The organism is Novosphingobium sp. GV079, assembly GCF_003058045.1.
Lineage (GTDB): Bacteria > Pseudomonadota > Alphaproteobacteria > Sphingomonadales > Sphingomonadaceae > Novosphingobium > Novosphingobium capsulatum.
The window spans coordinates 1-55,868 of the sequence record NZ_QBUE01000017.1; the positions used below are offsets into that span (position 1 = coordinate 1).

Annotated in this window: 56 protein-coding genes (1 of these 56 running past the window's edge); 35 read left to right on the plus strand and 21 right to left on the minus strand. The window is 65.7% G+C overall.

The annotated features are described in order from the left end of the window. From C8K14_RS22700 to C8K14_RS17940, 3 genes are all read left to right on the plus strand, one after another. Positions 1–200 (plus strand): hypothetical protein (locus C8K14_RS22700; RefSeq protein WP_208110665.1); only part of this gene is annotated, 200 nt, incomplete at its 5' end. Between the two features lie 251 nt (positions 201–451). Beyond that, the gene (locus C8K14_RS17935) at positions 452–829 is read left to right on the plus strand and encodes a VOC family protein (protein ID WP_022678200.1); all 378 of its coding nucleotides are present in this window, start codon (positions 452–454) and stop codon (positions 827–829) included. Further along, the gene (locus C8K14_RS17940) at positions 826–1,569 is read left to right on the plus strand and encodes a helix-turn-helix domain-containing protein (protein WP_107718198.1); all 744 of its coding nucleotides are present in this window, start codon (positions 826–828) and stop codon (positions 1,567–1,569) included. The genes C8K14_RS17935 and C8K14_RS17940 overlap by 4 nt, the downstream gene beginning before the upstream one ends. A 525-nt stretch (positions 1,570–2,094) precedes the next feature. Here the strand turns inward: C8K14_RS17940 and C8K14_RS17945 are convergent. Genes C8K14_RS17945 through C8K14_RS17955 form a run of 3 tightly spaced genes read right to left on the minus strand, consistent with a single transcriptional unit; the run spans position 2,095 to position 6,517 of the window. Further along, positions 2,095–3,402, minus strand: a complete 1,308-nt coding sequence (locus tag C8K14_RS17945; RefSeq protein WP_054132447.1) for an AAA-associated domain-containing protein — start codon at positions 3,400–3,402, stop codon at positions 2,095–2,097. A gap of 48 nt (positions 3,403–3,450) precedes the next feature. Beyond that, complete coding sequence (locus tag C8K14_RS17950; RefSeq protein WP_166643370.1) at positions 3,451–5,178, minus strand: ABC transporter permease subunit; 1,728 nt, start codon at positions 5,176–5,178, stop codon at positions 3,451–3,453. 13 nt (positions 5,179–5,191) lie between these two features. After that, entirely contained in the window at positions 5,192–6,517 is a 1,326-nt protein-coding gene (locus C8K14_RS17955) for a carbohydrate porin (RefSeq protein ID WP_107718214.1), read from the minus strand. A 453-nt stretch (positions 6,518–6,970) separates the two neighbouring features. Between C8K14_RS17955 and C8K14_RS17960 the strand changes: the two genes are divergently transcribed. The 4 genes from C8K14_RS17960 to C8K14_RS17975 all read left to right on the plus strand — a co-directional run bounded on the left by C8K14_RS17960 (position 6,971) and on the right by C8K14_RS17975 (position 10,461). Then, positions 6,971–7,249 carry a metal/formaldehyde-sensitive transcriptional repressor gene (locus tag C8K14_RS17960; protein ID WP_022676028.1) on the plus strand — a complete coding sequence of 93 codons (279 nt, stop codon included), beginning with the start codon at positions 6,971–6,973 and terminating at the stop codon, positions 7,247–7,249. Between the two features lie 51 nt (positions 7,250–7,300). Then, entirely contained in the window at positions 7,301–8,269 is a 969-nt protein-coding gene (locus C8K14_RS17965) for a CDP-alcohol phosphatidyltransferase family protein (protein WP_233251144.1), read from the plus strand. A 297-nt stretch (positions 8,270–8,566) separates the two neighbouring features. Beyond that, positions 8,567–9,667 (plus strand): inositol-3-phosphate synthase, encoded by a 1,101-nt coding sequence (locus C8K14_RS17970; protein ID WP_107718194.1) that lies wholly within the window; start codon positions 8,567–8,569, stop codon positions 9,665–9,667. Between the two features lie 2 nt (positions 9,668–9,669). Beyond that, on the plus strand, positions 9,670–10,461 hold the full coding sequence (locus C8K14_RS17975; protein WP_107718192.1) for an NTP transferase domain-containing protein: 792 nt from the start codon (positions 9,670–9,672) through the stop codon (positions 10,459–10,461). Between the two features lie 41 nt (positions 10,462–10,502). On the opposite strand, the gene C8K14_RS17980 is transcribed toward C8K14_RS17975, so the two are convergent. The 4 genes from C8K14_RS17980 to C8K14_RS17995 form a co-directional block, all read right to left on the minus strand. Continuing rightward, a complete protein-coding gene (locus C8K14_RS17980) occupies positions 10,503–12,182 on the minus strand; it encodes an APC family permease (RefSeq protein ID WP_107718191.1) in 1,680 nt (559 codons plus the stop codon). Further along, positions 12,179–13,858: a choline dehydrogenase gene (betA, locus tag C8K14_RS17985; protein ID WP_107718189.1), complete on the minus strand. Its 1,680-nt coding sequence runs from the start codon at positions 13,856–13,858 to the stop codon at positions 12,179–12,181. The genes C8K14_RS17980 and betA overlap by 4 nt, the downstream gene beginning before the upstream one ends. Continuing rightward, positions 13,845–15,257 carry a betaine-aldehyde dehydrogenase gene (betB, locus tag C8K14_RS17990; protein ID WP_107718187.1) on the minus strand — a complete coding sequence of 471 codons (1,413 nt, stop codon included), beginning with the start codon at positions 15,255–15,257 and terminating at the stop codon, positions 13,845–13,847. The genes betA and betB overlap by 14 nt, the downstream gene beginning before the upstream one ends. Before the next feature lie 183 nt (positions 15,258–15,440). Then, complete coding sequence (locus C8K14_RS17995; RefSeq protein WP_107718185.1) at positions 15,441–16,793, minus strand: HD-GYP domain-containing protein; 1,353 nt, start codon at positions 16,791–16,793, stop codon at positions 15,441–15,443. Between the two features lie 54 nt (positions 16,794–16,847). Between C8K14_RS17995 and C8K14_RS18000 the strand changes: the two genes are divergently transcribed. Next, positions 16,848–17,237 carry a DUF4440 domain-containing protein gene (locus tag C8K14_RS18000; protein ID WP_107718183.1) on the plus strand — a complete coding sequence of 130 codons (390 nt, stop codon included), beginning with the start codon at positions 16,848–16,850 and terminating at the stop codon, positions 17,235–17,237. Here C8K14_RS18000 and C8K14_RS18005 read toward each other — a convergent pair. Further along, on the minus strand, positions 17,234–17,464 hold the full coding sequence (locus tag C8K14_RS18005; RefSeq protein ID WP_062788222.1) for a hypothetical protein: 231 nt from the start codon (positions 17,462–17,464) through the stop codon (positions 17,234–17,236). The two genes, C8K14_RS18000 and C8K14_RS18005, sit on opposite strands and share 4 nt — an antisense overlap. Before the next feature lie 356 nt (positions 17,465–17,820). Here C8K14_RS18005 and C8K14_RS18010 point away from each other — a divergent pair, with 356 nt between their 5' ends. The 21 genes from C8K14_RS18010 (at position 17,821) to C8K14_RS18105 (ending at position 33,821) form a co-directional block, all read left to right on the plus strand. Then, complete coding sequence (locus C8K14_RS18010; RefSeq protein WP_107718180.1) at positions 17,821–18,237, plus strand: hypothetical protein; 417 nt, start codon at positions 17,821–17,823, stop codon at positions 18,235–18,237. Continuing rightward, positions 18,237–18,686 (plus strand): hypothetical protein, encoded by a 450-nt coding sequence (locus C8K14_RS18015; RefSeq protein WP_107718178.1) that lies wholly within the window; start codon positions 18,237–18,239, stop codon positions 18,684–18,686. The genes C8K14_RS18010 and C8K14_RS18015 overlap by 1 nt, the downstream gene beginning before the upstream one ends. Further along, positions 18,686–20,194 (plus strand): terminase, encoded by a 1,509-nt coding sequence (locus C8K14_RS18020; RefSeq protein ID WP_107718176.1) that lies wholly within the window; start codon positions 18,686–18,688, stop codon positions 20,192–20,194. The genes C8K14_RS18015 and C8K14_RS18020 overlap by 1 nt, the downstream gene beginning before the upstream one ends. A 61-nt stretch (positions 20,195–20,255) precedes the next feature. Further along, a complete protein-coding gene (locus tag C8K14_RS18025) occupies positions 20,256–20,456 on the plus strand; it encodes a hypothetical protein (RefSeq protein WP_107718174.1) in 201 nt (66 codons plus the stop codon). Further along, positions 20,449–22,122 (plus strand): portal protein, encoded by a 1,674-nt coding sequence (locus C8K14_RS18030; protein ID WP_233251143.1) that lies wholly within the window; start codon positions 20,449–20,451, stop codon positions 22,120–22,122. Before C8K14_RS18025 ends, C8K14_RS18030 begins: the two co-directional genes overlap by 8 nt. Next, on the plus strand, positions 22,119–22,535 hold the full coding sequence (locus C8K14_RS18035) for a hypothetical protein (protein ID WP_107718172.1): 417 nt from the start codon (positions 22,119–22,121) through the stop codon (positions 22,533–22,535). The genes C8K14_RS18030 and C8K14_RS18035 overlap by 4 nt, the downstream gene beginning before the upstream one ends. Further along, on the plus strand, positions 22,477–23,058 hold the full coding sequence (locus C8K14_RS18040; RefSeq protein WP_107718170.1) for a hypothetical protein: 582 nt from the start codon (positions 22,477–22,479) through the stop codon (positions 23,056–23,058). The genes C8K14_RS18035 and C8K14_RS18040 overlap by 59 nt, the downstream gene beginning before the upstream one ends. Positions 23,059–23,070: 12 nt before the next feature. Further along, positions 23,071–24,087, plus strand: a complete 1,017-nt coding sequence (locus C8K14_RS18045; protein WP_107718168.1) for a major capsid protein — start codon at positions 23,071–23,073, stop codon at positions 24,085–24,087. Positions 24,088–24,120: 33 nt separating this feature from the next. After that, positions 24,121–24,564 (plus strand): Bbp16 family capsid cement protein, encoded by a 444-nt coding sequence (locus C8K14_RS18050; RefSeq protein ID WP_107718166.1) that lies wholly within the window; start codon positions 24,121–24,123, stop codon positions 24,562–24,564. A gap of 71 nt (positions 24,565–24,635) precedes the next feature. After that, positions 24,636–25,541, plus strand: coding sequence for a hypothetical protein (locus C8K14_RS18055; RefSeq protein WP_133726873.1), 906 nt, complete (start codon positions 24,636–24,638; stop codon positions 25,539–25,541). 13 nt (positions 25,542–25,554) lie between these two features. Further along, complete coding sequence (locus C8K14_RS22705; protein ID WP_158271957.1) at positions 25,555–25,722, plus strand: hypothetical protein; 168 nt, start codon at positions 25,555–25,557, stop codon at positions 25,720–25,722. Positions 25,723–25,794: 72 nt separating this feature from the next. Continuing rightward, positions 25,795–26,445, plus strand: coding sequence for a hypothetical protein (locus tag C8K14_RS18060; RefSeq protein ID WP_107718162.1), 651 nt, complete (start codon positions 25,795–25,797; stop codon positions 26,443–26,445). Next, positions 26,442–27,092 (plus strand): hypothetical protein, encoded by a 651-nt coding sequence (locus C8K14_RS18065; protein ID WP_107718160.1) that lies wholly within the window; start codon positions 26,442–26,444, stop codon positions 27,090–27,092. Before C8K14_RS18060 ends, C8K14_RS18065 begins: the two co-directional genes overlap by 4 nt. Beyond that, positions 27,092–28,900 carry a hypothetical protein gene (locus C8K14_RS18070; RefSeq protein WP_107718158.1) on the plus strand — a complete coding sequence of 603 codons (1,809 nt, stop codon included), beginning with the start codon at positions 27,092–27,094 and terminating at the stop codon, positions 28,898–28,900. Before C8K14_RS18065 ends, C8K14_RS18070 begins: the two co-directional genes overlap by 1 nt. Continuing rightward, positions 28,897–29,400 carry a hypothetical protein gene (locus tag C8K14_RS18075; RefSeq protein ID WP_107718156.1) on the plus strand — a complete coding sequence of 168 codons (504 nt, stop codon included), beginning with the start codon at positions 28,897–28,899 and terminating at the stop codon, positions 29,398–29,400. The genes C8K14_RS18070 and C8K14_RS18075 overlap by 4 nt, the downstream gene beginning before the upstream one ends. Further along, positions 29,400–29,897, plus strand: a complete 498-nt coding sequence (locus tag C8K14_RS18080) for a hypothetical protein (protein WP_107718154.1) — start codon at positions 29,400–29,402, stop codon at positions 29,895–29,897. The genes C8K14_RS18075 and C8K14_RS18080 overlap by 1 nt, the downstream gene beginning before the upstream one ends. Positions 29,898–29,996: 99 nt before the next feature. Next, on the plus strand, positions 29,997–32,120 hold the full coding sequence (locus C8K14_RS18085) for a hypothetical protein (RefSeq protein WP_107718153.1): 2,124 nt from the start codon (positions 29,997–29,999) through the stop codon (positions 32,118–32,120). Between the two features lie 67 nt (positions 32,121–32,187). Next, a complete protein-coding gene (locus tag C8K14_RS18090; protein WP_062788006.1) occupies positions 32,188–32,418 on the plus strand; it encodes a hypothetical protein in 231 nt (76 codons plus the stop codon). A gap of 16 nt (positions 32,419–32,434) precedes the next feature. After that, positions 32,435–33,049, plus strand: coding sequence for a hypothetical protein (locus C8K14_RS18095; RefSeq protein WP_062788008.1), 615 nt, complete (start codon positions 32,435–32,437; stop codon positions 33,047–33,049). Continuing rightward, complete coding sequence (locus C8K14_RS18100) at positions 33,046–33,306, plus strand: hypothetical protein (RefSeq protein ID WP_062788009.1); 261 nt, start codon at positions 33,046–33,048, stop codon at positions 33,304–33,306. Before C8K14_RS18095 ends, C8K14_RS18100 begins: the two co-directional genes overlap by 4 nt. Beyond that, positions 33,303–33,821 (plus strand): hypothetical protein, encoded by a 519-nt coding sequence (locus C8K14_RS18105; RefSeq protein WP_107718151.1) that lies wholly within the window; start codon positions 33,303–33,305, stop codon positions 33,819–33,821. The genes C8K14_RS18100 and C8K14_RS18105 overlap by 4 nt, the downstream gene beginning before the upstream one ends. Before the next feature lie 13 nt (positions 33,822–33,834). Here C8K14_RS18105 and C8K14_RS18110 read toward each other — a convergent pair whose 3' ends face one another. Both C8K14_RS18110 and C8K14_RS18115 read right to left on the minus strand, forming a co-directional pair. Beyond that, entirely contained in the window at positions 33,835–34,263 is a 429-nt protein-coding gene (locus C8K14_RS18110; protein WP_062788012.1) for a VOC family protein, read from the minus strand. A gap of 55 nt (positions 34,264–34,318) precedes the next feature. Further along, entirely contained in the window at positions 34,319–35,062 is a 744-nt protein-coding gene (locus tag C8K14_RS18115) for an SDR family oxidoreductase (RefSeq protein WP_107718149.1), read from the minus strand. A 198-nt stretch (positions 35,063–35,260) separates the two neighbouring features. On the opposite strand from C8K14_RS18115, the gene mtgA reads away from it, so the two are divergent. Continuing rightward, complete coding sequence (gene mtgA / locus C8K14_RS18120; RefSeq protein WP_084391118.1) at positions 35,261–35,929, plus strand: monofunctional biosynthetic peptidoglycan transglycosylase; 669 nt, start codon at positions 35,261–35,263, stop codon at positions 35,927–35,929. Positions 35,930–36,277: 348 nt separating this feature from the next. Here mtgA and C8K14_RS18125 read toward each other — a convergent pair whose 3' ends face one another. Together C8K14_RS18125 and C8K14_RS18130 are read right to left on the minus strand one after the other, a co-directional pair. Further along, complete coding sequence (locus tag C8K14_RS18125; protein WP_054132459.1) at positions 36,278–38,866, minus strand: TonB-dependent receptor; 2,589 nt, start codon at positions 38,864–38,866, stop codon at positions 36,278–36,280. A 412-nt stretch (positions 38,867–39,278) separates the two neighbouring features. Then, complete coding sequence (locus C8K14_RS18130) at positions 39,279–40,079, minus strand: metallophosphoesterase family protein (RefSeq protein ID WP_107718147.1); 801 nt, start codon at positions 40,077–40,079, stop codon at positions 39,279–39,281. 253 nt (positions 40,080–40,332) lie between these two features. Between C8K14_RS18130 and C8K14_RS18135 the strand changes: the two genes are divergently transcribed. Continuing rightward, complete coding sequence (locus C8K14_RS18135) at positions 40,333–41,127, plus strand: TorF family putative porin (protein ID WP_054132461.1); 795 nt, start codon at positions 40,333–40,335, stop codon at positions 41,125–41,127. Positions 41,128–41,200: 73 nt separating this feature from the next. Here C8K14_RS18135 and C8K14_RS18140 read toward each other — a convergent pair whose 3' ends face one another. The 3 genes from C8K14_RS18140 to C8K14_RS18150 are packed head-to-tail and all read right to left on the minus strand — an operon-like array spanning position 41,201 to position 47,144. After that, positions 41,201–42,724 carry an efflux transporter outer membrane subunit gene (locus tag C8K14_RS18140; protein WP_233251142.1) on the minus strand — a complete coding sequence of 508 codons (1,524 nt, stop codon included), beginning with the start codon at positions 42,722–42,724 and terminating at the stop codon, positions 41,201–41,203. Next, positions 42,721–45,906, minus strand: coding sequence for an efflux RND transporter permease subunit (locus C8K14_RS18145; protein ID WP_054132462.1), 3,186 nt, complete (start codon positions 45,904–45,906; stop codon positions 42,721–42,723). Before C8K14_RS18145 ends, C8K14_RS18140 begins: the two co-directional genes overlap by 4 nt. Beyond that, positions 45,906–47,144 carry an efflux RND transporter periplasmic adaptor subunit gene (locus C8K14_RS18150; protein WP_107718145.1) on the minus strand — a complete coding sequence of 413 codons (1,239 nt, stop codon included), beginning with the start codon at positions 47,142–47,144 and terminating at the stop codon, positions 45,906–45,908. The genes C8K14_RS18145 and C8K14_RS18150 overlap by 1 nt, the downstream gene beginning before the upstream one ends. A 260-nt stretch (positions 47,145–47,404) precedes the next feature. Between C8K14_RS18150 and C8K14_RS18155 the strand changes: the two genes are divergently transcribed. Continuing rightward, on the plus strand, positions 47,405–48,715 hold the full coding sequence (locus C8K14_RS18155) for a dicarboxylate/amino acid:cation symporter (protein WP_107718143.1): 1,311 nt from the start codon (positions 47,405–47,407) through the stop codon (positions 48,713–48,715). A 12-nt stretch (positions 48,716–48,727) separates the two neighbouring features. Here C8K14_RS18155 and C8K14_RS18160 read toward each other — a convergent pair whose 3' ends face one another. The 4 genes from C8K14_RS18160 to C8K14_RS18175 are packed head-to-tail and all read right to left on the minus strand — an operon-like array spanning position 48,728 to position 51,582. After that, a complete protein-coding gene (locus C8K14_RS18160; RefSeq protein WP_062788028.1) occupies positions 48,728–49,126 on the minus strand; it encodes a hypothetical protein in 399 nt (132 codons plus the stop codon). Positions 49,127–49,155: 29 nt separating this feature from the next. Continuing rightward, entirely contained in the window at positions 49,156–49,878 is a 723-nt protein-coding gene (gene nth, locus C8K14_RS18165) for an endonuclease III (protein ID WP_062788030.1), read from the minus strand. Positions 49,879–49,883: 5 nt separating this feature from the next. Next, positions 49,884–50,618: a 4-hydroxy-tetrahydrodipicolinate reductase gene (dapB, locus tag C8K14_RS18170; protein ID WP_062788062.1), complete on the minus strand. Its 735-nt coding sequence runs from the start codon at positions 50,616–50,618 to the stop codon at positions 49,884–49,886. A gap of 34 nt (positions 50,619–50,652) precedes the next feature. Next, positions 50,653–51,582, minus strand: coding sequence for a LysR family transcriptional regulator (locus C8K14_RS18175; protein WP_107718142.1), 930 nt, complete (start codon positions 51,580–51,582; stop codon positions 50,653–50,655). 110 nt (positions 51,583–51,692) lie between these two features. Between C8K14_RS18175 and C8K14_RS18180 the strand changes: the two genes are divergently transcribed. Together C8K14_RS18180 and C8K14_RS18185 are read left to right on the plus strand one after the other, a co-directional pair. After that, positions 51,693–52,742: an NAD(P)-dependent alcohol dehydrogenase gene (locus tag C8K14_RS18180; RefSeq protein ID WP_107718140.1), complete on the plus strand. Its 1,050-nt coding sequence runs from the start codon at positions 51,693–51,695 to the stop codon at positions 52,740–52,742. Between the two features lie 72 nt (positions 52,743–52,814). Further along, positions 52,815–53,546 (plus strand): NAD-dependent deacylase, encoded by a 732-nt coding sequence (locus C8K14_RS18185; RefSeq protein ID WP_107718138.1) that lies wholly within the window; start codon positions 52,815–52,817, stop codon positions 53,544–53,546. Positions 53,547–53,731: 185 nt separating this feature from the next. On the opposite strand, the gene C8K14_RS18190 is transcribed toward C8K14_RS18185, so the two are convergent. Next, positions 53,732–54,520 (minus strand): HesA/MoeB/ThiF family protein, encoded by a 789-nt coding sequence (locus tag C8K14_RS18190; protein ID WP_171795383.1) that lies wholly within the window; start codon positions 54,518–54,520, stop codon positions 53,732–53,734. 82 nt (positions 54,521–54,602) lie between these two features. Between C8K14_RS18190 and C8K14_RS22710 the strand changes: the two genes are divergently transcribed. Next, entirely contained in the window at positions 54,603–54,764 is a 162-nt protein-coding gene (locus C8K14_RS22710) for a hypothetical protein (protein ID WP_022676092.1), read from the plus strand. A gap of 264 nt (positions 54,765–55,028) precedes the next feature. On the opposite strand, the gene dnaA is transcribed toward C8K14_RS22710, so the two are convergent. Next, a protein-coding gene (gene dnaA / locus C8K14_RS18195; RefSeq protein WP_062788037.1) for a chromosomal replication initiator protein DnaA crosses the window boundary here: on the minus strand, positions 55,029–55,868 show its 3' portion. 603 nt of this gene lie beyond the right edge of the window; 840 of the gene's 1,443 nt are visible here — the last part of the coding sequence; its start codon lies beyond the right edge, outside the window — the gene reads right to left on this strand; its stop codon occupies positions 55,029–55,031.

Below are 55,868 nucleotides of genomic sequence, written 5' to 3' on the forward strand. Positions count from 1 at the left end.
GCCACCACCCTCCCGCCGGCGCCAGCATGATCAACGCGGCAGTGCCGCCGACCCCAAAGCCCACCTCCAGCAACCTCGAAAAGCCCATTGCTCAGGTCGCGGTGAAAACACCGTCGATGACGCGCGACTGCATCATGCCGCCAGCGAACAATCAAAACCGATCAGACCGGAACAGCGACCTCATGAATAAGACGGGCTAACTTTCTGGATAAATTAGCGGCGGGTTTTGACGGGCCTATTGATGGGGAGGGTCGTCAGTAATTGCGGCGGGCATCGCCAAGCCGATTGCGATAATCCACAAATGGCCACTAACTGGTTTTCGGCCGCCCTGCATCACGGTGTCGAACTCGCGCGAACCTGTCGCATGATAGGCTATATTTGTCATTCTAACGAATGCGCGCCAAAGTGGTTGCTGCTATGGGTAGAGCCTTCCACAAACGGAGGATCACCCGTGCCAGCCACCTTCCGCCATTTCGCCATCAACGCCGACGATGTTCAGCGTGCTCGACAATTTTACGAAGGGGTGTTCGGATGGAGTTTCAGCCCATGGGGACCGCCCGATTACTACCAGATCAGAAATGCCGGTAGCGGCCTGCTTGGTGCATTGCAGGAACGGCGCGATATCACCGCAGGACGCCCGGCGACGAGCTTCGAACCGAGTTTCGGCGTCGAGGATTTGAAGGCGACCATAACCGCCATCGAAGCAGGCGGTGGCAGGATATTGATGCAGCCCTACCGGATCGAAGGCGTCGGCGAACTCATTTATTTCGAGGACACTGAGGGCAATCTTGTCGGCGCGATGCAATATGATGCCGGAGTCTTCGATTGACCAGCGATGGTTTCGACGTCCGGTCGCTGGCAGCGACCTTTCGTACCGGCGCGCTGGTCGGCGTGCATCGACACCGTTGGGGCCAGCTCATCTTCGCCAGTTCCGGGTTGATGCACGTCACCACCGACGACATGCTGTGGATGGTGCCCCCGACACGGGCGGTCTGGCTACCCGCCGGCTTTCAGCATGGCATCGCGATCAGCGGTGAGGTGGCGATGCGCACGCTTTACATCGCGAACAGTCGCGCTGCGCACCTCCCTTCTGTGCCGGCGGTGCTCGAAGTGACGCCGCTGCTGCGCGAACTCATCCTCCACATTATCACGATCGGCATGCTAGCCTTTGAGCGTCCGGAGCATGACCGGATCGCGGGACTGCTCATCGACCTGCTGCTCGAGGCGAGACCGCAGGACCTCAACTTGCCAATGCCCAGGGATGCCCGCGCGCGTCGGCTGGCGGAACATGTGCGGAATATGCCTGCTGACGGGCGGGACATGAGTGAGCTTGCCGAAATGACGGGAGCCAGCCTACGCACACTGCAACGATTGTTCCCGCGCGAGACCGGGCTGACCATCGAGGCGTGGCGACAAAAAGCGCGTCTGTTGCATGCAATCGCCCGCATGTCGTCCGGCGCCAACGTCACCGAAGCAGCAATGGATTGCGGATACCAGAGCGTCGCCGCTTTCAGCACGGCCTTTACCAGGCAATTCAGGGTGACGCCTGGCCGATATCCCGTCCGCTGACCAGACGGCCGGCGGACGGCCAACAGGCCCTGCAACGTCCCCTTTTGAGGCGGCAATCGTCGACCCATGGAACCCGGCTGCCGGCGGAAGCGCTGACGTTCGCTCCCCCGCTTCCGTCGCTGATCACATGGTAGCGCGTGACAATGGGACCGGTCGTCCGTTGCTAATTTTCGCCGTGTGAACCTATGGCCGGTTCCGACGGCTCTGCCGGCGACTCTGAACGACCGGAATTAGGGCGATCTGGGTCACAACCCGGGCGCCTAAATCCGAGGTGCAAGTGGCCCACGACTCGGCTGAATCGGACATGGGATTCCGCTCCTGCGAACCGAACCCATTTACTTTTCGCTTGACAGTGGCACCCCCGATGGACCGATTTGCGAATCATCGAATAACCTGTCGCCTTATCAATTGGATAGAATGCTAATTCGATTCCCTTCACCGGCGGCATTCCGCCAAGTCTTTTCCGCTCCCATTCCTTCTTCATACCCGCAAATCGGGTAGGCGCGCGTCACGCCCCACGCCGGATTATTGCGGGTCATCCAGGCTGAACTGGTCGTCATCCTCGTGGTAGGTGAAGACTTCGGCGTAGCGGCCCCAGTTGGTGACGGTCTTGAGGGTTTCGCTGGCGAAATCCGGGCTCATGTGGTCCTCCAGCTCGTCACGGAAGCGGCGCGCGGGAGCCTTGTGGCTGGCGCGTTCATCCAGGATGCGGCGGATGTGGCCGGCTAGCGGAACGTGGGCGAGCAGCGCCTCTCCGAACATGGCCTTGCGGTGATCGACATCGGCCTGGGCATAGCGACGCGCCGCGGGGGTGAGCAGCAGTTCGGCCCCGCGCAACTCGGCAAAGCGTAGCAATTGCAGGGTTTCGGCCATGGGGAAGAGATCGTCGATCTCGAAATTGAGCGAGTCGGCCAGCTCGGCCATGCTGGCGCGGCCGTTGAACGGGGTGCCGTCGACCTCTTCGATCAGGCCGGCCAGCGTGTTGGTGGACACATGCGGCAGGACCATGGCGATGCCAGTGCCGGGGAACACCCCTTCGCGCGGGCGGGCGGCATCGGCCGGGCGGGCGGTCATCCGCGCATAGATGTCATCGACGAGCGCGCGGAACGGTGGATCGAGTCGGTCGCGCGGGCGCGGGATATCCACCTTGATCTCGGCCACGACGCGGCCCGGATTGGACGAGAAGACCAGGATGCGATCGCACATCTGCACCGCTTCCTCGATATTGTGGGTGACGATCAGGATCGACTTGATCGGCATGCGCCCTTCCGACCACAGATCGAGCAGATCGGTGCGCAGCGTTTCGGCGGTAAGCACGTCGAGCGCGGAAAAGGGTTCGTCCATCAGCAGGAGCGAGGGATTGACCACCAGCGCGCGCGCCAGGCCGACACGCTGGCGCATGCCGCCCGACAGTTCCTTGGGATAGGCATTTTCAAAGCCATCGAGGCCGATCAGGTCGATCGCGGCCAGCGCGCGGCTGCGGCGTTCGGCGGCGGGCACTTTCTGCGCCTCGAGCCCCAGTTCCACGTTTTGCAGCACGGTGAGCCAGGGAAACAGGGCGAAGGTCTGGAACACCATGGCTACGCTGGGATCGGGGCAATCCTCGCTGGCGATACGCGCAACGGTGCCCTGGCGCGGATGGATCAGGCCGGCGATCGAGCGCAGCAGCGTGGACTTGCCCGAGCCGGAGCGGCCGAGCAGCCCGACGACCTCGTTCTGGTAGAGCGTGAGATCGACGTTTTCGAGCACGAGATGGCCACCGGGCGGCGGACCATAGAAATGGTTCAGGCCCTTGACCTCGATCAGCGGCTGGGGCGGCAGGAGAGTTGCCATGGGGATACTCCGAAAACGATAAGCCAGGGACAGGGAAAAGGCGGGCAGTCAGAGGCGCAGGCGGCGTTCGCCAAAGGCATAGAGCGGGCGCCACACCAGGCGGTTGAAGCCGAGCACGAACAGGCTCATCACCGCGATGCCCAATGCCACCTGCGGATAGTTTCCAGCGGTGGTGGCATCGGCGATATAGGCGCCAAGGCCATGGGCACGCAGATGATGATCACCCCAGGTGACCACTTCGGCGACGATCGAGGCGTTCCACGATCCGCCCGACGCGGTAAGGGCGCCGGTGATATAGTACGGGAAGATGCCGGGCAGCGCGACCTGGCGCCACCACTGCCACCCGCGCACGCCAAACATGCCGGCCGCTTCGCGCAGGTCGTTGGGAATGGCGCTGGCCCCGGCGATCACGTTGAACAGGATGTACCACTGCGTGCCCAGGATCATCAGCGGCGACAGCCACACATCGGGCGCCAGGCCGAACCGCACGATGGCGATGACGGCAAAGGGAAACAGCACGTTGGCGGGAAAGGCCGCTAGGAACTGGGCGATTGGCTGAACCCGTTCCGCCAGGCGCGGACGCAGGCCGATCATTACGCCCAGCGGCACCCAGATCAGGCTGGCCAGCACGATCAGCACGATCACGCGCACCATGGTGATCATGGCGTCGCCCAGGGCCTGGGCCATGTCTTGCAAGGTAAGCGAGGTGAGCACGTAGTGCCCGGTCCAGCCGAGCGCCGCGATCACGCCGAGCCACACCCCTGCCTGCCACAGCCGTTCCAGCCAGGGGTTGGATGCGCCATCGACCACGACACGCTGGCGCCGCGCGCGCGGTTCGAGCGCAAGGAGCAGCCGACCCAGCGTGGCCAGCGGCGCCAGCACCACAGGCAGCAGGCGGGTGCGGCGCAAGAGATCATGAAACCAGCTTTGCGGGGCATCAGCGCTGGCGGTCTGTTCAAAGCGGAAGCGATCGGCCCAGGCTACGATCGGGCGGAAGAACAGCTGGTCATAGGCCAGGATGACCAGCGCCATCGTGCCCACGGCCCAGCCCACCGCGTGGAAATTCTGCTGCTGGATCGCCATGGCGAGATAGGAACCGATACCCGGCAGCGTGGCGGTGGTGTTGCCCACGGTGATCGCTTCGGATGCCACCACGAAGAACCAGCCGCCCGACATCGACATCATCGCGTTCCACACCAGCGCCGGCGTGGCAAACGGCAGATCGAGCCGCAGGAAACGGCGCACCGGTGAGAGGGCAAAGCCCTGGCACACTTCCTCCAGATCGCCCGGCACGCTGCGCAGCGACTGATAGAAGCTGAACGCCATGTTCCACGCCTGCGAGGTGAAGATGGCAAAGACGCTGGCCAGTTCCACCCCCAGCACGTTGCCGGGGAAGAGGTTCATGAAGAACGTGACGGTGAACGTGAGGAAGCCCAGGATCGGCACCGACTGCAGGATATCGAGCGCGGGCACGATCAGTCGCCCGGCATGGCGGCTGCGCGCCGCCAGCGTTGCCACTACCAGCGTGAACACGGTGGAGGCGAGCAGCGCGGCAAACATCCGCAGCACGGTGCGCAGCGCATAGTAGGGCAGATGTACCGGAGCGAGCGTGACAGGTTCGAGATTGAGACTGCTGAGCGGGGCCACGGCGCCTTCGGCCGCGCGGAAGACCAGCACGGCCAGGCCCGAAAGGATGGCGAAGGCAATCGCATCCTCGCGGTTCGGGCGGGTGAGCCGCAGCATGCGCGAAAAGCTGGGCAGGCGGGTGGTGGTCATGATCCAGGCTCTTTCAGAAGCCGGCGTGGACACGCAAGGCAAAGATATTGGCCGGTCCGCGATCGCGGTTGTAGCCGGGATTGGCGATATGCTGATAATCAAACGTCAGTGAACCCCAGCCGACCGGACGGAAGGCATAATAGGCTTCCACGATCTGCTCCGTTCCAGGATGGGGCAGCGCGCCGTCACCCACCAGCACGCCCAGGCCACCGGCCGCGAGCCAGCGCTGGTGCGCCGCCGAAATGCCGTTGACGACACCAGCAACGGCGAAGGTATCCTGCGGGCGCCCCCAGCCCTTGCCGGTCAGCGAGCCACCGAATGCCAGGGTGCGGTCGATATCGGTGAAATCGTAGGTTTCGATCCGCCCATCGCTCCACCCGCCGCGCATGAACAGGCCAAGGCTGCCGCTCACTTCCTGTTCGGCATTGAACGCGATGCCGAGGCGATCCTGCACACGGCGCGCCGGGGCGAGATCCGGCACCGCTTGGCCGCTGGCAGCGGCGAGCGCCAGGGCATCATCGAACCGGGCAAAGCGGCCACGGTTGCGGAAGCCGGTGACGCGCACGGCGCCGGGATGGCCAGCAAGGGTGAAGCGGCGCTCAACCTCGGCAATCAGCGCGTTCTGCGAAAAATTGCTTTCTAGCGCGACGCCGTTGGGCACCTGGGACAGGTTGTAGAGCCCGGCACGCAAGGTCCACGGACCCTGGTACCATTCGGCCGCGACGCCATAGGTATAGCCCCAGGCGTTGGCGGCGTAATCAAAGCTGCCGGTATCGACGAGCGACCAGTTGAGGAAATCGCCGCGCGGATCGTGGGCATAGCGGTTGGTGTCGAAGACATCGCCCACGCCCATCTTGCCCGCGGTGATCACCAGGCGATTGGCGGTGGTCGCCAGGCGCAGCTGGTTCTGCCCCGGCGGCACCGCCAGGGCATCACCTCCCAGGGCAATGGTCTGCCGCAGGAACGCGCGCTGCAGCTTGAAGTAGGGGCTGAACTGGCCAACCTTGTAGGCCTCTGCGCTGGGAAATCCGCCTGCGCCTAGCGTGTTGGACAGGCCAAACCCCTGGTCGATTTCGGGATTGACCCAGACTTCCGCCCCGCGCCAGGGCCGCACCCCGAGATAGAGCGTGGCATCGTTGGTGGCCTTGACCTGGTGCGGGGCGAGGCTGTTGTCGGCCGAATACGGGGAAGCGAAACCGCCCACGCCCTGTACCACCAGGGTATATTGGCCATGGATGGCGAAGATTTGATCCGGGTTTTGAGCCGGCGCCTGGGTCGCGGGCGGAGCGTCGGCCCGAACCGGCGCCTGGGCCAGCAATGCGCCGAGCGCAACAGCCATGGCCAGCCGGCCGGCCATGCGCCATTCGATCGATGCAGCCGTCAACCCGTTCACCGCCGCAGCGCTAGCGGTGGAATATGACAGGCGCGTGTTGCCGATGGCGGCGGGGCGGCGGTCGGCGGCAGTTGCGCGCCGCACCAGCGGGAAAGCAATCTTGATCATCAATTCGGTCCTTGGTCAGGCGACAACCGCCCGGCCGGACCGAAGACACATCAGCGGATGTGCCGCACCGATCCCACGGGCGAGCTGCCGGCCGCAACGCAAGCGCCAGTCAGGCTTGAGCGCCTACTGTCGCCCTCGTCGGCGGTATGGTTGCAACTTCGCGGCATCGGTTGGATTCCTTGGAATATCATCGCGTCTTGAGACCGCGCGGGAGCGGCCCGGGAACGACTCGACTTGCCCGCCCCTATACCCTAGGGGAGTATGGTATCAAGTGAAAAAGGGACCAGGATCATGAGCCATGTGGCAGCCGAAAAGCAGAAACTGCTCAACCGGCTGAAACGCATCAGGGGACAGATCGACGCGCTGGAACGGGCAGTGGACGCCGAAGTGGAATGCGCGCGCGTGCTGCAACAGGCAACCGCCTGCCGCGGCGCCCTGGAAGGCTTCATCGCCGAAGTGATCGAAGACCATATCCGCGAGCACATGATCGATCCTGGCCAACCAGGCAGCGATCCCAAGACCCAGGCCGCCGAGGAACTGGTGGCGATCATCAAGGCCTATATCCGCTGACGCCCACCGCCGCGCCACGGGCACGGACATGGTTTGCAATTGGCGAGACCGATGACGCGGTATAGGGTGCGGGCGATGAACCCGTCACGTCCCGTCGCCAACACCACCGCAACCTCTGGCCCTGCCGTCACCCAACAGCGGGTGCGCCCGCCGCGGCCGCTGCGCCCGGCCGAGTTGCAGGACTGGCTCAACAGCCGGATCTATCATCCCCTGTCGTGGCGCCTGGCCTGGGCACTGGCACCCACGCCGATCACACCCAACATGGTTTCGATATTCGGGGCGGCCATGGTGGTGGCCGCCGGCGTGGTCTATTGCCAGCCGGGCTGGCCGTGGATGGCCTTGCTGGGGCTGGCCCTGCATCTGAGCTGGCACGTGGTGGATGGCGCCGATGGCGATCTGGCGCGCCTGACCGGGCGCAGCGGGCCGAACGGCGAAATGGTGGACGGGCTGTGCGATTATGGCAGCCACACCGTGGTCTATCTCCTGCTCGGCTGGTGGCTGCAGCAGCATGTCAGCCCATGGTGCTGGATCGCGGTGGTCGGCGCGGGCCTGAGCCGCATCGTCCAGGCCAATCATTATGAAGTGCAGCGGCGGCAATACCAGTGGTGGGCCTATGGCAATCCGTGGCTGCGCCAGGATGACGTGCCGATCACCGGGCCGGGCACGGCGCTGGCCCGCCTCTATCTCTTGCTGGGCCGCGCCCTGGCGCCCGGCGGAGTTGCGGTGGATGCCGCCTATGACCGGCTGGCCACGGATCCGGCCGGCACCGCAAACGCGCGCGCGATCGCCCGGGGCCATGCCCGCGATCTGCTGCCGGCGTGGCGCATCCTGGGCGCCAACAGCCGCACGATCCTGCTGGGGGTGGCCATGCTGGCCGGCTCGCCGCTCTATTATTTCCTGTTCGAAGCGGTGGTGCTCAATATCGTGCTGCTGGCATCGATTGCCCATGCCAGCGGCGCCGCGCGGCGGCTGGAGCATGATTTTGCCAGTGCGACAACCGATAGCGTTGCCGCGCGCTGAACCGCCGAGGGCGCGCGCCCAAGCGTTTTCAGTGTGCGACAAGTCGAGCGCAAAGTTGCAATGCAGCTGCAGTATGGCAGTCATAATGTAACAACCACACCGGGCTCCATTGCCATGGCCCGAGGATTGCTCTATTTTGGCGCCTTCCGGTCCGGACCGTCCGGGTTCCACTCATTCTTCCTTGTTTGAAGGCGGGGTGGGCAGCACCGCGAAAAGACAGTTTCGTTTGAGTGTCAGGCAGGTACCTGGCTGTTATCAGCATGGGCCACCGCCATGACCGCAGGAGAATTACCTAAAATGCCATCGATCAAAGTCGCGGTTATTGGCGTCGGCAACTGCGCCAGTTCACTGGTTCAGGGTGTTTTCTATTACAAGAACAACAACTCTTCCCAAGGCCTGATCCATGATGTCATCGGCGACTATGTGCCGGGCGACGTTGAATTCGTTCTCGGGGTCGATGTCGATGCTCGCAAGGTGGGCAAGGATCTGGGCGAGGCGATCTTCGCTGCCCCGAACAACACCACCGTGTTCTACAAGGACGTGCCGACCACCGGCGCCAAGGTGATGCGCGGCCGCGTGCTCGACGGCGTTGCCGACCACATGACCGTCGCCGGTGAGCGCGGTTTCATCGTGGCCGAGGGTGAAGACCCGAGCCAGGCCGACATCGTCGCCGCGCTCAAGGCGTCGGGTGCCGAAATCCTGCTCAACTTCCTGCCCGTCGGCTCGCAGAAGGCCAGCGAATTCTACATGGAATGCGCGCTGGAAGCGGGCGTTGCCGTGGTCAACTGCATCCCCGTGTTCATCGCCAGCAACCCGGAATGGGAAGCGCGCTTCCGCGCTGCCGGCCTGCCGATCGTGGGCGACGACATCAAGGCCCAGGTTGGCGCCACCATCGTGCACCGTACGCTCTCGACGCTGTTTTCGGCGCGCGGCGTGACCACCGAGCGCACCTATCAGCTCAACACCGGCGGCAACACCGACTTCCTCAACATGCTCGACCGCCATCGCCTGTCGAGCAAGAAGGAATCGAAGACCGAAGCCGTGCAGGCCATGCTGGCCCAGCGCCTGGCCGAAGAAAACATCCTGATCGGCCCGTCGGAATACGTTCCGTGGCAGAAGGACAACAAGATCTGCTTCCTGCGCATGGAAGGCGTGCAGTGGGGCAACGTTCCGGTGAACCTGGAACTGCGCCTGTCGGTGGAAGACAGCCCCAATGCAGCCGCTTGCGTGATGGACGCGATCCGTTGCTGCAAGGTGGCGCTGGAACGCGGTGAAGGCGGCGCGCTGATCGGCCCGTCGGCCTATTTCTGCAAGCACCCGCCCGAACAGTTCATCGACGATGTCGCGCTGCGCATGGTCGATGAATATATCGCTGCCGTGCCGCAGGCAGCCGAATAAGCATGGAAACTGCTGCCGTGTCGCGGCCCGCCCATGGCGCCGCCGTGCCGCGGCATGCGGTTATCCTGGCTGCTGGACTGGGATCGCGCTTGCGCGATCTCAGCCAGTCCAAGCCGCTGACCCCGGTTTGCGGTTTCCCCCTGCTGGAACTGGGCGTGCGCCAGGCTGCTGCTGCCGGCATTACCCACATCGTGGTGGTGACCGGGCACGAAGCGGCCCGCGTGGAAGCCGCCCTGCCCGATCTGGCCGCCCGTTGCGGCGTGGCCATCCAGGCCGCCCGCGTGGCGGACTGGACCTTGCCCAATGGGCATTCCGTCATCGCCGGCGCGGCACTGGTCGATGGGCCATTCCTGCTGATGATGGCCGACCACATCTTTTCCGCCGAGATTCTGCAGCGCCTGACCCATGAAGGCGCGCCGACGCGTGACGTGACGCTGGCGATCGATCGCCGGCTCGACAATCCCCTGGTCGATCCTGACGACGCCACCTGGGTGCGCACGCGGCCCGATGGCAGCATCGCGGCGATCGGCAAGACCATCTTTCCGTATGACGCGGTGGATTGCGGCGCCTTCCTGGCGACGGCGGCCCTGCCCGCCGCGATTGCCCAGGCTGTGGCCATGGGTCGCCCCGGATCACTTTCCGATGGCATGCAGGTGCTGGCCGACGCTGGCCGCGCCGCAACTATGGAAATCGATGGCGCCTGGTGGATCGACGTGGACGACCCGCGTGCCCATGCCCAGGCCGAGGCCGACCTGCCCCAGGCGATCCCCGCGCTGTTCAGCCCGGCGATCTGACCGCTTTCACAGAGCAACAGCCCAAGCGCAGCGGCGGGGGATCACCCCGCCGTGGGCGCGCCGTGGTGCAAGGCGAAGGCGTGCGTGACGGCAATGAGCGCGGCGCAGCCGGCCAGGGCAAGCCAGGGCAGCCAGCCGGCGCGGCGCGTCATCGTTCCATCGCTGTTGCGGGCATAGTCTTCGACCAGGGCATGGGGAAACACGCCCTTGTCCTGCCCATAGTGGCGCCAGGCGAAGACCGGCACGATCAGCAGCAGCGCGATCAGGCCGTTGCGCAGCGTGCCTGCGCCCCACACATCCGCCCCCGCGCCCATGAAGGCCATGTTGACGAAACCGAACGTGCAGCCCAGCGCCAGGAGCCAGGTGGGGCAGCGGAACGGGCGTTCCTTGTCACCGCGATCGATGCGATGAATCCAGCCAGCCTGGAGATTGAGGAAATTGAACGCGAGGTAGCAGACGTTGCTGATCATCAGCACGGCGAAATAGTCTGACGCCAGCAGCAGGATCAGGTTGAAACCCAGGTCCGTCCACATGGCAGCAGTGGGCGCACCGTGGCTGTTCACGCGCGAGAGATAGCGCGGCAGCCAGCCATCGAGCGAAGCCTGGTAGAGCGTGCGCGACGATCCCATCATCGAGGTCATGACGATCAGCAGCAGCGACAGGATCAGCATGGCGATGAACAGGTTGGCGATCAGCACGCCGGCATGGCTGGAGGCGACAAGGCCCAGCCCCTTGACGACGATCGAGGCCAGCGCCTGGGCCACGCCGGAACCATCGTAGATCGACGGCGAAAGCATGGCATCGAGGCCGAGCGAGGCCTGGAACGCCAGCGGCACCAGCGCGAAGACGAGGATGCACAACACGCCCGAGGCGATGATCGCGCGCGGCGTGTCGCGGGCGGGATTGCGGAACTCACGGGTATAGCACACCGCGGTTTCAAAGCCGTAGGTGGACCAGCCAGCACCGAACATCGCACCCATCAGCAGGACCAGGCCATAGCCATTCCAGCTGCCAAAGCCGGCATGGCCCGCCGCGTCGCGCAGCATGGGCAGCAGCGGGAAGAGATGCTCGCGCGGGAGATTGCCGGTGAAGACCGGGATCAGGCCGACCAGGATGAGCGGGGCCAGGCACACGAGGCCAAGGATCTTTTGGGCATGGGCCGCCCGCGCCGCACCGCCATGTTGCAAGGCGAAGGTGAGCAGCAGGAACGCAGTGGCGATCAGCGAGACCGCATTGATGCGCAAAGACAGGCCGGGGCGCACGAAGCCGAGATCGACCAGCTTGATCTGCCAGGCCATGATCGCCGCATCGGGCGCGAACAGGCTGGCCATGATGTAGCCGGCGGCCAGGCTGGTAGCGAGGGTCAGCACTGGCGACCAGGCCAGCCAATTGGCCCAGATAGAGATCGGGGCGACAAAGCGACTGTAAGGCAGCCAGGCCGCCGCGCCATAGACCGAAGCCCCGCCCGACTTGTGCGGATAGAGCCCGGCAATCTCGGCATAGACGAAGCTCTGGATGAACCCCATGAGGATCGAAGCGATCCAGACCACCCAGCTGGGCTGGCCGATGGTGGCGGCAATGCCACCCATGGTGAGCAGAACGCCCGCCGGAACACCCGACGACGCCCAGAACGCCCCCTTCCAATCAAGCGAGCGATGCAGTTCCCCGGCAGGGGCGGCCAGGGTGATCGCGGAGGTCATCGCGGGGTCTTCACCGATCATCGCTGCTGCGTTTCCCAGTTGGGGTGGACGTAGTAAGGCTCGTTGGCCGGCGGCAGGAGCGGGTTGCCGAGGATGTGATCGGCGGCCTTTTCCCCGATCATGATCGTGGGCGCATTGAGATTGCCGGTGGTGATCGAGGGCATGACCGAACTGTCGACCACGCGCAGGCCCTGGACGCCAATCACCCGCAGTTCTGGGTCGACCACCGCCAAGGGATCATCGACGCGGCCCATGCGCGCTGTGCACGAGGGATGCAGCGCGCTTTCCACCTTTTCGGCGATGAACGCATCGATCTGCTCATCGCTGACGCAATCGGCGCCGGGCTGGATTTCCCGGCCACGAAACGGCGCAAAGGCAGGCTGCTGGAAGATTTCGCGGGTCAGGCGCACGCAGGCGCGCATTTCGGCCCAATCGTCCGGGTGGCTCATATAGTTGAAGCGGATCACCGGCTTTTCGCGGGGATCGGCGCTGCGCAGCGTGACAGTGCCCCGGCTTTTCGAGCGCATCGGCCCGACGTGGGCCTGGAAACCATGTTCTGTCGCGAGCGATGAGCCATCGTAATTGATGGCCATCGGGAAGAAGTGATACTGGATATCGGGATAGCGGATGCCAGCGCGGCTGCGGATGAAACCGCAGGATTCAAAGTGGTTGGACGCGCCAAGGCCAGTACGCCGCAGCAGCCATTCCAGGCCCACCTTGGCCTTGCCGACCAGATTGGCGTGGCCGAACAGCGTGATCGGCTGGGTGCAAGCCATCTGGAAATAGAATTCCAGGTGATCCTGCAAGTTGGCGCCGACGCCGGCGCGATCGGCGCGCACGGCAATGCCATGGCTGGCCAGTTCCTGGGCCGGGCCGATGCCCGACAGCTTGAGCAGTTGCACCGAGTTGATCGGCCCGCCCGAGAGGATCACCTCGCGCCCGGCGCGCGCGGTGTGCAGCGTACCGCCGCGTTCGTACTCTACGCCCACCGCGCGGGTGCCGTCGAACAGGACGCGGGTGGCCAGCGCATGCTGCACAACCTTGAGATTGGGCCGCTTGACCGCATCATAGAGATGCGCCTTGGCCGAGGAGCAGCGCTCACCCTTGCGCACGGTCATGTCCATGCGGCCAAAGCCTTCCTGCTGAAAGGCGTTGTAATCCTCGGTCGGCTGGTAACCGGCCTGCTGCGCCGCCTCCATCCAGGCGTGGTGCAGTGGATTGTCGAGCGTGCCATAGGTGGTGGACAGCGGCCCGTCGCCGCCGCGATAGGCATTGCCGCCCTCTGCCCGCGTTTCCGCGCGCTTGAAATAGGGCAGCACCTGGGCATAGCCCCAGCCGCGCGCACCCTGATCTTCCCAGCTTTCGAAATCGAACGGATTGCCACGCACATAGACGAGACCATTGATCGAGGACGATCCGCCCAGGCCCTTGCCGCGCGGACAGTGCAGCCGGCGGTTGTTGAGGTGCGGTTCCGGCTCGCTTTCATAGCGCCAGTTCCACCGCGTGGTGTTCATCGGATAGGCGAGCGCGGCGGGCATCTGGATATAGATCGAGCGATCCGATCCGCCGAATTCCAGCAGCAACACGCGATGGCGGCCATCGGCGGTGAGCCGGTTGGCCAGCACGCAACCGGCCGACCCGGCCCCGACGATCACATAATCGAACGCCTCGCCCGCATCAGCATCAGTAGGGGGCATCGATCGGCTCCATGGCGACATAGACGCTCTTGAGGCGCGTATAGTGCTCGATGGCGGCGCGGCTGTTCTCGCGGCCCAGGCCCGATTGCTTGACCCCGCCGAACGGCAATTCGATCGGGGTGATGTTGTAGGTGTTGATCCAGCAGGTGCCGGCATCGAGCGCGGCAACGACGCGATGGGCGCGGGTCAGATCCTGGGTGAACACCGCGCCGGCCAGACCGAATTCGGTGGCATTGGCGCGTTCGATCACCTCGGCCTCGTCGGTGAAAGGCAGGACGGCCATGACCGGGCCGAAGATTTCCTCCTGGACGATCACCATCTCGTCGTTGCAGGCGGCAAAGATGGTGGGGGCAACGAACGCCCCCTTGCCGCAGCCGTTGGCGAGCACGCGATGGCCGCCAGTGACCAGCGTGGCGCCTTCGGCCTTGCCCTTGGCAATATAGCCCAGCACCTTTTCCATGTGGGCCTGGCTGATCAGCGCGCCGACATGGGTGGCCGGATCGGCGGGATCGCCCACGATCATCGCCTCGGTCCGCGCTTTTAGCCGGGCGAGGAAATCATCCATCACGCTGGCATGGACGAACACGCGCGTGCCGTTGGAGCAGACTTCACCGGCAGAATAGAAATTGGCCAGGAGCGCGCCCGAGACGGCATTGTCGAGATCGGCATCGGGAAACACGATCAGCGGGCTCTTGCCGCCCAGTTCGAGCGTGACCTGCTTGAGCGTGGCGGCAGCGTCGGCCATCACCTTGCGGCCCGTGCCGACTTCTCCGGTAAGAGATATCTTGGCAATGCCGGGGTGGCGCGAGAGCAACTGGCCGGTGGCAGCAAAGCCCTGAACGACCTGGAACACGCCTTCGGGCACGCCAGCCTCGAGATAGATTTTTTCCAGCTCGATCGCGGTGAGCGGGGTCAATTCGGCGGGCTTGAAGATCATCGCATTGCCGCAGGCCAGCGCGGGCGCGCTCTTCCAGCAGGCGATCTGCAGCGGATAGTTCCACGCGCCGATCCCGGCGGTGACGCCCAGCGGCTCGCGCCGGGTATAGCCGAACGCGCCGGGGCCGAGATCGACGTGCTCGCCGGCAATCGTGGCTGCCACGTTGGCATAGTATTCGATGCAATCGGCACCCGAAAGCACATCGACCGCGATGGTTTCCTGGATCGGCTTGCCGGTGTCGCGGGTTTCCAAGAGCGCAAGTTCATCGTTGCGGGCGCGCAGGATATCGACCGCCCGGCGCAGCACGCGGCCCCGCTCGGTACCGGTCAGGCGAGCCCACTGCCGCTGCCCAGCGCGGGCGCGGGCCACGGCGGCATCGATTTCGGCGGCGCCGGCGATGGGGATGGTGGCGAGCACCTCACCCGTGGCGGGGTTGATCGTATCGAAAGAAGCCGGTGCCATCGTGCCCTCTGTCTGGCGTTATGTGCCCACAGAATACGGCAAGCCGGCTTGGAATCAATTTTGCCGTGCAAATCGTAATTTTGTAATGCTAAAAAATATCCTTTTAAAACATAATGGTATTTTCCGACTTTCATCGCCACAGCCGATATGGAGCATAAAGTTTACTTATGCCGGTAGTCATGCTCACAGCTGCGGGGGATCGGCCGCGCCGCGCCACAGCCGGTGCCGCACCCGATTCCAATCGGGCACGCCCCATTCATGACCGCAGGCATGGCCCACGATACTGTCGAGCGGATTGGCATCATCGAGCAGCATGTCCTGCGGCGGGAGCGGTTCGCGTTCGCGCGTGCAGAAGAACGCCGTCACATGGGGCCCCGTATCCGTGCGGCGCCCAGGCTGGACCAAGGCCAGGCGGTTGCTGCGCAAACGCACCACCATGCCGGGCGGAAACACCCCGATGCTTTGCATGAAGGCAAACAGCAGGTCGCGATCGAAATGCCCTTCCCATCCCCACATCGCCGCGAGCGCCTCTACCGGCGTCCACGCCTGCTTGTAGATACGGTCGGACGTGAGCGCGTCATAGCAATCGCAGATCGCGCCAAGGGCCGCGGCGCGGCTGATCTCGCCCGCGTGCAGGCCGGTGGGATAGCCCTTGCCATCCTGCCGTTCATGGTGATGCCGGCAGACATCGAGCGCGGTGGAGCAGACATCGCCTGATGCCGCAAGCAGGCGAAAGCCATGTTCGGGATGATCGCGGACGAGAGCGAATTCTTCCTGCGTGAGGCTGGCCGGCTTGTTCAGCACGTCTTGCGGGATACCGATCTTGCCCAGATCGTGGAGCAGGCCAGCCTGGCCATAGTCGCGGGTTTCCTCGGCGCTGAGGCCAAGGAACGTGGCGGCGTTGATCATCAGGGTGCACACCGCCACCGAATGGGCAAAGGTGTATTCGTCCTTGCTCTTGAGACGGACGACATCGATCACCGTGCGCGGGCTGCTAGCAACGGCCTCCGCAATATCTTCCACCAGTTGATGGGTATCAGCAACACGCACGGCGCGGCCCATGCGGGCATCGTCGAACAGGCCACGCATCGTCTGGCGCGCCTGGCCCACCATTTTCTGGACCTGGCGGCGGCGCTGGCGCGAGATGCTGTGCATCAGGGCATCGGCGCGATCGGGCGGTGGGGGCGCGGCACGCCGGCAACCGCGGACCGGCCCACGCGGTTCGCCCGGCATTGCAACAGCCGCGGACGCGGGCGGCGAGGGCGCCGCCGGTTCTGCCTCGTATCGGCCGCCGCGCGCCTCGTCGATGATCACGAAGGGGGCGGCACAGCCATGGACCTTGGCAAGGTCGTCAGCAGTCGAGATGACGAAACGCGTGCGCCAGAAGGGATGATCGAACCATGATCCGCCGAATCCGCAAATGAACATGCCAAGCTTGACGTGTTCGGGAGGGACATGGCGAATCATGTGCCGCAGATTGCGTGCGCGACCTTCCCCCCGGCCTAAAGCGGCCTTCAGGAAAACCCGCAGAAACATGGTTAAACGCGACGAGTGGTTGCCCCGGCGGCGCCGGCGTGGTGATAGCGTGGCATGAGCCACCCTGCCGATCTTGCCATCCGCCTGCGCCGCGCCGCCTTCAACCAGGCCGTGGCCGATGCCGATCTGGCCGCGATCGGGCCCTTGCTGGCGCCCGACGTCGTGCTGGTGACGGGCAGCGACAGCGCCGTGCTGGCCGGGCGCAAAGCACAACTCCAGGCGTGGAAGCGCGAGTTCGCCGCCAGCCCGCGCAGCATCTATCTGCGCACGCCGGCGACGATCGAGGCATCGGCGGTGGAGCCAATCGCCCTGGAACAGGGAGAGTGGCAAGGCCGCCACGCCGATAGCGGCGCGGTTTACGCCAGCGGACGCTATTGCGCCAAGTGGCGGCAAAGCGATGCAGGCTGGCTCATCGTGGCCGAGATATTCGTGACCATGGCCTAACGGTCGGCACGTTCGGACGCGACGACCAGCCCTGCGGCCAGGAAGCGACCATCCGGGCCGGTGCGGGCCGGCGACCAGATCTCCCATGCCCTGCGCAGCAGTGCCCCAGCATCGGCGTTGGCGGCATAGCCGAAGCGATGCTGCCGTCCATCGGGCAGGCTGGCACAGAACCAGGCCCACCCTGGCGGCAGGCGGAGGCACGGCTGCGCGCAATTCGAAACGGACATAGTGCACCTGGGCGAGGACGTGACAGGGAATTTGCCACGTCGGTAGAGGATTTTTCCTTTTCTTGAATCGACCCTTAGGCATTTTGGCGCGAATTTGGCAGCAGTTCGACTGGATGTTTAGGATTTTTCCTATATCAAATCCTCATGCCGTTGCTTTGCTCGCTCCCCTCCGCGACACGCCGCCGACGCCGTCTGCGAGGCAGTTTGTCCGGATGAATAACGGCGCAAATTCGCGCTGAATCATCTGATCTCGAACCGTGACCCGCTGCCATAGGCATCAGCTGTCGATTGGCAGCAGGCCCCAGCACGACCCACCACGCGCCGCCCCCCAGGCATACCATGAAGGAAAAATCCTGATGTCTGAGCCCGCTGATCCCACTGCCATCGCCGCTGCCGCAAAGGTTTCGCTGGCGGGGCTGACGTGGACGGAGCGAACCACCTATCGCGCGCTGGTCGAGGCGGCAGAGGCGGGCCTGCCCTGCCCCAGCAACATCGATATCGAGATGCTGTGCGGCTATAACTCGTGCTCGATGGGGCCGGTTATGGTCAAGCGGCTGGAACGCAAGGGCTTTATCCGGGTGGAGCGGTTCCAGCGCTTTCGCATCGTGGAAATCGTGGCGACGGGTGCGCGCACCGCACGGGCCGCCAACATGCGCGCCGACCTGCCGCACATCCCCAAGGGCACGCATAGCGGCGGCCGCAGCCTGCCGACCAGCGCGGCGCCGCGGCCCAGCGATCGCAAGCCGTACCAGGCCGGCAAGGTGCTGGGCTGATGCCGCGCCCGCGCAAGGCGGTGCGCGACCGCGCGCTGGAAGACCTGCTGCTGGCCGGATTGGCCGAAGGCGTGACCCTGCGCAAGCTGTGCCGGCGGCACCACATTGCGCCGGGCCTGGTGCAGCGCTGGCGGATGGAGGACAAGGACTTTGCCCGGCGCTTTGCCCTGGCGCGCGAGGCCGGGTTCGAGGCGATTGCCGAGGAAACCCTGGAAATTGCCGACGATGATGCCGGCGACGTGACATGCAAGGAAAAGGCCGATGGCAGCGTGGCCGTGGCCAAGAACCCCGACAATGTGGCGCGGGCGCGGCTGCGCGTGGAGACGCGATTGAAACTGCTCTCGAAATGGGCACCGGGAAAATACGGCGAAAGCACCGAGCTGGGCCAGGCCCAGGACTGGAGCGAGCGACTGGCCGCAGCGCGGGCGCGCGTTTTGAAAGGGCGATAATGGGCAAAAAAACGGCAGCAGCAAGCGATCTGGCCGACGCGATCGGCGCGTTCACCCATGATCCGCTGGGCCACGCCCTGTTCGTCTATCCCTGGGGCCAAGGCCCGCTGACGGGTATGACCGGCCCGCGCCGCTGGCAGCGCGACGTGCTGGACGAGATCGGCGCGCATCTGGCCGATCCGGCCACGCGCCACACGCCCTTGCGCCTGGCGCGGGCATCGGGCCATGGCATCGGCAAATCGGCGCTGGTCGCGATGATCGTCAAATGGGCGCTCGATACCTGCCCCGATACCCGCGTGCTGGTGACGGCCAATACCGAAAGCCAGCTCGATACCAAAACCGCCCCGGAAATCGCCAAATGGGCGCAGATGGCGCTGACCGCCCCCTGGTTTGCCCAGACGCGCCGCGCGCTGGCCTCTACCGCGCCTGGACGTGGACCATCCTGGCGCGCCGACCTGGTGACGTGGAGCGAGCACAATACCGAAGCCTTTGCCGGCCTGCACAACATGGGCCGGCGCATCGTGCTGATCTTTGACGAGGCATCCGGCATTGCCGACAAGGTGTGGGAAGTGGCGCTGGGCGCGCTGACCGATGCCGATACCGAATTGATCTGGCTGGCATTCGGCAATCCCACCCAGAACACCGGCGCCTTTCGCGAATGCTTTGCCAAGCATCGCAACCTGTGGCGCACCGCACAGATCGACGCGCGCACGGTGGAAGGCGTCAACACCCGCTATCTGGATGAACTGGTGGCGGCCTATGGCGCCGACAGCGACGTGGTGCGCGTGCGTGTGCGCGGCCAGTTTCCCTCGAGCAGTTCGATGCAGTTCATTCCGCAAGACCTGGCCGAGGCCGCAAGGCAGCGCGCGATCCCCGCTGGCCTGCCAGCCGATCCGGTGGTCTTTGGCGTGGATTGTGCGCGGTTTGGCGACGATGAAAGCGTGCTGGCGATCCGCTGCGGCCGCGATGCCCGCAGCCGGGCGTGGAAAAGCTGGCGCGGGGTGGATGCCATGCAGCTGGCCGGCGACATTGCCTTGGAAGCGCAGCGCCATCGCCCCGATGCGATCTTTGTCGATGCCGGCAATGTCGGCGCGGCGGTGGTCGACCGGCTGCGCCAGTTGCTGGGCGACATGCCGGTGATCGAGGTGTGGTTTGGCGCCAAGGGCCGCGAGGCGGAACTGGAGCCGGGCGTGAGCGTGCCCACGGCCAACAAGCGCGCGGAAATGTGGACGCGGATGCGGGCCTGGCTGGGCCAGGGCGCCGTGCCCGACAGCGACCGCTTGCGGGACGACCTGATCGGGCCGACCTATTCCTTTGCTGCCGACGACACCCGGGTGCAGCTGGAAAAGAAGCCCGACATGAAGCGGCGCGGCCTGCCCAGCCCCGACTGGGCCGATGCCCTGGCCTGCACCTTTGCCGAGGCGGTGGGGCCGCGTGCCATGCCGGCCTGGCTGGAGCCAGAGGCGCAGGCAGACGATGGCGCCGGACGCTACGGCGAGCTGGGCTAGGCAGCGATTCAACCCCGCGCCGCGCCGCCATACAAGCACCATCATTCATGGAGGTGCCTAGATGTGCAGCACGCCCACCGTTCCCACCACGCCCGAGCGGCAGACCCTGAAACTGCCTGACCAGGGGGCGCCCGCCGGCGCCATGGACACTGCCCGCTGGCGGCGCGCGATCCTGGCCGGGATGGTTACTTCGCCCCTCGGGCTGACCGGCAGCGCGCGGATTTCTTCGACCACGCTTGGTTCTGGAGGCACGCTTGGTTGATCCCAAATCGATCCGCGCCCATTGCGAGGCGCGCCTGGCGGGGATGAAATCCGTGCGCCAGGATTACGAGGCAGAGGCCGAGCAGATCGCGCGGTTCGCCCAGCCGGCACGCTCGCGCTTTCTGGCCGGCGGCAAGGACCGTTCCGGCGCACGGCGGCGGCAATGGAACCGCACGCTGTTCGATCCCCACGGCATCGAGGCGTTCCGCACGCTGACCAACGGCATGACCTCGGGCCTGTCGAGCGCATCACGCCCGTGGTTCACGCTCAAGACCGCCGACGATGACCTGATGGAGGCCGATGGCGTGCGCGCCTGGCTTTCGGCGGTGGAGCGGCGGATCTATGCCTTTCTGGCTTCGACCAATTTCTATGGCGCGGCCAAGGCCGGCTATGGCGAAATGGGCCTGTTCGGCACCGAAGCCTGCGTGATGGTGGAACACCCGCACGCGGGGGCGGTGTGCCATGCGCTGACCTTTGGCGAATACTGGATCGCGCTGTCTGACGCGCTGGTGCCCGACACGCTCTATCGCACTTGCCCGATGAGCGTGCGCCAGGCGGTGGAATCCTTTGGCGCGGCGGTCTCTCCTGCCGTGCGGGCACTCTATGACCGCAGCCAGTATGAAACCGTGGTCGAGGTGTTTCACGCGATCGAGCCTGACCCCGACCACGATCCGCATCGCTTTGGTTCGAAAGCATGGCGCAGCGTCTATTGGGAGGCCGGTGCGCGCGGGGACAGCCTGCTGAAGGTTTCTGGCTATAACGAACAGCCGTTCTGGGCGCCGCGCTGGGATGTGGTGGGGGGTGACACCTATGGCCATTCCCCGGGCATGGAAGCGCTGCCGGCGCTGCGCGAATTGCAGATGCAGGCCAAGCGCCGCAACGAGGCCATCGACCAGATGGTCAAGCCCGAGAAGATCGTGCCGCCCGGTGTGCGCCTGACGGGCGAGCCGGGCCGGACCGTGACGGCATCGGGCCTGGACCGCGAGAGCGTGCTGATCCCCTATCAGATGCCCTACCAGGCCGTGGCCGCGATCGGCGAGGAAATGGACAAGTGCCGGCGCCAGATCGATGGCCTGAGCTTTGCCGACCTGTTCAATGCGATCACCAACATGCGCGGCGTACAGCCGCGCAACGTGGAGGAGATCGCCAGCCGCAACGAGGAGAAGCTGACCCAGCTTGGCCCGGTGATCGAGCGGGTGGCCAACGAGAAGCTGCAGGTGGCGATCGATCGCACCTTTGCGATCATGAGCCGTGGCAGGATGCTGCCCCCGCCACCGCCAGCGCTGCACGGGCGCGGCGTGCGCGTGGAGTTCGTGAGCATCCTGCAACAGATGCAGCGCATGGTCGGCATTGGCCAGATCGAGCGCGTGGTCGGCTTTGTCGGCAACCTGGCCGCAGCCCATCCCGAGGTGCTCGACAAGATCGATTTCGACGAGGCGCTGGACGAATACGCCTGGCGAGCCGGCACCCCGGCGCGGATCATGCGCCCGGCGGCGCAGGTGACGCAGTTGCGCGCGCAGCGCGGCGAGGCGGCCCATGCCGCACAGGCCGCCGCGCAGATCAGCCAGATGGTGCCGGCGATGAAGGACGCGGCGGCCGCAGCCGAGCTGCTCTCGCGTGCTGATGTGGGTGGGGAAAACCTGCTCAAGCGGCTGATCCAGCCGTGAGCCTGGCCGAAACCGACGCCGCGTTCCTGATCGCGCGCCCCGAATTTCGCCGCTTCCTCCACGCAGCGATTCAAGGTGCCGGCCTGCTGGGGCAACAGGCAATGGCCAGCGGGGCCGACAGCGCCCTGCTCGCCTTCCTCGAAGGGCGGCGCAGCCTGGGTTTCGACCTGATCGCGCTGGCCCATCGCGGCCAGGAACAGGCTGTTCGCAGCCACGATCCTCTGGGCCTGACGACCCTGCAGGCCGTGCTCGATGCTGCCCTCTGTGCAAAGGAAAACCGCCTTGAGCGACCCTATCCCCGCACCCGATACGACGAACTTCCCGACCCCGACGGCGCCGACGCCGGCGCCAACGATGACGCCAGCGGGGGAACCGGCCAGCGCCGCTTCGCTCCCCCCGCCGGGCGCCGCTGAACCGGCGACAGCGCCGGCAGTGATCGCCCCGGCCGGCGTGCCCGAACGCTATGACCTGGCACTCGATGGCATGACGCTTGACCCCCAGCTACTGCACAGCGCCGATCCGGTGCTGCGCGAGCTGGGCCTGTCGAACGATCAGGCGGGCAAGCTGCTGCCGCTGGCGCAAGGGGTGATGCAGCGCACGCAAGACGCCCTGCTGGCCCATTTTGCCGATGCCGCCGCCGCGCAAAAGCGCGCCTGGGCCGAGGAATTTGCTGCCGACCCGGAGATCGGCGGCGGGCGCCGCGCCGAAAGCGAGCATCTGGCCGCGCGCGGGCTTGATGCCCTGGGCTTTGGCGAAGGGCATCCGTTCCGCCAGGCGCTGGCCGACAGCGGCTTTGGCAACCACCCCGACATGATCCGCGCGTTCCGCCGTCTGGGCCAATTGCTCAGCGAGGACAGCGGCTTTGCCCGTGCCCATGCCGGCAGCGCCAACCAGCGCCCCGTCTGGGAACGTCTCTACCCCCAAGAAGCGAACTAAGGAGATAGCTTCATGGCCATTCTCGGCTCGAGTTACTGGAACCTGATCGACGTGCTCAAGGCCGGCGGCGACGGCCTGGGCGATGTGGTGGAGGCGCTGACCCAGCTGACGCCCTTCATGAAGGATGCCAACGTGGTGGCCTGCAACAGCGGCACCGAGCATCGTTCGACGATCCGCACCGGCCTGCCCAGCGTTTCGTGGGGCGCGCTCTATCAGGGCATCGCCCAGTCCAAGGGCAACTATACCGAAGTCAAGGACACCACCGGCTTTGTCGAGGGGCTGTCTTCGGTGGACGAGCGGCTGCTCAACCTCAAGCCCGCCGAAGCGGCCAAGCTGCGGCTGGTGGAAGGCCAGGGTTTCCTGGAATCGATCGCCCAGACCGTGGACAGCGCGATCTGGTATTCCGACGTCAAGGTCAACGGCAAGCAGTTCCACGGCCTGGCGCCGCGCTACAACTCGCTGTCCAACCCCAATGTCGTGAACGCGGGCGGCGTGCAGGCCGACAACGCCTCGATCTGGTTCGTCACCCACGGTGACATGCAGACCAGCGTGATCGTGCCGGATTCGGTGCCCGCCGGCGTGCAGCGCGAGGACATGGGCCGCCAGCGCGTGCTCGATGGCAACGGCAATCCCTATTACGTCAAGGAAGAGAAGTTCACCCAGCACATGGGGCTGTGCGTGAAGGACTGGCGCTTCAACGGGCGCATCGCCAACATCGACGTGTCGGACGTGGTGGCAGGGACGGTGGCGCTCAACCCGCTGCTGCGCAAGCTTTATTACAAGCTGCAGGGCCGCCGCGCCTATCACATGGAGCGCGAGGGCCAGGTCAGCCCGGGCCGCACCGTGATCTACATGAACCGCATGCTGCTCGAAGCGCTGGACGCCGAAACCAGCAATGGCCGCAGCGGCGTGGACAACTTCGTGCGTCTGACGCCGATGGAAATCCAGGGCGAGGAAGTGATGACCTGGCGCGGCATCCCGATCCGCGAAACCGACGCGCTCGTCACCAACGAAGCGCTGGTCGCCTAAGCCGCATCGCCCCTCCAATTGGGAGAATTTCGCATGATTTTCGACAATTCGCTGTTGCTGAGCGATGCCCAGGCGGTGACCGCCTCGGCCGCGTCGGCCAATGTCATCGACCTTGGCACCACCGGCACGCCGTTTGGCGCCAATGCCCCGCTGATCCGCGACCTGGGCCGTGGCCAGGAACTGGACCTGGCGGTGACGGTCACCCAGGCCTTTGCCGGGCTCACCAACCTGCAGGTGGGCGTGCAAGTTTCGCCCGACAACGCCACCTGGACCACAGTTTCGTGTGGCGCGGTGGTGCCGCTGGCCAGCCTGGTTGCCGGCTATCAGTTCAAGGTGCCCGGCAGCATCGAGGAGGGCGTCAACGCCCGCTACCTGCGCCTCTATTACACCGTGGGCGGCAGCAACGCCACGGCCGGCAAGATCACCGCTGCGGTAGTGGCCAGCCGCCAGACCAACCTGGGCGTGGGCGGCCAGTAAGGCCAGCAGCCGGGTGCGCGCCAACACGCACCCGGCCTTGCCCGTCAGAACCCGTTACCAAGGAGATGCACATGGCAGCCGCCACCCAGAGCAGCTTTGCCGCCAACGGCGCCTGGCAAGACATTGCCGCCACGCTTACCGCCGCCGCCAACGCCGACGTGCTGTTGCAGAACACCGGCCAGCAGCCGGTGAAGGTGTGTTTCGGCGGGGCGACCGCCCCGGCCAGCGACCTGGCCGGCGTGACGATCAATCCGCGCGGCACGATCGTGGGGAATGCCGCCAACGTGTGGGTCCGCTCTCCCGGCGGCACCAACCTGGCCGTGACCGTGGGCCATTCCGGCGGCGTATCGGGCAACGTCGCCAGCCTGGGCAATGTGGCGGCCGGCGCGGCCGATGCCGGCAATCCGGTCAAGGTGGGCGGGGTGTACAGCGCCACGCTGCCCACGCTTGCCGATGGCCAGCGCGGCAACATGCAGTTGACCAACAAGGGCGCCCTGGCGGTGACGCTGTTCAGTTCTGCTGGCAGCGCGTTTACCGCCATCGCCCCGGCTAACAGCACGACCAATCCGTCGTATGCGCTCGCCGTGGCCAGCTTTGGCATGCAGCACAACGGCGCGACCTGGGACCTGGCCAAGAAGCCGGCCAGCACCAACCGGCTGCTGTCGGCCGCCGCGACCACCAACGCCACCAGCGTCAAGACCAGCGGCGCCGATCTGTTCCGCGTGCGCGGCCACAATGCCAGCGCCTCGGCGCGCTATCTCAAGCTCTACAACAAGGCTTCGGCGCCGACCGTCGGCACCGATACGCCGGTGGCGACCTATTACCTCGCGCCCTCGGCCCCGTTCGACATCGATTTCCAGACCGCGCTCTATTTCAGCGCGGGCCTGGCCTTTGCCCTGACCGGCGCGGCACCCGACAGCGACACCACCGCGCTCGCCGCCGGCGACATCCTGTGCCTCAACATCCACTACGCCTGAAGGAGAGCGATCCATGGCAATCTGGCGCCGCGACGACGACACCATCGGCGATCTGTTCGACGACGGGCTGGACCTCAAGCCCGGCGAGGAAGGCTTTACCCGCGCCCTGGCGCGGGATCATTTCGGCACCGACGCCTTCAGCTATGTCGGCACGCCCGATTGGCACAACCCGGCCGGGTGATGCCTGCCCTGCGCCGGCAACCTCCGCGCGCTGCGCGCCCCCCAACATCGTGATGGTCGCAAGGACAAGCCCATGGCCCAACTGATCGACATCTGTAACCGTGCCCTGGCGCAGATTGCCGCCGGGCAGATCGCCGATTTTGCCGAAGGCAGCATCGAGGCGCGCGAAGCCAACCGCTTTGCCAAGCCGCTGCTGGCCGAACTGGCCGAATGGGCCCCTTGGCCCTGGGCGCGCGCACGGATCGCGCTGGCCGAGATCGCCAACGATCGGCCGGCGGAATGGCTGCATGCCTATGCTGCCCCCACCAACCTGTCGCAGCCGCTCGCCCTGCGCGCGGTAGAGGACGATGCCGCCACGCTGCCTGCTGGCGGCGCGTTCCCCTTTCCGCTGCAGGACGCAGCGCCGCTGGCGTTCCTGTATGAAGCGGGGCGCATCTATACCAACGTGGCCAATGCCACGCTGGTCTATGTGCGCAGCAACGTGACCGCGCCCGAACTGCCGCCGCTGGTGGCGCGCGCGTTCGAGCTGGAACTGGCGGCGCGCTTGGCCCTGCCGGTGAAAAAGGATGCCAGCGCCGCCCAGGCCCTGGCCCGCGCGGCCGAACTGGCGCGGATGCGGGCGATCGCCGAAGAGGCCAACAAGCGCGGCGACCGGCCCGCACGCTATGTCAGCGAGGCGGAAATGGCGCGGGCTGGCCTGTCGTTCCTGGGAGATCCGGCATGATCGGCGCCCGCACCGCGCAGGCCAATTTCTGCCGTGGCGAGCTGGGCCCGCAGCTCTATGGCCGGTTTGACGTGGACGCCTGGGGCACGGCCCTGCGCAAGGCACGCAATGTCATCGTGCTCAAGTACGGTGGCATCGCCAAGCGGCCGGGCACCGAACTGGTGGCCGAAGTGCTCGACCCCACGCAGCCGGTACGGCTCGTGCCGTTCCAGTTCTCATTGAGCCAGACCTATGCGCTGGAAATGGGCCAGGGGTATATGAGCCCCTGCGCTGGCGGCGGCCGCATCCTGGAAGAGGAACTGGCGATCACCGCGATCAGCAACGCCAGCCAGGCGCTGGTGGAGGTGGCCTATCACGGCTTTGCCGTGGGCGACCGCTTCTACATCAGCGGCTGCGCGGGTGACATGGGCGCTCTGCTCAACGGGCGGGCCTGGACGGTGGTGGCGGTAACCGATCCCAGCCATTTCCGCATCGATGCCGATACCCGCGCCGTCGCGCCCTTTGCCGGCTGCAGCGGCGGCACGACCCGCAGCGCACCGCCCGTGGCGCCAGCCGCGCCGATAGTGCCGCCGGTGAACCCTGCACCCACCCGCCCGGCGATCTATTTCGGCGGGTCGGGCCAATTCGGCGGAAAGGCCTGGTACTGATGGGCGGCGCACGCATCTACAAGGTTGGTTCTCCCTATAACGGGGTGGAACTGGCCGAGCTCGATTTCGAGCAGACCGCCGATACGATGTATCTGGCCCACATCGATCATGCGCCGGCCAAGCTGGTGCGCGCCGGGCATACCGACTGGTCGTTTCGCAACGTGACCTTTGCCCCCACCATGGCCGCGCCGACCAGTTGCGGCGCCGCGGCAACGGTTGCCAACACCGACAGCAGCAATGGCAACGCGGCGTATTTTCCGCAAGGCGCCAGCTATTGCGTGACAGCGGTGAACGATGACACCGGCATGGAAAGCCGCGCCAGCGGCCAGTCCACCGCCACCAACGATCTCTCGCTCAAGCGCAATTTCAACACAATCAGCTGGCCTGCCGTGGCCGGGGCAACGCGCTACAACGTCTACAAGGCCGACAACTCACAGTTCTTCGGCTATATCGGCACGACGCAAAGCACCACGTTTCGCGACGACAACATCGCCCCCGCGCTCGATCGTGCGCCGCCCCAGGCGGCCAATCCCTTTGCCGGGGCCGATGATTATCCCTCCACCGTCACCCTGTTCGAACAGCGGGCGATCTGGGCGCGCACGCGCAACGTGCCGCACGGCATCTGGGCCACGCGCAGCGGGCAGCTGGAGAACATGGACCGATCGCGGCCCTTGCGGGCAGACGATTCCATGGCGTTCACCATCGTGGCCGGCCGGGTCAATTCGGTGAACCAGCTGGTCACCACCACCAGCCTGCTGGCGCTGACATCGGACAGCGTGTTCCACATCGATGGCGATGGATCGGGTGGCGTGCTGGATGCCACGCGGCCACCGGCCACACGGCGCCAGATCGGGCGCGGATCGTCGCGGCTCTCGCCTTTGGTGATCGACAACGTGGTGTTCTACCAACCCAGCGTTGGCCGCACGGTGCGCACGATCGGCTATGATTTCACCATCGACGGCCTGAAATCCAACGATGTCTCGATCTTCTCGCCGCATTTCTTCGAGGGGCTCGGCATCGTTTCTTGGTGCTATGCCCAGGAACCGCGCAGCGTGATCTGGGCCGTGCGCGAGGATGGCAAGCTGGCCTGCTTCACCTGGGAGCAGGAGCAGAACGTGTGGGGTTGGACCCTGTGCGAAACCGACGGCAAGGTGCTGTCGGTCTGCGCCATTGCCGAGGACGGGGAAGACCGCGTCTATCTGGTGGTGGAACGCGTGATTGGTGGCGGGGCCCGCCGCTTTGTCGAACGCATGGCGAGCCAGACCTGGTCCGACGTGAACGATGCCTGCTATCTCGATTGCGCGGTGCGGGGGCAATTTGATGCACCACGCACCCGCTTTACCGGGCTGTGGCATCTGGAAGGGCGCAGCGACATTGCCGGCCTGGTTGATGGCGTGGCCGTTTCCGGGCTGACCGTCGCCAATGGCACAATCGACCTGCCCGTTGGCATGGGCGGGGCCACGCAGGTGATCTTTGGCATCCCCTATCAGGTGGATGTGGAAACCCTGCCGATGCGCCTGTCGACCAGCGCCGGCAGCAGCGTTGGCCGCATCTGCCAGGCGGGTCAGGCCGTTCTGACCCTGGCCGATACCCGCCAGATCACGGCCGGCATCGATGCCGATCACCTGTTCCCGGTGAAATCGCGCCGTGACGAGGCATGGAGCGCCCCCGATGCGCTGATGAACGGGGAATATCTCGTCAATCTCGACAATCGCGCGCGCGACGATTGCGCGATCTGGATCCGCCAGAACGCGCCGCTGCCGTTCACCCTGCTGGGCGTGGCAATCGACCCGGTGATGGGCGGATGACCCGGCCAGGCAGCGATGATGTCAGCATCGTACCGGCCCAGCGGCGCCATATCGGCTTTCTGGCGCGGCACATGCGCGCGATCGACCAGGCCGAATGCCGCGCCATGGGGCGCGAGCCCAAGGCGGCGCTGCGCCATGGCCTGATCGCATCGCACCGCTGCTGGACCGCGCTGGTGCGCGGACAGCCGCACGCCATGTTCGGCGTGGTGGTGGAATGCGCCGTGGCCGGGCGCGGCGTGCCATGGTTCCTGGGCACTGACGAAGTGTGGCGCCACGGCCGCGCGCTGGTGCGCCTGGGCCCGGTGATCCTGGCCGAAATGCACGATTCAAGCGCGGTGCTGGCCAACCTAGTGTCTGCCGACAACGTCCGGGCGATCCGCCTGCTCACGCGGTGGAGTTTCGCCCTGGACCACGACACCGTGCGCGTGGGCGACATGGCGTTTCGTCGCTTCGCCCGCCAGCGCCCGGCCCTTTCCTTTCTGCAACAGGAGAATGCCTGATGTGCGGCCCTGCCCTTCCCATCTTTGCCGCTGGCCTGGCCGTGGCCGGCCAAGGCATCAGCACGATCAGCGCCATCCACCAGGCGCAGTACCAGCGCGATGTCGCGCTGCGCCAGGCTGACCTGCAGCGCAGCGCGGGCCGCGATGCCCAGGCGCAAACCGCCCGCGCGATCCAGGACCAGTATCGCCAGATGGCCGGCGATGAAGGCCGCCAGCGCGTGGCCGCTGCCGCCGGTGGCGTGGGCGTTGAATTCGGCACCGCCGCCGAGGCGGTGGACAGCACCCGCCTGACCGGCAGCGCACGCGTGGCAGATATCGCGATGCAGGGCGCCGGCGCCGTGCGCCAGACCGATGCCGGCGCAGCCTTTGCCATGGGGCGGGCCAGCGCCGCTTCTGCCCAAGGCCAGACAGCGTTGATGAGCGGGCTGGTCGACATGGGCCAATCCGTGCTGTCCGGCGTGCGCCAGTATGGCGCGGTGCGCGCCCGCATCGGCTGAACGCCCGCTCTTTTCCACCCATCCTGACCGTCTGCGCGCCTGCGGCCCCGCCCTTGCCCGGCGGCCGGTGACGCGCGCCTTGCAAGGACATCGTTTGCCATGGCCGTTTCCACCACCAACGCCTTTGACGGGCCGTTCAGCGCCAATGGCGTGACGCGTTCGTTTCCCTTCACGTTCACCGCGCAGGATACCGGCGATGTCGCCGTGCTGCTTGACGACCAGCCGATCACCGATGGCTATAGCGTGGAGCTGTACGAAGGTGGTGGCGGCACGGTAACCTTCGCCGTGGCGCCAGGCCCCGGCAAGCTGGTGGTGTGGCTCGATCCCGATTTCACCCAGACCACCGCGTTTGAAAACGGATCGGCCTGGCTGGCCGCGCCGGTCAACCTGGCCAATGATCGCGCCGCGCTGCGCGACCAGGCGCTGTCGCGCGATCTCAAGCGGTGCATGCGCATCCCCTTGGGCGAAAACGCCGGGACACTGCCCGCCGCGGCCAAGCGCAAGGGCAAGTACTTTGCCTTTTCGCCGATCGACGGCACGGCCGTTCTGGCCGATGCAGTGAGCGGCGATGCGCTGTTGCGCGCCGACATGGCCAGCACCGATGCCAACAAGGGCGCGACGCTGGTGGGCATGCCCGGCGGCGGCATGCTGCATGAAACGATCGTGCCGTGCACCACCCGCGCCGCGCTGGCCGCGCGGGCCAATCGCTCGGTCATGGTCTATCTGCTCGAACCGGGGCGCCAGGGCTATTTCTACTGGTCGCCGGCCGATCTTTCTGCGGCGGTGGCGGCCGATCCGGCGCAAGCCTTCTATGTGCCGGCATCGACCGGATCGAGCGGCGCCAACGGGGCCTGGGTACGCGCGGCGGTGCGCCCGGGCGTTGCCAACCTCACCTGGTTTGGCAATCCGGGCGATGGCAGCGTCAGCGACGCCCAGGCCGAAGCGGCCATGGTCGCCGCCTTTGCCTGGCTCAACGCCGTGGGCGGGCGCACGCTGGAAGTGCCGGCGGGTGTGTTCACCTATACCAGCGACAAGCGCATTACCGCCAATTCCGCGATGATCCGCGGTTCCGGATGCCGCTTCCAGGCCAAGAACAGCGCGCGCCTGCTGATCGGCTTTGCTGATGACAGCACCATGGTGAACGGCCGGGTGGTCAAGGCGGGGATCAAGGCGATCGGCGTCAAGCTGGTCAATATCGCGTTCCTGCCCGCCGACGGGCATTACGGCTCGATCGTGACGCTCGATTTTTGCGATGAAACCACGCTCGATAACGTGGAAATCAGCATGTATTCCTCGGTCAATGACGTGACCGGATTGGAATGCCGCTGGACGCAGTGGGTCTATCTGCGCCGGGTCAAGATCAACGTGAACTCTCGCGCGGTGTGGATCCGGCTGCAACCCTCCAACATCCAGAACGAAGATCACTATCACTTCAGCGATTGCCTGTTCTACATCGGCAAGCTGGTCAATCCTCCCAACCCCGCTCCGCTGTCGTGCGTGCAGGTGGAAAAGGAGCTGGGCAACACCTATGGCATCTTTGAATTTTCCATGCGGGGCTGCCATTTCCTGGGCATCCCCAACGATGCCACGCGCCGCGTTAGTGCCATTGCCGTCAAGAACGCGGCCAGCGGTGACAGCCGCGCGATCCACCGTCTGAGTGTCTATTCCTGCTTCTTCGAAGATGTCTGGTACGGGTTCGATGGCAACCGCTTCATCGGCGCCCCCGACGGCTATGACACCTCGCGCCTGAGCTTTTACGGGTGCAGCTTCCTGCGCTTTGGTGTGGCGGTCTATGGCAAGGACTATTCGAAGAATGCCGCAGACTTCGCCGGCTGCTACCTGCTGCAGGGTGTCAGCGCGACGGACGGCGCGATGGGCCGCTTTTCGCACAACAACGTGCTGGAAGCCCTGAGCGCGCCCTTCGCCAACGGCATTACCCGCAACCGCTTCACCGACAAGAACATCGGCGACATGGCCGCCAGTTCTGCCGGCCGCCTGCGCGCAATGGGCAGCGTGGCGGTGGCCGCAACAGATACCTATGCGGTGATCAACCATGGCCTGGCCGCCACGCCGACCAAGGTGGTCTATTGGACCATTGCCGACAACACGTGGAAGCCGTCGGTTGGCACCACGGCACTGGGCAGTACCAGTTTCAATGCCAACTTCACGCCGCCTGGCGTGGCCGCCACGCTCTATTGGGAAGCAGAAGTGGCATACCTGTGATGCAGCCAAGCCGCGCGCCGGCCGCCCACCAGGCCACCATCGCAATCATCATCACGGGGGCCCGCCGATGACCAGCCAGGAAGATCTGCACCGCGACATGGGGCGCATGGAAGGAAGGCTCGACGCGATGGAAGACAGCCTCGATCGCATGGCCGCCGCGCTGGAACGCATCGATGCGCGACTGGCCAAGATTGAGGCGCGCGAAAGCGCGCGGCGCGGCGCCTATGCCGCGCTGACCGCCCTGGCCAGCACGCTCTCCGCCATCATCGCCTGGGGCGTGAGCGCGCTGGCGCACTGAAGCGAAAGACCACACCATGATCGACGTGACAAAGCTGCAAACGCGGCTGATCGCGGCTGGCTACGATATCGGCGCTGCCGATGGCGTGGCGGGCGGTCGCACGATGGCAGCCCTGCTGGCCGCCGTTGCGGGAAGGCCGATGGCCGCGCTGCGCCCCCTGGGAAGCGCCGCGGCGATCCATCTGCCGGCAGCGGGGCTGATGGCAAGCGTTGCCCGCCTTGCCAACTTCCTGGGCCAGGCCGCCCATGAAAGCGGCGGCTTTCGCGCCCTGGTAGAAATCTGGGGGCCGACCTTGGCCCAGGCCGGCTACCAGGGGCGGCTTGACCTTGGCAACACCACACCCGGCGATGGCTTTGCCTATCGTGGGCGCGGGCTGTTCCAGATCACCGGGCGGGCGGTCTATCGGGCGATGGGCACGGCGCTTGATCTGCCGCTGGAAGCGCAGCCCGATCTGGCCGCCCAACCCGACATAGCCGTGCGCACGGCCTGCGCATTCTGGGCGGCGCGCAAACTCTCCGACCTGGCCGATGCCGGCCAGGACGATGCCATCACCCATCGCATCAACGGCGGCAGCAACGGCATTGACAGCCGTCGCCGGTTGGTTGCCCGTGCCAAGGGATTGCTGCTGTGATCGCGAACGCTCCGCTGGAAATTCCTGCCTCGCCCCGGCCCTATCAACTTGCGGTGCTGGTGCGCCAAGTGCTGCCGCCGCTGGTGGCCTTTGCCGTGGGCCGTGGCTGGCTGGCCAATGACAGCGCCACGCTGGTGACGGCCTTGGCCGCCATCGTCCTGCCGATCGCCGATGGCCAGCGGCGCAGCCTGCGCCGCAGCCGCGCCCTGGCGCGCCTGGGCGCAATCGTGCCCGACAGCGTGGCGGTGGTACGGTGATCGCGCTGGTCTGGCTGCTGCCCCTGCTGCGCCGCCTGGCGCCGTGGATCGGCATGGTGCTGCTCGCGCTGGCCTGCCACCATTTCGCCACGCTGGCCCGCCTGCGCGCGCAAGACCTCGCCCACCAGGCAGCCACCTATCGCGCGGCGCAGCGAGCAGCGCAGATACAGGCACAAGCCGCTCTGGCCAGCGAACAGGAACGCTATCGGCAACTCGCCCATGTCGAGGAGACACGCCATGATCAGGAACTGGAAACGGCACGCGCTGCCGCTGTGCGTTTTGCTGCCACTCACCGCGTGCAGCCCGCGCCCGCTACCGGTGCAGGCGGCACAGCCTTTGCCGCCGCCGCGCCCCATCCTGCCGGAATTCGCGAAAGCCTGCCCGCCGCTGGTATCTTGGTATCCCAGGACGACGTGCAGGCCTGCAGCGAAGTAACCGCCTATGCCCTGTCTCTGCGTGATTGGGCGCTGGACGCGAGCGCGCCCGCCGTGCCGGTGCCGGCGGGCGCACGATAAAGGCTTTGCGCGGTTACCAGGTGCCGGTGTTGGGCATGCTAGCCCAGGGCTCGGCCGGATCCAGCCGCCCGTTCTGCAGCAGTTCCACCGAGATGCCATCGGGCGTCTTCACAAAGGCCATGTGCCCATCGCGCGGCGGCCGGTTGATCGTGATCCCGGCATCGGCGAGCGTCTGACACGTGGCGTAGATATCTTCGACCTGGAACGCCAGATGGCCAAAGTTGCGCCCGCCGGCATAGGCTTCGGCGCTGCCATCCTCGGCCGGCCAGTTGTAGGTCAGTTCCACTTCATAATCCTGGCCGGGCGCAGCCAGATAGATCAGGGTGAAACGCCCCTGCTCGCTGGAAAAGCGGCGGGTTTCCTGCACGCCGAGCAGGTTGAAGAACGCAATCGTCGCATCAGGATCGGTCACCCGGATCATGGTGTGCAAAAACTTGGTCATCGTCTGGTAGCTCCGTTCAAAGCGATGAAATTCGTGCGCCGCGCAAGGCGGCCGCTCAGTGCCCGTTGAGCTGGGCGAACAGCGCGTCGAACCTGCCGTCGCGCTCGGCATGGCGAAACGCCAGCGTGTTGGGCACGCAGATTTCAACCGGCGTGGGCAGCTGTGAGAACAGGTCCATCACCTGGGCGATATAGGTATCGAGCGGCAGATAGCCTTCGCGGCTTTCCTGGCCTGGCGTCAGTCCGGTCTGCACGGCGGGCGGGGCCAGTTCGATGACGTCCACCTGGCCGGTCAGTTGCGCGCGCAGCGACTGGGTATAGGAATGCATCGCCGCCTTGGTCGCGCTGTAGGTCGGGGCTGCTGCCAGCGGCACGAATGCCAGGCCCGAGGTGACGTTGACGATTACCGCATCGGCCTGCTGCGCCAGGTGGTTGACCAGGGCATCGGTCAGGCGGATCGGGGCAAGCAGATTGGTCACCACCGTGGCCTCGGCATCGGCCAGATCGCGCGTGCCGCGCAGATCCTCGAACCGCATGATCCCGGCATTGTTGACCAGAACATTGAGCGCGGGAAAGCGCGCCGTCACTTCGGCGGCAAAGCTGGCGACCGCAGCGGCGTCGGTCACGTCGAGCGCCATGGCGTGAAGCCCGTCGCGCCCGGCCACGGTTTCTTCCAGGGTGGCCAGCGTGCGGCCGGTGACGATGACGGTGTTGCCCGCCGCATGCCAGGCCTGGGCGAGTGCGCGCCCGATGCCGCTGCCCCCACCGGTGACGAGGATGGTGTTGCCGCTGATTTTCATGAAGGCGATCCTTTTTATGTCGCGTGCAAAGTGGGGGCTGGCCCTACTGATGGCAACGCCCTGCCCGAAAGTTTGCGCCGCCATGCGCGCGGTGGAAGCATCCCGTGGCGTCGCCGGATTGATTGCCTTTCCGCAGCGCGGCATAAGGCGGGCATGTTCAAGCACCTCATGCCCTCCCGCCCGTCCCAGGAACGCTCCATGGCCTGGCGGCTCGGCTGGTGGCTGGGCCGCGCCATCGTCGTGTTCCTGGTGGGCAGCGTGCTGTGGGTGCTGATCTACAAGTGGGTGCCGGTGCCGATCACCGCCACGATGCTGATGGACGGCAACAGCATATCCAAGGACTGGACGCCACTGACGCGAATCGACCGCACGATGGTGGACGCGGCGATCGCGGGCGAGGATTCGCGGTTCTGCACCCATCACGGGTTCGATCAGGCTGCCATGCTCCAGGCATTCGAACGCAACCAGCAGGGTGGCCGGATTCGCGGCGGCTCCACCATCAGCCAGCAGACCGCCAAAAACGTGTTCCTGTGGCAGGGCGGTGGCTATTTCCGCAAGGGCCTGGAAGCGTGGTTTACCGTGCTGATCGAGCAGATCTGGGGCAAGCGGCGGATCATGGAGGTCTATCTCAACGTCGCGGAAACCGGCATCGGCACCTATGGCGTGGAGGCCGGCGCCCAGCGCTATTACAACAAGGGCGCGCTGCACCTGTCACGGATCGAGGCCGCACGAATCGCTGCGGCCTTTCCTCAGCCCAAGGTGCGTGAAGTAACCGGCGCGAGCGGCTTTGTGCGCCGCCATGGCAATGCCATCGCCGCGCGGTCTTCGGTGGTGCGCGGCCAGTACGATACCTGCGTCTACCAATAATAGCGGAAAGGCCGTCTCCCGGTGGCGGGAGACGGCCCCTCCAGCGTGTAAGCCGAGCCGCCGGATATCACATCTTTGGCAGGCAGGGCTTGCCCCCTTCTTGCCGCAGGATCACGCATTCAACCGGAACAACAATGCTGCAGAGCACAACGCCGATAGCGGGCGTTCGTTCCCGGCCGCATTAAGCCGAGCCTAGAATGCCGCAGTTGGCCCAGTTCTGGATAGTGCAGTGCAGCACGACTGGTCGTATCATGCGCGCATCCCGGCGCAGCGGCGGACCGCAATGAAAAACCCGCCGCCATCCGAAGGGATGACGGCGGGCTTTTTAGCCAGCTCTGTCCGAAAGGATCAGAAGCCGAAGCTGAGCGTCGCGATCAGCGTGCGCGGCGGGCTGAGCTGCGCATAGGTGATCGGGTTGCCGTTGGTGGCCTGGCTGAGCAGCGTGCCGTCAAAGCCGCCGACATAGTTCACGTCGAACACGTTGGTGACGTTGAGCTGCAGGAAGGTGCGTTCGTTGAACATTTCCGCAACCTTCGACAGGGCCAGCTTCGCGTCGAGATCGACGACGGTGTACGGGCGCGTCTTGGCCGGGAAGATTTCCAGCTTGCCGCCGCTGTTCACATAGAACGGCAGGTTCTGGTCGTTCACATAACGCGGACCGGTACGCTTGGCCTGCACGCCCAGCGAGAGCGGGCCGACCGTACCGTCGACACGGCCACCGAAGGTGTAGACCGGGGCGCCGGATTCACGCTTGCCAGCCGTCTGGTAGAACGCCTGGGTGCCGGCTGCGGTGCAGCCATACATGCCCAGCGTCACGTTGGCCGCAGAGCAGGTCCCGGCATCGACGTTGTCGCGGATCTTCGAGTGCAGGTACGAACCGAACACGTAGAACGAGAGATCCTTGGTCGGCGCATAGGCCAGCGAGCCGTCGAAGCCATACTTGTCCACGCGACCGAGGTTGCGATAGATCGAAACCTGGAGATCGCGGTCAAACGCCGAGGCGAGACGGTTCTGGTAGATGGTGTACCAGGCCGAAACCTGCGCCAGCAGCGGGCCGGAACGGAAGCGCACACCGGCGTCGAAGTTGTCGGTCGTTTCCGGGTCGGGCTTGGCCGCAGCATTGCTCAGCGGGAAGTAGAACGAGTTGTACAGGTTGTCCGTACCCGGCACCTGCAGACCCTTCGAATAGTTGGCAAAGATGCTGGCCGACGGCGCCACCTTGAGCGTGAAGCCCACGGTGGGCAGCGGCTTGCTGTAGGTGAACACGCGCTGCTGCGGCGCTGCCCAGCCGCTGGTCGGCAGGCCGGCCGCGGTCACGACATAGGGATTGGCGGCAGCATTGGTCGCCAGATCGCCCGAGGTGGCATAGCACGCCACGCCGCCGCTGGCGCCAGTGGTGAAGCACTTGTTGTTCAGGTTGCGCTTCATGAACGGCATGCGCAGGCCGACGTTGACCGACAGCGCATCGAACGTGCCGCGGTATTCCGCCGAAACCTGATGCAGGATCGCATAGGACAGGCGGTTGCGCTTCTGGACGATGTTGCCCTTGGCGTCCGTCAGCGCGTTTTCCGACGGGAAGTAATCCACCCCGAAGCCGTTGGTGTAAAGGTTGCCCAGTTCACCGGTCTGCTTGTGACGGCCACGGTCATACGAATAGGCCACGCGGATCGTGTTGTTCGGGTTGATGTCGTACCGCAGCGAGGCAAGCAGGCCGAGACGCGCGGTCTTGGTCTGGCTCGGCGCCAGCAGGCGCACGGTGTCGCGCAGATCGCCGTCGCCGTTGAGATCACGGCCGAAGTAGTAGTTGCTGCCATTGAAGCCGAGCGTGCCGTTGGGTGCTGCCGCTTCGGTCGCCACGACGGTGCCGCCACCGTTGGCGCTGGTCCACTGGATCGACGGATCGACCGTCAGCACCAGGCCATCGGCCAGGGTGAAGCGCGTGTTGATGCGCACGTTGGCCGTGTCCGACGGGTTATAGCGGTATTCGTAGTCAGAACCGCACGAGTTGGCCACATCGGCAACGCCGGCGTTTGCCGCCGCGGTGGTGCAGCGGGCTTCCTGATAGAAGCGCTCGTCACCGTTGAGCGGATAGCGGTTGGCCGACGAACCACCCACAACGCGCGAACCGTAGTTTTCGGTCCACATCGGCACCGAGCCGAAGAAGTTGTTGCGGTTCTTGTTGTAGTGGCCGGCGATCGAGATGAAGTCGCCGTTGCTGCCCAGCGGCTGATAGAGCTTGGCGTTGAACTGCTTCTTGTCGATCTTGCCGATACCGCCGAACACGGCGTTGTTGGTCGCGCTCGACGCCGTGATCCAGCCACGCAGGCCCGAGGCCGTCAGGTTGCCGGTGTCAACTTCGCCATAGATGCGCATGAAGTTGAAATCGCCCACCGAACCCAGCATGCGCGCGTGGAAGTCTTCGGTCGGCATGCGCGAGCGATAGTTGACGGTCGAACCCGAAGCGGCGGCCGTGGGCGAGTCGACGTCGGTGGTGCCGAGGTTGACGTTGACCTGCTCGATGATTTCGGGGTCAAGCTGCTGGTTTGAATAGAGGGCATAGTTGCCGGTGTCGTTCAGCGGCATGCCGTCGAACGTCTGCGAAATGCGGGTGTTGTCAAAGCCGCGGATGAACAGCTTGCCGCCGGCCGAACCGAACGGATCGTTGTTCTGGAAGCTGACGCCCGGCACCAGGTTGATGATGTCGTTGATCGTCTGGCCCGGCGTCTGGTGGGCGATGATCGTCTGGTCGAGAACCTGCTTGGCCTTGGGCGTGTCGGGCAGCTGAACGCCGTTCACCGACTTGGCGGCATGGCCGCTGACCACGATGGCCTGCTGTTCGAAATCGACCGAGCCGGTGGACTGGGCAAAGGCGGGCGTGCTGGCCAGAGCCATGCCCAGCGCCAGCATGGAGCCGGCAGTAAAGTGCGAGCGGTGCATTGGTGTCCCCGTTGCGTGTAATCAGTCGCCGCGATGCAACGACAGAAAGATGATCCGTCCCCGCTGCCATCAGACGACCCGACGCATGGCAGGGCGCCGGCACAAATCTTCCACGCGCCGGCAGGCCTCCCTGACCGGTTTCTTGTGACACGAAAATGACAAAATTTCTGCAATTTTTACTTGATTTTGGCGTTCGCGACAAAATGCTTCAGGATCAAGCGCGCAGTCTTGCCAATCATTTCAAGTGAAAGCAGTCAGGCGCAATGATGGTGCAGATTGTGGCGGCTTCGCAACAACAGCAAAGAATTTGCGCAAGTGCGAAACATTTGGCACCAGAGCAAACGCTTGTGCCAAGACCAGCCGCGGTTTGCGGTGAAATCCGCCTGGCGTTGCGGTCCGGCGGCCGCGCCCGTCAGGCAGCAGCCTCTACCGATTCGTCCTGCGCCACCAGCAGCCAGCGCTCCGCGCCTTCCAGCCCGACGGCAGTCAACCGACCCGAGGCATAGGCGCCGGTATCAATGCCGACACGCAGCGGCGAAAGCTCCGGCTCGTCGACGATGGTATGGCCATGCACCACGGCGAAATTACGCGGGGTGCGGTCGGCGATGAACTCCCCGCGAATCCAGCGCATGTCGCCGGGCACCTGTTCGTCCAGCGCCACGCCGGGGCGGATCCCGGCATGCACGAAGACATAGTCTCCGATGCGAATCTGGTCTTCCAACCCGCGCAGGAATGCGATGTCGGCCTGCGGCACGAAATCGGGCATCGCGGCACGCAGTTCTTCCAGCGTCATCCGCGCATAGTCTTCGGGATCAATCGGATAGCTCAACAGCGTTTCCCGGCCACCATGGCGCAGGAAATGGCGCAGGGTTTCATCGCGCTCGAACGCGCCCAGGAACATTTCCTCGTGATTGCCGGCCAGGATGCGCACGCGGCGGCGCTGCGCCCAGCTTCTGGCCCGATCGATCACGCCCGCGCTATCGGGCCCGCGATCGATCAGGTCGCCCAGCAGGATCACGGTGGTTTTTACCACGCCTTGCCCGCTGCGTGCCGCATCATCGGCTTCAATGAGGCCGATCATCTGCTCGAACAGGTCGAGCCGGCCGTGAATGTCACCCACCGCATAGACGCGTTGGCCCGCAGGAACCAGCGTGGGCGGCGCAGGCGGTTCTGCCCGCGCCCCGGAAACGAGTGACTTTAGCAACTTCAGCATGCACCGGCCGTGACGATCATTCGCCAAACTATATGGGCGCTGCCACGGCCGAGACAAGCGCCAGAAACACTATGATGCACAAAAGACACATTCCAGAACGAGAATGCCACGGTCGGCGGAATGGTCTTGTGCAACGCAGCAGGCGGCGGCATCCAGATAAGTGCAAGTCGTCAACCAGCCCGCGCAAGAAAGAGGCCGGGGCGATTTGTGCAGGCGGGGCGACGCGTCAAAGACAAAATTAAAGAGGTATTTCATGCGTACGTCCATCAAGTCGCGCGTGGCCAAGGTCGCCACGGCGTTCAGCCTTGCCGTGCTTGCCGGCTATGCCGTGCCTGCCATGGCCGACGAGACCGCGCCCCCGAGCGATTTCAAGGTGACTGGCGCCGCCGGCGTCATCAGCCAGTACCGGTTCCGCGGCATCTCGCAGTCCAACAACCTGCCGGCCGTCCAGGGCACGCTGACCCTGTCGCACAGCTCGGGCTTCTACGTGTCGACCTGGGGCTCGAGCGCTTCGCCCAGCCCGGCGGTCAACATCGGCGGCACCGAAATCGACGTCTATGGCGGTTTCACCCACGGCCTCAGCAACAGCGGCGTGACCGTCGACGTTGGCCTCTATGGCTACATCTATCCGGGTGCGCCGGGCCTCAACTTCTATGAAGTCTATGGCTCGCTGTCCAAGGCGCTCGGCCCGATCAACGCCAAGGCCGGTATCAACTTCGCCCCGCACCAGAAGAACCTGGATGTCTATGCCACGCGCACCGACACCTATGTCTATGGTGAACTGTCGGGCGCCATTCCGAACACGCCGTTCACGATCCACACCCACTTGGGCCACACCGGCGGTTCGTTCAACTACACCAAGGAATACATCGACTACACCGCCGGTGTCAGCACCGCGTGGAAGAACCTGACGCTCGATTTCTCGGTCGTCGGCACCAACGTCAGCCGCCAGGATGCTGCCAACAATCCCTTCGCCGGGGTTTCGGGCGAGCAGATGTATCGCGCCGGCAAGACGGTTGGCGTGGTCTCGCTGATGGCCTCGTTCTGATCGCGTAACGTCGTTCGCCCAAGGGCAACAGGGGAAAGCCCGCGTCGGATCACCGACGCGGGCTTTTACCGTTTCAGTGTCCGGTTGCCGCTGCGCCCTGCGGCGTCTGCAGGCCGCCACCCAGCGCCACGAACAGGCCCACGGTGTCTGACAGGCGCGCCGCCTTGGCTGCCACGTATTGCGCCCGCGCGGTCTGCGCCACGGCGCTGGCGTTGAGCACCTGCAGCGTGCCCACCCCGCCCAGCTGCAACTGCCGCTTGACGAAACCCAGGCTGGCCGAAGCCGCCGAATCGCCACGCTGCGCGATCGACAGCGCAGTGGCATCGGCCGACAGCGCGGTCAGCGCATTGCTGACATCGGCAAAGGCCTGCAGCGCCGTGCCGCGATAGCCTGCCTTTGCCGCATCGAGCGCGTGTTCGGCTGCCTGCTGCTGCCGCTTGAGCGACCCGCCGTGGAAGATCGGCGCGGCCAGGGCGCCCAGCAACTGCCAGAACGGATTGCCATCGGCAAACATCCGGCCGAAGTCTTCGGCGGTGCCGCCCGCCGTAGCCGACAGCGTGAGCTGCGGCAGGCGCGCAGCCATGGCCACCTTCACGTCGGCCGCCGCGCCTTCCAGCGTGGCTGCTGCCGCCGCCACGTCGGGCCGGGTCTTGAGCAACTCGGCCGGCAAGGCCATCGGCAGGTCTGCCGGCAGAGTCAGGTCTTCCAGCGCCGGCATGGCCGCGCCGTTGTCAAACACCGGCATGCCCGGCGCTTTGCCGATCAGGATCAGCAGCGCAGCCTGGTTGGCGGCACTGGCGCGCACCAGCGGCGGCAGCGTGCCTTCCACCGCGGCCAGCGCGGCTTCCTGTGCCGCCACGTCGGCATGGCCCACCGCGCCCAGCTTTTCGCGCTGGCGCAGCAGGTCCAAGACCTGGCGACCGCTGGCAATCGCATCGCTGTTGGCGGCAATTTCGGCATCGAGCGCCGCGTTCTGGATCACCGCCAGCACCACGTTGGCCGCCACCATCGAGCGCGTGGCATCGGCCTGGGCCTGGGCCACGGCCGCCGCCGCCTTGGCCGATCGCACCCGCGCCGCGCCGCCGCCGAACAGGTCGGGGGAATAGCTGACGCTGACCTGCGCGGTATGCAGCGAGAAGACCTGTGGATTGGGATCGGCGATCGGGGTGGACAGGCTGCGCGACAGGCGCTGCCGCTCGCTGGTCAGCCCGGCATCAAGCTGCGGCAACAGCGCGCCCCGCGCCACGCCGATCAGCGACTGCGCCTGGGCCACGCGGGCCTGGGCGGCGGCGAGATCGGCATTGGCCGTCAGCGCGCGATCCACCAGGGTGTTGACCGCCGGGCTGCGGAACGCCTGCCACCAATCCTTGGCCACTGCCGTGCCGGGGTGAACCACCTGCGATTGCCCATCGCCGGTGATCGGCTGGTTGAGCAGATCGGGCGGTGCGCTGCCCGCCGGGGTGGGCGGCATCGGCACGGCCACGGTATTGACCACCGGCGGCGCCTTGGCCGCACCGGCCGTGGTCAGCATGGTGGAGGCCAGCAGCATGCCACTGGCCAGGGTGCCCAGCGAACGGCGCATCGGGAAACGGATCATGCCGGCTCTCCTTCATGCGGCATTGCGGTATCACCAGCATCGGTATCGGCCCCGGCGCGCTTGCGCGGCCCGGCGACCCGGCTGGAGAAACGGTTGATGAGCAGGGGCAGGATCAGCAGGATCAGCACCGGGGCCAGCGTCATGCCGCCGACGACCACCAGGGCCAGGGGCTTTTGCACCTGGCTGCCGATGCCAGTGGCCACTGCCGCCGGGGCGAGGCCGATCGCCGCCACCAGGCAGGTCATCAGCACGGGCCGCAGCGAATTGGTGGTGGCGTGGCGCAGCGCATCAAGCCGTGCCATGCCTTCGTCCATTGCCTGGTTGAAGCTGGTCACCAGCAGGATGCCATCCATCACCGCGATCCCGAACAGCGCCACGAAACCGATCGCTGCCGAGATCGAGAACGCCGTGCCCGTGAGCATCAGCCCCAGCACGCCGCCCACTACGGCCATCGGAATGACCGAGAAGGCCAGCAGCGTATCGCGCAGCGAGCGGAAGTTGGCATAGAGCAGGCCGAGCATGAGCAGCAGGCTCAGCGGCACGACGATTTCCAGGCGCGCCACCGCGTTCTTGAGATTGCTCATCTCGCCCGCCCATTCCAGGCTATAGCCGGCGGGCAGCACCACATTCTTGGCAATGCGGGCCTGCGCTTCCTCCACCGCGCTGCCCAGGTCGCGGTCACGCACCGAGAACTTGATCGGGATGTAGCGTTCCTGGTGTTCGCGATAGATGAAGCTGGCGCCGGTGGTGAGGCGGATATCCGCCAGTTCCGACAGCGGCACAGAGATTGCCGTGCCATCGGGCGCGGTCGCCCCCACGGTGATGCGCTTGACCGCTTCCAAGCTGTCGCGCTGGTCCGCTTCCAGCCGCACCATGATCGGGAAGTGGCGATCGGTATGCGGCTCGTAGAGGTCACCGGGCGACGTGCCGCCGATGGCCGCCTGAACCGTCTGGTTCACGTCGTCCACACTCAGGCCATAGCGCGCGGCCTTTTCGCGATCCACGTCGATGCGCACGGTCGGCTGGCCCAGCGACTGGAAGATCCCCAGGTCGGTAATACCGCGCACCTTGGCCATCTGGTCACGCAGCTGGCCGGCAATCTTCTCCAGCGTCACCAGGTCAGGGCCGAACAGCTTGACCGAGTTGGCGCCCTTCACGCCCGATGCGGCTTCTTCCACGTTGTCCTCGATGATCTGCGAGAACGAGAAGTCGACGCCGGGATAGCGCGATTGCAGCTTGGCCGAGAGATCAGCGACCAGCTTTTCCTTGTCCATGCCCTTGGGCCATTCATCGAACGGCTTGAGCGGCACGAAGTATTCCACGTTGAAGAAGCCGGTGGCATCGGTGCCGTCGTCCGGGCGGCCGTGGGCGGAAAGCACCGCGGTCACTTCCGGATACTGCATGATATCGCGGCGGATCGCGCGGGCCACCGGCTCACCCGCATCGAGCGAGATCGCCGCCGGCAGCGTGGCACGGATATACATGTTGCCTTCTTCGAGGTGGGGCAGGAACTCCACCCCCAGCGAGCGCACTCCGACAAAGGCGCCGATCACCATGATCGCCGCCGCACCGATCGCCAGCAGCTGGTTGCGGAAGCAGAACGCCGCCGCCGGTTCGTAAACCCGGCGAATGCGCGACACCAGCCAGGTCTCGGCCTCGTCCAGCTTGTCGGGCAGCATCATCGCCGAAAGCACCGGCGCCACGGTGAACGTGGCGATCAACCCGCCGATGATGGCATAGGCATAAGTCTTGGCCATCGGGCCAAAGATATGGCCTTCCACGCCGGTCAGCGTGAACAGTGGCAGGAAGCTGGTGATGATGATCGCGGCGGCAAAGAAGATGCCACGGCTCACTTCGTTGCTGGCCGCCAGGACCGAGCCGATGCGGCTGGCAAAGGTATAGCGCCCGCCTTCATGCGTTTCCACATGGTGCGATCGCTCGGCCATGTGGCGGAATATGTTCTCCACCATGATGACGGTGGCATCCACCACCAGGCCAAAGTCCAGCGCCCCCACCGACAGCAGATTGGCGCTTTCCCCCTGCACGGTCAGGATCAGCACGGCAAAGGCCAAGGCAAAAGGAATCGTCGCCGCCACGATCAGCGCGCTGCGCAGATTGCCCAGGAACGCCCACTGCAGGAAGAAGATCAGCAGCACGCCCGCGACCAGGTTTTCCATCACGGTGCGCGTCGTCACGCCGATCAGTTCAGACCGGTCATAGATGCGTTCGAGATGGACGCCCGGCGGCAGCACGCCGGTGCTGTTGATCTTCTGGACTTCGGCTTCCACCGCCTGGATCGTGGGCATCGACTGCGCACCACGACGCATCAGCACGATGCCCTGGACGATGTCATCATCGCCGTTGAGGCCGGCGATGCCGTTGCGCGGCATGTTGCCGATCTTCACCGTCGCCACGTCGCGCACCAGCACCGGGGCGGTGCCATCGCGGCCCACCGGCGTGGTTTCCAGCGCATCGACCGACTGGATCAGGCCGATGCCGCGCACGATCGCGCTCTGCGCGCCAAAGTTGATGGTCTGGCCGCCGACGTTGGCATTGGCCTTGCCCAGCGCGGCAATCACCTGCGCCACGGTCAGGTGGTGGGCCTGGAGGCGGTTGTTGTCGACCACCACGTCATAGCTGCGCAGCTTGCCGCCCCAGCCGGTCACGTCGACCACGCCGGGAATGGCGCGGAAGCGGCGTTGCAGCACCCAGTCCTGCAGCGTCTTCAAGTCTTCAACCGAATAACCCTTGGGCGCGGCAATGCGATAGCGATAGATTTCGCCCACAGGGCTCGTTGGCGAAATCGTCGGCACCGCGCCGCCCGGCAGCTGGGGCAGCTGCGCCAGGCGGTTGATCACCTGCTGCTGGGCTTGCTCGTAATTGAAATCATAGGTGAACTGGATCTTCACGTCCGACAGGCCGAACAGCGAGATCGCGCGGATCGCCGTCATGTGCGGCAGGCCCGACATCTGCACTTCGATCGGAATCGTGACGTTGCGTTCCATTTCCTCGGCCGAAAGGCCCGAAGACTGGGTCACGATTTCCACCATCGGTGGCACGGGGTCGGGATAGGCTTCGATGTTGAGATTGTAGAACGCGATGCCGCCCGCCACGAGCATCAGCACGAAGAAGGCGACAATGGTCAGGCGCTGGCCCAGCGCATAGCGTACCAGCTTGACCATCAGTCGAGCCCCGCTTCGTTCACGAAGATGGCGCCCTGGGTCACGACCTTTTCACCCGGGTTGAGGCCGGAAATGATCGTTACGCGGCCATCGTGGCTTTCGCCGGTCACCACGTCGCGCGCCTTGACGCGGCCGTGGCCCAGCCACACCCAGACGCGGGCGCTGTCGCCCTCGTGGATCACCGCCTCGGCCGGCAGGCTGAGCAGGTGCGGGGTCACCGGGGCCGTCGAAACTTCCTTCTCGGGCGTTTCAATGGTGAAGTTGGCAAACATCTGCGGCTTCAACGCGCCATCGGCATTGGGAATCGTGGCGCGCACTTGCAGGCGATGCGACACCGGATCGATCTGTGCACCGACGTTGTCGATCGTCGCGTCAAACGTGCGGCCGGGGAATGCCGTGGCGGTCACCACTACCTTGTCACCCAGGTGCACGCGCGAGGCATCGCTTTCGGCCACTTGCGCCACCAGCCACACGCGCGACAGATCGGCGATCAGGAACGCCGGCTGGCTCCCGGCGGCATTGGCGCCACCGGCCACATACTGCCCCTGCGCGATCGAGCGGGTCACCACCACGCCGCCGATCGGCGCGCGCAGCACGGCATTGCTGCCAGCACCCGTGCCGGCGCCGAACACGCCCAGCTTGGCCTGGGCGGCGGTCACGGCGGCATTGGCAATGCCCAGTTGCGATTGCGCGGCCACCAGGTCGCTGCGCGCCTGCTGCAGATCCTTCAACGCGCCACCGGCGGTGCGATAGATTTCCTCGGCGCGCTGGGCGTTTTCGGTCGCCACGCGCACTTGCGCCGATGCGCTGGTGCGCTGCGCCAGGGCGGCGGCCAAGGCGTTGCGCGCATCGGCGATGTCGGTGGTGTGCACCGACAGCAGCGGGCTGCCGGCCTGCACGCGATCACCGTTCTGCACGAAGACCTGCTGCACCTGGCCGGAATAGGGCAGGAACACCGGGGTCGAGCGCGTTTCGTCCACGGTGATCTGGCCGCTGGCGCCCGTGCGGGCATAGCCATCGTCCGCGCCGGCCGTTTCGATCTTGAGGCTGGCCACCTGGCTGTCGGTCAGTTGCACTTCGCCGGCCGGCAGCGGGGCCGCCACCGGCTCGGGCTGGTGCATCCAGGAACGCAGGGCAGTGGCTCCTGTCGCCACCAGGGTCACGGCGGCAACCGACAGGGCCAGAACCCTGATCTGCTTGGCACGGGACATCTGCGGCACGGCGTGTTCGAAATTCATGGCGCGCGGTCTTCTCTTCGGTCCAAAGATGGCAGCTTGTCTATCAACCGTTGCAGGCGAGAGACAGGCCGATGCTGCCCTCTGGCCCAGGCCGCCTGTCCGCGCCACTAGCGGTCTCGTTAAATTACCGTAATGCAGGCCATCCGGCGTGCCCGGAGCGCCACTCGCCCGCCATCCCACCACGGCGTTGTGCAATTCGTCCACGCCGCCTAGGGTCTCCCACCAGACCGTCACACCTGAAACAACTTGCGGAGCATCCCTTGGCCCGGCGCCTTACGCTTTACATCGTCATCGCCATGATCCTGGGGATCGCCACGGGCTATGCCCTCAACCGTGCCTTGCCAGCGGACAGCGCCACGCTGGCCTCGGCGGCCGAAACGCTCAAGCTGCTGCCCGATGTGTTCCTGCGCCTGATCAAGATGATCATTGCGCCGCTGATCCTGGCCACGCTGGTTTCGGGCATCGCCGGCATGGGGGACAGTGCGGCGCTGGGTCGCATCGGCGGCCGGGCGCTGGGCTGGTTCATCACCGCCTCCCTGGTGTCGATCAGCCTGGGCCTTCTGCTGGTCAATCTGTTCCGCCCCGGCCATGGCTTGCAGTTTGCCGCCTCGGCCAAGGTCGGCGATCTCGCCACCGCCGATTTCACCGTGCACCATTTCGTGCTGCAGATCGTGCCGACCAGCCTGCTCGATGCCATGGCGCAGAACAACGTGCTGCAGATCCTGGTGTTCTCGCTGTTTGCCGGCCTGGCGCTGTCTGCCATCGGCGAAAAGGGCGCGCCGCTGCTGCGCGGGGCAGAGGCGCTGGCCAGCCTGATGCTGACGATGACCGACTATGTGATGAAGGCCGCGCCGCTGGCCGTGTTCGGCGCGCTGGCGGCGGTGGTCGCCACCAAGGGCCTGGGCATCATCGTCACCTATGGCGTGTTCGTGTCGGAATTCTATTTCGCGCTGCTGCTGCTGTGGGGCCTGCTGCTCGGCCTGGGCGGCATCTTCCTGGGCAAGCGCGTGCTGCTGCTGGCGCGCTATATTCGCGAGCCGGTGCTGCTGGCCTTTTCCACGGCCAGTTCGGAAAGCGCGCTGCCGCGCCTGTTCGAACAGCTCGACCGGTTCGGCGTGCCGCGCCGCATCTCGGGCTTCGTGCTGCCGCTGGGCTATTCGTTCAATCTCGATGGCTCGATGATGTACACCAGCTTTGCCACGATGTTCATCGCGCAGGCCTATAACATCCCGCTGTCGTGGCAGCAGCAGATCGCCATGCTGCTCACCCTCATGGTCACGTCCAAGGGCATCGCCGGGGTGCCGCGCGCCAGCCTGGTGGTGATCGCCGCCACGCTCACCCAGTTCGGCCTGCCGGTCGAAGGGATCGCCTTGCTGCTGGGGGTCGATACCTTCCTCGACATGGGCCGCACCGCCACCAACGTGGTGGGCAACGCAGTGGCAACAGCGGTCATCACCCGCTGGGAAGGCATGCTGCAGGTGCCGCTCGATCCCGATGCCCCGGCCCCCGTGCCACCGCACGATACGCCCGAGCACGGCCGGCGCGGCCTGCATCTCGACCAGGGGCAGTAACGGCGAAACAGGCTATTTCGCCAGAGTCACCGGCTGAAACTGGCCCAGCCCGCACGAACCGCGCGGGCCGCCGCCTGGCCCGGTCTGCAACACGGTGATCACGTCCACGCTGCACAGCTGCGCCTGGCTGGTGGCATAGCCAAACGTCTGCTGGAACCCCAGGCCATAGCAGCGCTGGGGCAGCGTGTTGCGATACCAGCGGCTGCCGACGCGGAAATCGATCGTCCAGTCGTCGCGCACCCGGCTTTCGCTGATCTGGCTGAGCGGAATGCAGCTTTCCGCCCGGCCGATCGGGGTGGCGGCAGGGGTCTTGGGCGAATGGCCATCGGCGCCAGCGCTGCGCGGCCCATCACCGGGCGTGCAGGCCGCCAGAGCGATCAGCAAGGCGGCAACCGGGATCGAACGAACCATGGCACTCTCTCCTTGGCATGGCGCGTGGATCACGCCGTTTTTGTGGCAACCACCTTTTTCTTGGCGACCTTTTTCTTCGTAACCACTTTCTTCTTCGCAACCGGCGGCTTGGCCCCCTGTTCCAGCACCTTGGCCTTGAAGCCGCACAAGTCCACCACCGGGCAGCGCCAGCATTCGGGCGTGCGCGCCTTGCAGATATAGCGCCCATGCAGGATCAGCCAATGGTGCGCGCCCAGTCGAAACGGCCCCGGCACCTTCTTGTCCAACTGGGCTTCCACCGCTTCGGGGGTCTTGCCCTTGGCCAGGCCGGTGCGGTTGCCAACGCGGAAGATGTGCGTGTCCACCGCAAAGGTTTCCATGCCGAACGCGGTATTGAGCACGACATTGGCCGTCTTGCGCCCCACGCCGGGCAGCGCGGTCAAGGCATCGCGGTCTGCCGGCACCTCGCCGCCATAGTCGCGCACCAGGATTTCCGACAGCGCGATCACGTTCTTGGCCTTGGTGTTGAACAGCCCGATCGACTTGATGTGCGCCTTCAATCCCTCTTCGCCCAGGGCAACCATCTGCGCCGGCGTCTTCACCTCCTCGAACAGGCGGCGCGTCGCCTTGTTGACGCCCACGTCGGTGGCCTGCGCCGAAATCGTCACGGCCACCAGCAACTGGTAGGTGTTGCCATAGGCCAGCTCGGTTTCGGGCGCGGGGTTGGCCTCGGCCAGGCGGCGAAAGAATTCGAAGATCTGGTCCTTCTTCAAGGCGGTCAGTCTCCCAGCCCCAGCACTTGCGGCATGGTATAGCGGCCCGGCTCCTGGGCCAGCAACCATTCGCCGGCGCGGATCGCACCCTTGGCAAAGATGCCGCGGTTCTCGGCCAGGTGCGACAGGCTCAAGCGCTCGTTATCGGCCAGAAAATGCACGGTGTGATCGCCCGCCACGCTGCCGCCGCGCAGCGCGGCAAAGCCGATCGTGCCGGTCTCGCGCTTGCCGGTCATGCCATCGCGCCCGCGCACGGCCACGTCCTTGAGGCCCACCTGGCGGCCGCGCGCCGCCGCTTCGCCCAGCAGCAGCGCCGTGCCCGATGGCGCATCCACCTTCATGCGGTGGTGCGTCTCGACGATCTCGATGTCCCAATCCGTGCCCAGCCGCGCGGCGGCCTCCTGCACCAGGTGCGCGAGCAGCGTAACGCCGAGCGAGGTATTGCCGGTCTGCAGCACGGCAATCGAAACCGCCGCCGCATCGATCAGCCAATGGTGCCGTTCTTCCAGGCCCGTCGTGCCCACCACGATCGGCGTGCCGGTGGCGATCGCGGCATCGAGGTTGAACTCCAGCGCGGCCGGGGCGGAAAAATCGACCAGCACATCGCTGGCCTGGGCCAGCGCCATGACATCGCCATCGCGGTCGATCCCGCCCGCCAGGTCGTGCCCGGCCGCCGTCACGGCGGCTTGCAACGCCTGCCCCATGCGCCCCGCGCTGCCGATGATGCCGATGCGTGCCATGTCCGTTGCGTCCTTCTGCTCTGCCGCGCCCCCCTTACGGCGTTCGCCCACCCGCGGTCGAGACAGAATGCGCCGGCCGCCAGCGCAAGCCATCGATCACCACGCGCAGCGCGGGCGAAACATGCGCGCGGCTGGGATAATAGAGGTGATAGCCGGGATAGGGCTCGCACCAATCGTCGAGCACCTGGATCAGCCGTCCGGCGGCAATGTCGGCCGTCACGCCGCTTTCGGGCAGGAAGGCAAAGCCCAGATCATCGCGCATCGCCTGCGCGGCCAGGGCCAGCGTGTTGACGGTAAGCGGCCCTTCCACCCGCATGCGCAGCGCCTCTCGGCCGCGCGAAAACTCCCAGGCATAGATGCCGCCGCGCGTGGGCAGGCGAAAATTGATGCACGGATGCGCTGCCAGGTCGCGCGGATGGCGCGGCAGATCGCGCCCGGCGCAGAATGCCGGCGTTGCCACCACCACCATGCGCAGATCCGGCCCGATCGGCACGGCGACCATGTCGCGCGCCAGGATATCGCCCGATCGCACCCCGGCATCCAGCCCGGCCGCCACGATATCGACCAGGCCATTGTCGACCAGCACTTCGACCGAAATCTCGGGCCAGGCGTGAAGGATGCGGCGCAGGCCCGGCCACACCACGGTTTCGGCCGATCCCTCGTCCACCGTCAGCCGCACTAGGCCCGATGGCCGCGCCAGGCTTTCGCCCAGGGCATCGACCGCCGCATCGATCGCGGCGAAATGCGGCGCCACGCCTTGGGCCAGCCGCTCGCCCTCGGGGGTGGGCGCCACGGCGCGGGTCGTGCGGTTGAGCAGGCGCACCCCGATCTGCGCCTCCAGCCCGGCGATCGTGCGGCTCAGCGCCGATTGCGAGGTGCCGAGTTGCGCGGCAGCGCGGGTAAAGCTGCGCTCGCGCACCACGGCCAACAGCGCGCGCAGGTCATCATGGTCGGGGCGGATCATTGATGCATTCCTGATATCAGTCCATGCCCTAATTGCCCCATTATCAGCTTAATGGCGATAGCCTAGAGAGGCCGCCATCCCTCTCCCCCCTTCTTGAAAGGACCTGCTGCATGACCGTCATGGCCTATGCCGCGCCCGCGGCCGACCAGCCGCTCGGCCCCCTTGCCATCACCCGCCGTGAACCCGGCCCCAACGATGTCGCCATTGCCATCGCCTGGTGCGGGGTCTGCCACTCTGACCTGCACACCGCGCGCAACGAATGGAACAACGCGGTCTATCCGGTGGTGCCCGGGCACGAGATCGTCGGCCACGTCACGGCCGTTGGTGCCGATGTCACCAAGTTCAAGGTGGGTGACACCGTCGGCGTTGGCTGCATGGTCGATTCGTGCGGCCATTGCGGCGCGTGCCACGATGGGCTGGAACAGTTCTGCGAAGAAGGCATGACGCAGACCTACAATTCGCCCAGCAGCGATGCCCCCGGCCACACGCTGGGTGGCTATAGCCAGGCAATCGTGGTCGATCAGGGCTTTGTCCTGCATGTCCGCCATGCGCCCGACCAGCTCGCTGCGGTTGCGCCGCTGCTCTGCGCCGGGATCACCACCTGGTCGCCGCTGCGCCACTGGAACGTTGGGCCGGGCAAGAAGGTCGGCATCGTCGGCATTGGTGGCCTGGGCCACATGGGCGTCAAGCTTGCCCGCGCGCTTGGTGCCCACGTCGTGGCTTTCACCACCAGCCCGGCCAAGCGCGAAGAAGCCCTGGCGCTCGGCGCACACGAGGTCGTCGTCTCGCGCAACGACGATGAGATGGCCGCCCATGCCGGCAGCCTCGATTTCATCCTCGATACCGTAGCCGCCAGCCACAACCTCGATGCCTTCGTCACTCTGCTCAAGCGGGATGGCACGCTGTGCCTGGTCGGTGCGCCCGAACATCCGCATCCCAGCCCGACCGTGTTCAACCTGATCTTCGGCCGCCGCTCGATCGCCGGCTCGCTGATCGGCGGCATCGCCGAAACCCAGGAAATGCTCGATTTCTGTGCCGAGCACGGCATCGTCTCGGACATCGAAACCATTGCCGTGCAGGATATCAACCAGGCCTGGGACCGCATGGAAAAGGGTGACGTACGCTATCGCTTCGTGATCGATTCGAGCACGTTCGCCTGATCCTTCCGCCCTGGCCATCCCTGGCCTTCATGCCGGATTGGCACACCCGTGCCGATCCGGCATGATCGCGGCATGAGCCTGCCCCAGCATATCGTGATCCTCACCGGCGCCGGCGTTTCGGCCGAAAGCGGAATCGACACTTTCCGCAGCAGCGGCAATGGCGGCCCCAGCCTGTGGGAGCAACATCGCGTGGAAGACGTCGCCACGCCCGAGGCCTTTGCCCGCGATCCCGATCTCGTGCTGCGCTTTTACGACATGCGCCGCGCCGCCATTCAGGAAAAGCTGCCCAACGCGGCGCACCGCGCGCTGGCCCGGCTCGAGCGGGCCTGGCCGGCCAAAGTGCCGGGCGGCAGCGTCACGCTGGTGACGCAAAACGTCGATGACCTGCACCGCCGCGCGGGATCGGACAATCTCATTGCCATGCACGGCCAGCATCTTTCAGCCTGGTGCACCGCCTGCGACAGCCGCCATGCCTGGACCGGCCCGCTGATCGACCGGCCACCCTGCCCCAGCTGCGGCGCGGCGGCACTGCGGCCGGATATCGTCTGGTTCGGTGAAGTGCCCTATCGCATGGACGATATCCACGATGCCATGGCCCGGGCAGACCTGTTCGTGTCGATCGGCACTTCAGGGGCAGTCTATCCGGCCGCCGGCTTCGTGCGGCTGGCACGGGAAATCGGCGCCGAAACGCTCGAGCTCAATCTCGAACGCAGCCAGGGTTCGGCTTGGTTCCACGATACCCGCCTGGGCCCGGCCACGCAGATCGTGCCCGATTGGGTGGATGAACTGCTCAAGACACCCTGATTTTCAAAGGAGCGCGAAAGAGCCCGGACAAGGTCTCCAGGGAGCCTCGGTCCGGGCCAAGTCCCAGGATCGTGGCTCGCACCACGCGCCTGTCGGGTCGCCTTTCCTGTCTACGCGCGCGGGGCGCAGCCGCCATCCCCTGAACGCGGTATGATTTCGCTTTTTTTCAAAGCCCGCGTCGGCGTTCAGGCGGCGGGTTGGTCGGTGCCACAGGTGGTGCAGGCTGGATCGTGCGCAATCCGCATCGTGCGCAGGCCGGGCTTCAATCCATCGATCACGTGCAACTGGCCCCACTGCGGATCGCCCAGGCTGGCCACGCCTTCCAACAACACGCGCAGCGCCGCCATGGCGCCGAATGTGCCGACTATGCCGACCATCGCCCCCAGCACACCTTGCGCCGCGCACGTGTCGCAATCGTCGGCATCGAATGCGTCGCCCACAAAGCAGCGATAGCATGCTTCACCCGGCCGATGCCCGGCAAAGTTGGCCACCTGCCCTTGGAACCGGCCAAGCGCCGCACTGGTCAGCGGCACACCGGCGGCCACGCAGGCATCAGATACCGCCAGGCGCGTCGCAAAGTTGTCCGATCCGTCCAGCACCACATCAGCCCCGGCGATCAGCGCGGCGGCGTTGTCATACCCGATGCGGGTACGATGGGCCTGCACCACCAGGTCGGGATCAAAGCGCGCCACCCACTGCGCCGCAGCCTCGGCCTTGGCATGGCCCACATCGGCCAGGGCAAAGATCGTTTGGCGCTGAAGATTGGATGGCTCGATCACATCATCGTCGATCAGGGTCAGCCGCCCCACGCCCGCGCCCGCCAGGTATTGCAAGGCCGGCGCGCCGATCCCGCCCACGCCCACCAGCACCACATGCGCGCCCATGATCCGCGCCTGGCCCGCGCCGCCCACCTCCGGCAGCACGATATGGCGGGCAAAGCGGTTCAAGCGGTCTGGCGTAATGGCAGGCGTCATGGCCGTGGAGGTAGGCGCCCGCGCGCAAAAAGGCGAGAGGCGCCGTTTGCAAAGCCGCTGCCGCGCGCCCACACTGCCGGCCATGAGAGACCGGATCTGGATCGTGCTGATCCTCGCCCTGCTGCTGGGCGTGGTAGTCGGCTGGTGGGGCAAGGGCCGCTGGGCCGAACACGCATGCCAGGCCAGCGGCGGCACGTGGTACGATACCGCCAGCGCCTGTGGAAAAGTCAGCGCAAAAACCTGATCACAAACTGTGCATCACCGGCCGATAACCCGGTGCAAAAGCCTGTGCACGATGGCCGGATAACCCCGGCAAAAGCCGGGTATGATCCTGCGGAAAAGCTGCGCACAACCATGGGGACAGGGCTGGGGACAGGCCTGGGACAGGATTGCGCACAACCCTGTGGCAAACCTGTGCGCAAGCCGGGCACAATCCTGTGCACGCGCGGTGGAGCGGTGGTGGAAACCCGGCCCCGTCACACGGGGCCGGGCATCACAACGGTGTGGGTCAGTCTTCCAACTGGCGCAGCAGGGTGCGCACGTCGCCGTCCATGTCGGCATCGCGGCTACGCAGATCCTCGATCAGGCGCACGGCGTGAATCACCGTCGAGTGATCGCGACCGCCAAACTTGCGGCCGATTTCGGGATAGGACCGCGGGGTGAGCACCTTGGCCAGGTACATCGCCACCTGGCGCGGACGCACCACGGCGCGGGCGCGGCGCTTTGACGCCATTTCCGAGCGATCGACGCGATAGAACTGGCACACGGTGCGCTGGATCTCGTCGATGGTGATGCGGCGGCGGTTGGCCGACAGGATATCGGTCAACTGCTCCTCGGCCAGTTGCAGGCTCACCTGCTGTCCGGTCAGCTGGGCAAAGGCGATCAGCTTGTTGAGGCCACCGACCAGTTCGCGCACGTTGCGGTTGATCGTGCGGGCCAGGAATTCGACCACGTCTTGCGGCACCTGCGCACTGGTAAAGCGCGACAGGCGGTGCTCCAGGATCTGGCGCCGCAGCTCGATGTCAGCAGCCTGTATATCGGCGACGAGCCCCATCGAGAGGCGTGAGAGCAGGCGCTGTTCGACCCCGTCGAGCGCCTGGGGCGCGCGATCGGCCGCCACTACCAGGCGCTTGCCGGCGCTCAGCAGGGCATCGATGGTGTGGAGGAATTCCTCCTGGGTGCTGGCCTTGCCGATGATGAACTGGATATCGTCCACCAGCAGCATGTCGAAGCTGCGCAGGCGGCTCTTGAACTCGATCATCTCGTTCTGGCGCATGGCCTGGACGAATTCGATCATGAACCGCTCGGCCGAGCAGTAGAACACCCGGGCGCCCGGCCGCGCGGCCAT

What these genes read in the sequence shown, in the direction of transcription:
- C8K14_RS17945 (WP_054132447.1), bottom strand. Translation starts at nt 3,402, where the DNA reads ATGGCAACTCTCCTGCCGCCCCAGCCGCTGATCGAGGTCAAGGGCCTG.
- C8K14_RS17950 (WP_166643370.1), bottom strand. Translation starts at nt 5,178, where the DNA reads ATGACCACCACCCGCCTGCCCAGCTTTTCGCGCATGCTGCGGCTCACC.
- C8K14_RS17955 (WP_107718214.1), bottom strand. Translation starts at nt 6,517, where the DNA reads ATGGCTGTTGCGCTCGGCGCATTGCTGGCCCAGGCGCCGGTTCGGGCC.
- C8K14_RS17960 (WP_022676028.1), top strand. Translation starts at nt 6,971, where the DNA reads ATGAGCCATGTGGCAGCCGAAAAGCAGAAACTGCTCAACCGGCTGAAA.
- C8K14_RS17965 (WP_233251144.1), top strand. Translation starts at nt 7,301, where the DNA reads ATGACGCGGTATAGGGTGCGGGCGATGAACCCGTCACGTCCCGTCGCC.
- C8K14_RS17970 (WP_107718194.1), top strand. Translation starts at nt 8,567, where the DNA reads ATGCCATCGATCAAAGTCGCGGTTATTGGCGTCGGCAACTGCGCCAGT.
- C8K14_RS17975 (WP_107718192.1), top strand. Translation starts at nt 9,670, where the DNA reads ATGGAAACTGCTGCCGTGTCGCGGCCCGCCCATGGCGCCGCCGTGCCG.
- C8K14_RS17980 (WP_107718191.1), bottom strand. Translation starts at nt 12,182, where the DNA reads ATGATCGGTGAAGACCCCGCGATGACCTCCGCGATCACCCTGGCCGCC.
- betA (WP_107718189.1), bottom strand. Translation starts at nt 13,858, where the DNA reads ATGCCCCCTACTGATGCTGATGCGGGCGAGGCGTTCGATTATGTGATC.
- betB (WP_107718187.1), bottom strand. Translation starts at nt 15,257, where the DNA reads ATGGCACCGGCTTCTTTCGATACGATCAACCCCGCCACGGGTGAGGTG.
- C8K14_RS17995 (WP_107718185.1), bottom strand. Translation starts at nt 16,793, where the DNA reads ATGTTTCTGCGGGTTTTCCTGAAGGCCGCTTTAGGCCGGGGGGAAGGT.
- C8K14_RS18000 (WP_107718183.1), top strand. Translation starts at nt 16,848, where the DNA reads ATGAGCCACCCTGCCGATCTTGCCATCCGCCTGCGCCGCGCCGCCTTC.
- C8K14_RS18005 (WP_062788222.1), bottom strand. Translation starts at nt 17,464, where the DNA reads ATGTCCGTTTCGAATTGCGCGCAGCCGTGCCTCCGCCTGCCGCCAGGG.
- C8K14_RS18010 (WP_107718180.1), top strand. Translation starts at nt 17,821, where the DNA reads ATGTCTGAGCCCGCTGATCCCACTGCCATCGCCGCTGCCGCAAAGGTT.
- C8K14_RS18015 (WP_107718178.1), top strand. Translation starts at nt 18,237, where the DNA reads ATGCCGCGCCCGCGCAAGGCGGTGCGCGACCGCGCGCTGGAAGACCTG.
- C8K14_RS18020 (WP_107718176.1), top strand. Translation starts at nt 18,686, where the DNA reads ATGGGCAAAAAAACGGCAGCAGCAAGCGATCTGGCCGACGCGATCGGC.
- C8K14_RS18025 (WP_107718174.1), top strand. Translation starts at nt 20,256, where the DNA reads ATGTGCAGCACGCCCACCGTTCCCACCACGCCCGAGCGGCAGACCCTG.
- C8K14_RS18040 (WP_107718170.1), top strand. Translation starts at nt 22,477, where the DNA reads ATGACGCCAGCGGGGGAACCGGCCAGCGCCGCTTCGCTCCCCCCGCCG.
- C8K14_RS18045 (WP_107718168.1), top strand. Translation starts at nt 23,071, where the DNA reads ATGGCCATTCTCGGCTCGAGTTACTGGAACCTGATCGACGTGCTCAAG.
- C8K14_RS18050 (WP_107718166.1), top strand. Translation starts at nt 24,121, where the DNA reads ATGATTTTCGACAATTCGCTGTTGCTGAGCGATGCCCAGGCGGTGACC.
- C8K14_RS18055 (WP_133726873.1), top strand. Translation starts at nt 24,636, where the DNA reads ATGGCAGCCGCCACCCAGAGCAGCTTTGCCGCCAACGGCGCCTGGCAA.
- C8K14_RS22705 (WP_158271957.1), top strand. Translation starts at nt 25,555, where the DNA reads ATGGCAATCTGGCGCCGCGACGACGACACCATCGGCGATCTGTTCGAC.
- C8K14_RS18060 (WP_107718162.1), top strand. Translation starts at nt 25,795, where the DNA reads ATGGCCCAACTGATCGACATCTGTAACCGTGCCCTGGCGCAGATTGCC.
- C8K14_RS18065 (WP_107718160.1), top strand. Translation starts at nt 26,442, where the DNA reads ATGATCGGCGCCCGCACCGCGCAGGCCAATTTCTGCCGTGGCGAGCTG.
- C8K14_RS18070 (WP_107718158.1), top strand. Translation starts at nt 27,092, where the DNA reads ATGGGCGGCGCACGCATCTACAAGGTTGGTTCTCCCTATAACGGGGTG.
- C8K14_RS18075 (WP_107718156.1), top strand. Translation starts at nt 28,897, where the DNA reads ATGACCCGGCCAGGCAGCGATGATGTCAGCATCGTACCGGCCCAGCGG.
- C8K14_RS18080 (WP_107718154.1), top strand. Translation starts at nt 29,400, where the DNA reads ATGTGCGGCCCTGCCCTTCCCATCTTTGCCGCTGGCCTGGCCGTGGCC.
- C8K14_RS18085 (WP_107718153.1), top strand. Translation starts at nt 29,997, where the DNA reads ATGGCCGTTTCCACCACCAACGCCTTTGACGGGCCGTTCAGCGCCAAT.
- C8K14_RS18090 (WP_062788006.1), top strand. Translation starts at nt 32,188, where the DNA reads ATGACCAGCCAGGAAGATCTGCACCGCGACATGGGGCGCATGGAAGGA.
- C8K14_RS18095 (WP_062788008.1), top strand. Translation starts at nt 32,435, where the DNA reads ATGATCGACGTGACAAAGCTGCAAACGCGGCTGATCGCGGCTGGCTAC.
- C8K14_RS18110 (WP_062788012.1), bottom strand. Translation starts at nt 34,263, where the DNA reads ATGACCAAGTTTTTGCACACCATGATCCGGGTGACCGATCCTGATGCG.
- C8K14_RS18115 (WP_107718149.1), bottom strand. Translation starts at nt 35,062, where the DNA reads ATGAAAATCAGCGGCAACACCATCCTCGTCACCGGTGGGGGCAGCGGC.
- mtgA (WP_084391118.1), top strand. Translation starts at nt 35,261, where the DNA reads ATGGCCTGGCGGCTCGGCTGGTGGCTGGGCCGCGCCATCGTCGTGTTC.
- C8K14_RS18125 (WP_054132459.1), bottom strand. Translation starts at nt 38,866, where the DNA reads ATGCACCGCTCGCACTTTACTGCCGGCTCCATGCTGGCGCTGGGCATG.
- C8K14_RS18130 (WP_107718147.1), bottom strand. Translation starts at nt 40,079, where the DNA reads ATGCTGAAGTTGCTAAAGTCACTCGTTTCCGGGGCGCGGGCAGAACCG.
- C8K14_RS18135 (WP_054132461.1), top strand. Translation starts at nt 40,333, where the DNA reads ATGCGTACGTCCATCAAGTCGCGCGTGGCCAAGGTCGCCACGGCGTTC.
- C8K14_RS18140 (WP_233251142.1), bottom strand. Translation starts at nt 42,724, where the DNA reads ATGATCCGTTTCCCGATGCGCCGTTCGCTGGGCACCCTGGCCAGTGGC.
- C8K14_RS18145 (WP_054132462.1), bottom strand. Translation starts at nt 45,906, where the DNA reads ATGGTCAAGCTGGTACGCTATGCGCTGGGCCAGCGCCTGACCATTGTC.
- C8K14_RS18150 (WP_107718145.1), bottom strand. Translation starts at nt 47,144, where the DNA reads ATGAATTTCGAACACGCCGTGCCGCAGATGTCCCGTGCCAAGCAGATC.
- C8K14_RS18160 (WP_062788028.1), bottom strand. Translation starts at nt 49,126, where the DNA reads ATGGTTCGTTCGATCCCGGTTGCCGCCTTGCTGATCGCTCTGGCGGCC.
- dapB (WP_062788062.1), bottom strand. Translation starts at nt 50,618, where the DNA reads ATGGCACGCATCGGCATCATCGGCAGCGCGGGGCGCATGGGGCAGGCG.
- C8K14_RS18175 (WP_107718142.1), bottom strand. Translation starts at nt 51,582, where the DNA reads ATGATCCGCCCCGACCATGATGACCTGCGCGCGCTGTTGGCCGTGGTG.
- C8K14_RS18180 (WP_107718140.1), top strand. Translation starts at nt 51,693, where the DNA reads ATGACCGTCATGGCCTATGCCGCGCCCGCGGCCGACCAGCCGCTCGGC.
- C8K14_RS18185 (WP_107718138.1), top strand. Translation starts at nt 52,815, where the DNA reads ATGAGCCTGCCCCAGCATATCGTGATCCTCACCGGCGCCGGCGTTTCG.
- C8K14_RS18190 (WP_171795383.1), bottom strand. Translation starts at nt 54,520, where the DNA reads ATGACGCCTGCCATTACGCCAGACCGCTTGAACCGCTTTGCCCGCCAT.
- C8K14_RS22710 (WP_022676092.1), top strand. Translation starts at nt 54,603, where the DNA reads ATGAGAGACCGGATCTGGATCGTGCTGATCCTCGCCCTGCTGCTGGGC.